Source organism: Bacteroides sp. HF-4919 (genome assembly GCF_018860125.1).
In genome coordinates this window covers 1-57,671 of record NZ_JAHKNF010000005.1, presented here as the reverse complement: position 1 = coordinate 57,671, position 57,671 = coordinate 1, and the positions used below count along the sequence as shown (strand labels likewise).

Below are 57,671 nucleotides of genomic sequence, written 5' to 3'. Positions count from 1 at the left end.
ATTCTGCTCGCCCGGTTTATAGCTTCGCTGATTTTATTGTCGGGGTTGATCAATTTTCTGAAGTTCATTATCCAAATGTTCTATAACCGGCAACGAGAACTGGTGCTTCGCAAATGTATCGGTTCGGACATCAAAGGATTGTTTGCCTTGCTTTTCGCCGAAATCTTCTGGATACTATCTGTCGCTTTCTTTCTGTCATTGGCCGTGACGGAAATCACCCTCTCTCTGGCATATACATACATCCGTCCGGAAGACATGATCTCATTCTCTTTGGTAGATCTATATGGTTCACAATTAGGATTGTATCTCGTTTTGCTGTTGATCTGCATGCTCGCCATTCTTTATCCTATCTATCGGTTACGCCGGTTGAGTGTCCTCCATTCGGTCGTGCAGAGACAGAAGCGGCACGTGTTCCGCAATTTCATGATTGCTTTACAATTGGCGATTTCCATCCTTTTCACAGGCGGTGTATTTGGCATAACGCTTTTGTTCGATGAGATGTTTGAAGGAATGTACCATCCTTTGAGCACGGAAGAAGAGAACCGGGTGATTTCAATATCGGTCAATACCATACGCATGCAGAAAAACATGGATGCCATTCTTTCGGATATCCAGTCCTTGTCCGAGATAACCGATCGGACATCCGCTTTCAATACTTTCGATGCCGATGTTTATACCTACATGACCTACATGAAAAACGGAAAGCCGAGAGGAAGTGTGCTGATGAACGAAGCAGAACCCCATTATTTTGAGTTCTTCAAGATCCCGTTCTCCGGAAAATTGGTGGATAAGGATGCTCAAGGCTTTGTTTATATAAGCGAACAGTTTAAAGAACAATTGCAAAAGGATAGTATAGAAGGTAGTGTCACGTTGGATGGCAAAGAATACCAGATTGCCGGAACTTACCGCGCACTGAACAAGGAAAATGCTCAGAACAGGGCAGTCGGTTCTGTCTTTTTAGTTAATCCGCAAGCTTATACCTATTACTTCAAAACCCTCCATTCGGATATTACTCCGGTCGCCCTAGAAAAAATAACGGAGATCTGCCGGCGTTATGTACCTGAGACATTGCCTCTTGATATTCGTAATATGGGTGATTCCAAACAGTCCGTTATGGGAACTGTAGCACTCTTGCAGACAGCATCCCTGTTGTTGGCAATAGTCAGTATCCTCTTGTTGATATTAAGTATTTATTCCGGAATCTCCATGGATGTGGTAAACCGTCAAAAGGAAGTAGCCATCCGAAAAATAAACGGAGCTACCCCGAAAGTGATTGCCCTGTTATTCGGCAAAATCTATCTGATCATTTACCTCTCTGTCTTCGTAATTATCTATCCGTTAGTACGATTGGTGTTGATAGGGATCGCACAAAAAAGTAGTTTGAAAAGCATATATAGTTGGAATTGGGGAATCTTGTTGTTCTTCACGATGGCCCTTTTGATCTTCTTGGTTACGGCATACAAGATTTATAAAGTAATGCACTTGAATCCGGCAAGTGTTTTGAAAAAGGAATAAAAACGACCTCTGTCGCGTCTGCCTGTTATGAGGGTGTGTCCAACTGAAGTACCCCCCAAAAGCTTTGTGTCTGACTTTTGGGGGTAACATTAAACTCTATGATAAACTTCATCAAACGGTACTCTGCCCCGCTCGCCCCAGATTCCTTTATTTCCATCTCGTATTCCGCAGCCGATCACCATGTTCACTTCGGCACCATGAGGCAATTTCAGCAGTTTCTTCATTTGTTTACTGTCAAAGCCTTCCAAGGGGCAGGTGTCGTATCCTTCGTTTGCCATTGCGATCATAAATGTCTGAGCGGCAAGCGCACAAGATTTATGGACGACGACACGCATATCACCCTCGGAAACTTCACGCACAATGGGGCGGAAAAGGCCGATGGCTTTGGCCAGCAGGACTCTTAAAAAGCCCAGCAGACCAAGGAACCGGGCATAAAGAAACGGCATTAACTTTCCATAATAGAGTTCTCTGTCCTTGATACGTTTTTCCTGACGCTCCCGGGGACTGTTTCGTCTGACGTTCCCTCTTTCAAAATCGAGTACAAACCTGGCCCTGCTCCGATATAAATCCTGACGTGTAACAAAAACGACAATCTCTGAAGCTGTTGAAGTCGCAGTCTGGTCAAGACAGGCTTTGGATATCTTTGCCAGCAACTCCGGTTGCGTGACCTGATAAAACTCCCACAATTGCATATTTGAACTGTTGGGTGCCAACGTTGCCAGTTCCAGACAATGTTTCACCTTTTCCGGATCCAACTGTTTCTCTCTATCAAACACCCGTACAGAACGACGATAATTTAAGACTTCCTCTAAATTCATTTTTATCTGATCAAATTATTTTTCCCATTTAATTGTTGCATTACCACCTCCGCCATTTCTTTTGAACTGAACGGGTTTTGCCCCGTTATCAGATTATGGTCCACCACTACTTTTGAGGTCATCGGAATTAATGCTTTTTCGTAATCGGCTCCTCTTTTTTTCAACTCTGCTTCAAGATCAAAAGGTACCTCCTTCTTTCTCCCGGCAACACTTTCCTCAAACCAGGAAAATCCTGTGAGCCTTTTATCTTTTATAAGATACTCTCCGTTGGACAATTTGACATTCAAAAGCCCACTTACACCATGGCAGATCGCGGCTACTATTTTAGTATGCTCATAATGCTCCTTAATAATCGTCTGCAAAGTGGTATTATTAGGAAAATCATACATCGTACCATGTCCGCCCGCCAGATAGATACAATCAAACAGCTCTCCGGCAACCTCGTCCAAACTCTTCGCATGTCGCAACTCATTCCTAAATTCAGGATCATCCCAATACTCTTTCGAAAGTTTGTCTAAAACCATCGGCTTTAAACTTTCCGGATCAACAGGGACGTTGCCACCTTTGGGGCTTGCTATGATTATTTCATATCCCTTTTCTTCCGCACAATGATAGATGTGAGTCAACTCACTGAGCCACAATCCTGTTTCCAGATTTCCATCAGCATACATATCCGTTCCCGTTACAACAGCCAGCATTTTCAAAGTATCCATATATATTCTTTTTATAGTGACGTTATATAGGAACATGGCTGTAACCTACTTGTTACTTTACCAATCAGACTTTTAACTTTATTTTCAACCACTTGTGACCCGGCTTCTTAAAACATCCACATTCTTTGCCGGGATATCAGCCAACTTCAAACTTCTGCTTCGCACATTCGTATCCTTCTTCATACAGATCGGTCAGTTTATGGATGTCACGTTCAATGCGATCGACAACAACCGGTTTCCGGGGCCGGATAACAGTTATATTTCCCTCTTCTTCCATACGCTCAACCATCTCCAATTGTTCGTTGTATACAGCACAACGCCTGCTCAACGCTTCACGTATCTTCGGATATTTACGATAAACAAAAGAGGGAACGCGGATGTCTTTATTCTCTTTCCGATAACCGCGGTTCCGGGTAAGAACAACCACATTGTTCCGATATCCATCGTCTATGGCACGTTGCAAAGGAATAGAGTCGACAATACCTCCGTCCAGCATGGGAATACCGTCTACATAAGCTATGGGGCAAACGAAAGGAAGGCTGCTGGAAGCACGGACAATGTCGATCACACGGTTTTTATCCTCTTTCTCCTCAAAATAATTGGCTTCTCCGGTCAGGCAATTGGTAGTCACCATCACATAACGCCCGGGAGAATTGAAGTATGCCTGATAATCGTATGGAAGTATATGCTCGGGAAACTCCGTAAAGAGGAGATCGAAGTCCAGAATATTCCGTTTCTTAAGCAGATGTTTCAGCCCGATATAATGATATTTTTCTAACAGGTCTATATTACTGTACTTGGCACGCCCACGCTGTCGGGACATATACGAAAGGCCGTTACAAGCCCCTGCAGACACCCCGATCGTATAAGGAAAACGAATATCATGGTCCATCAGATAGTCCAGTACCCCACAGGTAAACACTCCGCGCATACCTCCGCCTTCAAGCACCAGACCGGTTTGATTATCAATTGTCATCTTTCAGAATAATTAATCGTTAGAAATTAGTAGTACCTTAGTTTTTCTTAGGCCGCCGGATGACTAACAAGGAAGGAAAATCACGGAACACTTCTTCCTCTTCGGACAACTTCGTATAGGACAGGTGGCTCATCACAAGCAAGCCGTCCTTTGCTACCGAAGCCAGATCAACGGCGCTATTAAAGGATTGCGTTCGTATCCGGGAGGAATATTTGGCCAGTATCGGCTCTGTAGACTGCCGGAAAGCCTCATCATCCGTATCGAAGAGGAAAAGATGTACCTGTGCGCCCCCCTCCAGCATACTCTCAAGATAAGTAAGCAGAAAAGCATCGATCACCCCACCCAACACAAAAGAGACGGGGACGTTTCCGCTATAACCACGGTTGACAAAAACGGCTACCGGACATTTCACCTGTTCCATCACATCATCTATCTTATCACGAAACAGAGAGAGCCATAACACTCCACTGCCTCCGGCAGCATCCGGTCTGTACTTACTTCCTGCTCCCAGCAGAAACATGTCAGGACGCTCTTTTCGTGCCAACCGGATCATATCCTGCACCAATTTATCGGTCACCCGGTAACGGTTTTCAACACTAAGTCCCAACTCTGAAGCTTTTTCGTCCACCAGCGAGAAACTATCACGGGCATATTGCTCTGCATTCAATGGGTTTAAGTCCGTCCCCACCGTAAAATGGGCAGCGACCACATGGGCAGCTTTCATCTTTTTTCCAAATAATAAGAAAAAAACGGAAAGCAGGCTGCGTCCCGACTCCGGTCGTCCAAAACAAAAGACCAACTTCAACTTAGCCGATAAACGTTCTTCGCGACGGGCAAAAATCTGTTCAACAAAATGCAGCAACGGGGTGGTCATGAAGGTAGTCACCAGAGCCATAATGACCAGGATTACAAAAATAGAAGGTGGAAGCACTCCCATTTCGTATCCGATGTTTAGTGCAACCAACTCCATCAATCCCCGTGTATTCATCAGCGTACCGATAGTAAAACTGTCTTTCCACGACTCTCCCACCAAACGGGCGGCAACGGCGCAACCACCCAGTTTTCCTGCCACAGCAACCGTAATCAACAACAGGCAGACTCCCCAAAGCGCCGGACTGTTAATCAACCCGATCTCCGTACGCAACCCGGTAAAGGCAAAGAAAAGCGGAAGGAAAAAGACAAGAGCAATGTCTTCCACTTTTTCCATCATCACCTTACGAAATCCCAGGCTGGGAGGCATCACGACTCCTGCCATGAAGGCTCCGAACAGGGCATGAATACCGATAATCTCGGTAAGCGTAGAGGAAATAATCAAAATCAGCAGAATCAGGGCCACAAATGTTTTATTAATCACCTCCTGATTGGCATACACCTCTCCTACTTTCTTGAGAAACGGCCGCACCACCATAAACATGATTATGATATAAAGGGCAGTCAGCCCGATGGCATAAAGAGCGCTGGCAAATGTTCCGGCCTTGGCAATGGCTATGACTACAGCCAGCAAACACCAGGCAGTGACATCATCATTGGCAGCCGAAGCTATGGCCAAAGTTCCCAAAGGAGTTTTCGTCATATTCCGTTCCTGAATGATGCGCGCCAATACCGGGAAAGCGGTAATACTCATAGAGATACCGATGAAAAGGGCAAACGGCAGGAAACTTGTCTGGGCAGCGGCATATTCTTCATAAATCCAGTAAGATGCGACGATGCCGAGGAAGAACGGAACCAATATACCTGCATGGCTGATGACCAATGTTTCGTTGATCTTGTTTTTAAGTACACTGAAATCGAGTTCCATTCCGATCACAAACATGAAAAGTACCAGACCGACCTGGCTCAATAATTCAAGATTCGTAAGGGACTCCGGAGGGAACAGGGCCTGAAATACATCCGGAAAGAAATAGCCCAACACGGAAGGTCCCAACACAATTCCCGCCACAATCTCACCAATCACCCCCGGCTGCCCGATATGTTTAAACAGAAAACCAAAAAGCCTCACCATCAACAAGACAGCGATTATCTGTATCAACAATATACTTAACGGATGATGCAGGTTGTCGGTGACAAACTGACAAAACATAGCGAAAGGAGTCCCCTCCGCAACAGCTGATGATGCTACCACATGGTGTGAAAAACGGTCACCTTCCTCGATAGCCATGTAAATAAGTGCCCCGAAAAGGAGCAACATGATTACATAAATAAGATAATTTTTTTTGGCTCTCTGCATACAAGCATATTTTTGTGTGAAGTGTGTCTATGCAAAGATAAAACAAACCAAAAGAAAAAATAGTTTTAGAGCAGGTTTAAATATTGATTCATATAAAAAGGCACTGAAAAGAATATATGGACACTCTGTTTACTTTCCTTATTTCCGCTTCAAAGTTCCTGTTTGTCATCAGGAAAACAAGATTATAACAACACACAAAATTGATTTAAAACCAAAGGATTGCTGATTTAAGAGGTAAACCCCGTTAGTTTAAGCCCCAGAGAACTTTGGCTTTAAACTAACGGGAACATAGTTTCGAATGTATCCTAAAACACCTGTTCACTAATCGCCGGTAATTCCCTGCCCCTTCAGGTCGGCAACCGATATTGTAAAATCATTTCCCTGCCTGATCCGTTCCAATACCAGGTTGCCTACTTTCCGGGCATCTTCTTCCAAAGCAAACCCTTTCCACCCCGGAAGGGAAGGTATGTATGGTTGGCAGATCACTACCCGGTCGCCACAAAGAATCTGATAACCATATCCGTTCCCATTTTCTGTTTCAATTACTTTGAGACGATACGGACAAGCTTCATGCCGGTCATAGAAAAAGAGGACTGAAACAGCGCAGGCAACGCATATCATACAAAGTAGCTTCTTATTCCTCTTCATATTCATAAGGTTTCAGTTCCCAGGTATCGTCAAAGTAAGAACTCGAACCACTGCCACCCGTCGCAACAATACCCCGGGTCCCGGTAGAGAAGCAAACAGCATGAATACGGGTACTTCCTTCAAACGCCGTCAGGTCGTCACCTTCCCAAAGATCGGTTGCCGGATCATAAATCCAATAATTCGAATAATAGCTTCCTCCGGCAGTGGAACCCAGAGTCAGATAAGCTTTTCCATCGATCACAAAACTGACTCCATAGGAACGGACAATAGATGTATAGTCATCATCGTAATCATCATCACTCGTATTGGCGATGTCTCTCAGTTGTGTCCAAGGTGTAGCAGCGGAAGGGTCGAAGCACCAGAAGTCCGATACATCGGAATTATTGTTCTGCCCTCCGCAGACATAAGCTTTCCCGTCGATGACAAATGCCGTACCTCCCTGACGCTTTTGTCCTCCGAAACCATTCACGATAGTCCATTGTGAACCGGCTGCGGCAGTAGGGTCGAAACGATAAAAGTCCTTCAGGTAATTATCGTTGTAACCGGTTCCCACATAACCATAATTATCAATCCCGAAGCCAAGGGCATAATAGCGGGCTCCTCCCTTGAAGTCGTCCATCTGCCTCCAACTATTCGTTTCCGGATTATACTCCCACGTATCGGACAGGTATTTCTGATCGGGATTGTATCCGGTAGTGACATACCCTTTGCTACCTACCGAGAAGCCGGTGGCAGCATTGCGGACCGTACCGGGCATATCGGCACGCTGAGTCCACCAGTCATTGTCGATATCATATTCCCAGGTATCGGCGAGCCGGGTCGTTTTTCCGTTATAGCCTCCGCAGATGTACCCTTTATTACCAATGGTGAAACCGGCAGCATCGGTCCGTGCTACCCCGTCAAAGTCCGAACGCCGGTACCATACTCCGGCCGTATAGGAAGCATCTTCCGTACAGGCACACAAACAAAAGAGTATGGCACAAAGCACCAATACTCCGGACGCGGACTTACTCGCTACAGTTTTTTCTATTCCAGTCATTCTTTTATTCTGTTTTTTAATCGTTAATTACTGACCGCAAATGTAGACGACATCAGTAAGGGTGAAAAAAAGGATCGACTAACAGGCACATTCTCTCTACCAACCAAAATGCAGTCGATAAATCATTCCGGTTAGTCGATAGTTTTTTAACAGGGAAGAGAAATCGACTTCTTTTGCGGCAAAATTATCCGATTAATGAAACAGAAAACCTTATCATTTTTATTCATCACTCTTTTAATATCCCTCCTTGCCTCTTGCCGGGACGAACTGTCGACAGTAGGAGGCAAATGGGTGGAAAGTTCCCTGCGGACGGTGCAGACCGATACTTGCACGGTCCGCATCAACACTATCCTTAGTGATTCTCTTGCCACATCGGGCGACACAGTCTGCCAGATAGGAACCATTGACGATCCTGTCTGGGGCAAAATAAAAACCGCTTTCTATGCAGAATATGACGTACCGGGAGTTTCATTCAGCGAAGACGCAGATTATGGTTTCGATTCCATTACCATCCGGTTCTACTCTTCGGGCAACTATCTGGGAGATACTCTGAATCCGCAACGCATCTCACTGCACAGCCTCTCAGAAAATCTGTCGCTGGACGAAGGATACTTGTATAGTAAATCGACAGTGGCTTACCACGCCACTCCCTTAGCTTCGTTCACCTTCACTCCCACTCCGGGCGAAACCACCCGGGAACACGAAATCCGCCTCCCCGACGAATGGGGACTCGAGTGGTTCGAACGTTTCCAAAACGGATCACGCGAGATGGAGTCACAAGAATACTTCCGCGACTATTTCAAAGGCATTGCATTCATTCCCGAAGAGGGAGGAAGTTGTATCAACGGTTTTATGGTGAATGATTCAAGCCTGTGCATCACACTTTATTATCACCAAACGAAAACAGACGCAACGGAACTGTCCGCCAGTTTCCCGGCCAACAGCGACTTGAGATTCAACCAAGTCAGTTGTGACCGTAGCCAGACAGCCCTCTCCTCCTTACAAAGCGGAATCAATAACGGGCTTCCTTCAGAAAAGTCCGACCACCAGGCCTACCTGCAAGGACTGACGGGAATGTATCTCAACATTGACTTCCCATTCCTCAATGACTTGCGAGCCGAAGGCAAACTGGTAACTATCGAAAGTGCGCTCCTCCGCCTTTACCCGGTAAAAGGGACGTATGGCGAACGGTATCCTCTCCCCGAATCGCTGACACTATATACAGCCGACGAAAACAATATAACGGAAGATGTCGTGACGGATATTTCAGGCAGTTCGGTACAAACCGGAAGTCTGGTAACGGACGAAATGATGGGAGAAGAGACCTATTACTCTTTCGATATTACCTCTTTCCTGCAAAGCAATCTGGGGACGGTGGGATACAACCGGAAAATCCTTCAGCTGATGCTTCCGGACAATTTGTTTTTCACCACCCTGAGTGGAGTCGTATTCGGAGATGCCGGCCATCCGGACAGTAGCCCCGTGAAACTAACCATACTTTATAAAACATATAACCCATGAAAAGACAGCTGATTCTACTGCTTACGCTTTGTCACTCTACCTTATTAATATATAGTCAGAACACAACCAACTCCCCTACATCCATGTTCGGCCTGGGCGAACTTTCGACCGGAGAAGGCGGACAGTACGCCGGACTGGGCGGAGCGGGAATCGCCCTGCAAAGCTATAACTTCCTGAATACTGCCAATCCTGCCTCACTTACCGCCATCGAAGGACAACGTTTCCTGATAGACACCGGACTGATGGGAGCATACAAAATCTACACCCAAACCGGAACAAACAATCATTCGGTAGTGGGAAACCTGAATAACCTCAGCATCGGTTGCCGTCTCACTCCCCATTGGTACGGGGCTGTATTTATGGCACCGGTCAGCAGTATGGGATACGCTATCACACTGGATCAGGACATCACGGGAAGCGGAAATTCCACCGTATCATCACTTTTTGAAGGAGAAGGGGGGCTATCTAAAATGGGTATCAGTACCGCCTACCGCCTTTTCAAAGGTTTCTCTGTCGGTGCCAATCTTTCGTACGTGACCGGAACCACCAAACAAACAGAGACTCAGGGAAGTCTCAGTGTGGAAGAGAGTTCTTACAAGCATGCTTTTTATGTCGATTTCGGCGTGCAATACAAGTTTTCCCTAAATAGGGACAAGTCCATTATAGCAGGGCTTGTATACGGGTACTCACAAGATCTGGCACAAGACAACAACCTGTCGGTGAGCAGTTCGTCGAGCAGCGAGTCGATTGATGAAAGCCAACGTTATGTGCGCCAATGCCTCCCGCAGTTTATCGGGGCGGGATTATCATACAATAGCCTCCGCTGGATGCTGACAACCGAATACAAATATACGGATTGGAGCCGCATGAAGTCTTCAAAAAGCAACGTCCGCTTCGAAAACCAACACCGGTTATCGGCAGGTATGGCCTACACAGCAGGCAATATCTACCGCAATCCGGTGAAACTGTTACTCGGAGCGGGCGTCAACAATTCATATATGGTCATCCAGAAGAAGAAAGCAACCAACTACTACATCAGTGCAGGAAGCAACTTCACTCTCTATAACGGAAATGTCCTCTCGTTAGGAGTGAAATACAGTGATCAACTCCATCTACCCAACAGTATGCAACGGGAACAAGGGCTGCTACTCTTCTTCAACTTTACCTTCTCGGAACGGACATACCGGGCGAAAATACAATAGACTAATCACGGAACACTTCTTCCTGCTTCAGAACGTAAGCATCAGCCAAAGCACCGGTAGCAGGTTGTTTCTCATTGTTCAGCATCACCAGGCTGCCCTCCTGCACCTTAAAGTAAGAGACTTCGCCTCCTTTTTCAGTAAGTGTCAGCAGATTGTCTTTTACCGTGAATGTGCCGGTTTCATCAAACTCGGCATCTTTGCGGTCAATGTAAAGCCAGTGATATGTATAAGTGCGGTCCTTTTTCAGGGTCAGAGTCAGTTCTATACCCGGACAATCGGCAGCCGGAATCGTACCTTTGTAAACTCCATAGTAATCGAGAGAGGTTTCGGCAGTGTGCATATCTACCACTTGTGTGGTATCGCTGCCTGCCGCAGACACATCGGCTTTCTTCACATTTGTACAACCTACAGCAGTTAAAGTGATGAATGCTGCTGCCATCCAATAAAGATTCTTTTTCATCGGTTTAAGTTTTTATAAATGAAACATTAAAATATGATAGCAAAGATAGGCGTTCATTTCCATATTTAAGGATATTCAGCTATCTTTGTCGCATAAATATTAATAAAAACGACATAATAATGAAAAAGACAATCCTCCTGGCCGCTTTAGGCTTGATCAGTCTGAGCGCATTGGGCAAAGACAAACCAAAAGAAGAAGGCTTCGTTTTCACGACAGTGAAAGAAAACCCGATTACATCCATCAAAAACCAGAATCGTTCAAGCACTTGCTGGAGCTTCTCGAGCCTCGGCTTCCTCGAATCGGAACTGCTCCGTACGGGAAAAGGCGAATACGATCTTTCTGAAATGTTCGTTGTACACCACACAATGGTTGACCGCGCCGTTAACTATGTCCGCTATCATGGCGACAGCTCCTTCTCTCCGGGCGGAAGCTTCTATGACATCATGTTCTGTATGAAGAACTACGGACTTGTTCCGCAAGAAGCTATGCCGGGAATCATGTATGGTGACTCACTGCCCGTTCACAACGAACTGGATGCAACAGCAGGAGCCTATGTTAACGCTATTGCCAAAGGTAATCTGAAGAAACTGACTCCCGTATGGAAAAAAGGTCTTTGCGCCATCTATGACACTTACCTCGGACAATGTCCGGAGAACTTCACTTACAAAGGTAAAGAATATACTCCGATGACTTTTGCACAATCTCTGGGTTTGAATCCGGACGACTATGTATCTCTGACTTCATACACACATCACCCCTTCTATTCACAGTTTGCCATCGAAATTCAGGACAACTGGCGCAACGGATTGTCATACAATCTGCCGCTTGACGAATTCATGGCTGTAATGGACAATGCTGTAAAGAACGGATACACGTTCGCATGGGGTAGTGACGTCAGCGAAGAAGGATTTACCCGTGACGGTATCGCCGTAATGCCGGACGCAGCCAAGGGTGCTGAACTGACAGGTTCGGATATGGCCCGCTGGACCGGAATGACCGCCGCCGACAAACGCAAAGAACTGACTTCAAAGCCACTGCCGGAAATTAAAGTTACTCAGGAAATGCGCCAGACGGCTTTCGATAACTGGGAAACAACCGATGACCACGGAATGATTATCTACGGTATCGCCAAAGATCAGAACGGAAAAGAATACTTTATGGTGAAAAACTCTTGGGGCACTAATAACAAGTACAAAGGTACCTGGTATGCTTCTAAAGCTTTCGTTGCTTACAAGACTATGAATATTCTGGTTCACAAAGATGCGCTTCCTAAAGATATCGCAAAGAAACTGGGAATCAAGTAAGAAACTACAAGTTACAGAGCCACGGGCTGTAGTCTGCAAGGTGCAATCCACTTGTAGATTACAGCCCGTTCTTATGGTCTGTAACCCGACCTTAACTGCTGATACAAATCTTGTTGATATATTCTGTAAACCTCTCCTTATAATTATCGCCGACAGGTATGTATATATTCTTATTAAAAATGATGCGCAACCGTGAGACCTCCGTTATTTTCCGGAGATTGACGATATAGGAGCGATGTACCCTCATAAACATTTCTTGCGGCAGACGCTCTTCCAGTCTTCTCATACTCAGCAGAGTGACTACCGGCTTATCCGCCATATTCGTGTAAATGCGCACATACTCACTCATGCCTTCGATATAACAAATATCCGCCACATTGATACGGATAATCCTGGATTCGGACTTCACAAACAACGAACCGTCCCGTTCCAGCAAATCCGATTCCGCCCCTCCCCCGTAATCCTGCAAATGATACTCAAACTGCCTGCGTGCCTTGTCCGCCGCCTTCAGGAGATCCTGAAACTCGAACGGCTTCAACAGATAGTCCACCGCATCCACTTTAAAACCTTCAACAGCATATTCCGGATAGGCGGTAGTAAACACAATCAGAGGTTTCACCACCAATGAACGCACCAGATCGAGTCCGTTCAGGTCCGGCATATGAATATCGACAAACATCAAGTCGACTTCTTCTTCAGAAAGCACCTGCATGGCACCGAAAGCATCCTGACAGGAAGCAATTAGTTGCAGGAAGGGGACACGTGAAATATAACCTACCAATTGTTCAAGCGCCAGCGGCTCGTCATCAATAGCAATGCATTTTATCATAACAAAGGAATGATTAATAAAACGTTAAAACTACCCTCGCGCTCGTTAATAGACAGGGTATAGTCCTGCCCGAACAAAAGCCTCAACCGCTTACGGACATTTTCCAATCCGATGCCATGATTCTGTTCACCGGATTTTCCCCAATTGCTGTTGGAACAACGAAACGCAAGTTTCCCATCTTCTATAGTCATGGCAACCCGTATGAACGACTCTTTCTGATAACTCACTCCATGCTTAAACGCATTCTCTACAAAAGAGATAAAGAGTAAAGGCGGTATCTGCACTTTTGGTATTTCGCCGGGCATGTCGCACATGATGCAAACCTTATTGGTATAACGAAGCTTCATCAAGGTAATATAGTTATCAAGAAACTGTATCTCACGCGAAAGCAAAATCGTTTTATTACTTGCTTCGTAAAGCACATAACGCATCAGTTTAGAGAGTTCGACAATGGTCTTCTTGGCTTTCCCGGCATCCATATCGACCAGTGCATGAATGTTGTTGAGCGTATTCATAAAAAAATGCGGATTGATCTGATACTTCAGATATTGCAATTCCGATTGCAGATGCTGGTGTTCCAACTCTTTCAGTGCCTCTTCATCCCGCATGGACTTGAATAGAAGCTTGATAGCCACATTGAACCCCACTACCAGTAAAGCCAGTGAGAAACGTCCAAAAAGATAACCCGGCAAAGGATAAGGCCCCTGCCGGAGCGGATCCATCACTCGCTTGGGCATGGGTGGTTGAGACGAATGTTCTTCATAAATATAACCGGGAGGAACAGGCATCGGGTTGTTGAACTGCCTGTGCCTCGGCCGGCTGAAGGAGGGATATAAGAAAAAAAGCAGAACAATGACTCCTATCAACGAAAATGCATACTGCCAATATCGCTTCCGAAGCAACAATCGGGGGGCGAGTAAATAGTTGTTCACTACAAAAAGCAGAAAAAAGGGTAACGTCAACAGCCATGCCACCCGTATGGTCTGCCAACTGAAGGTATGTATCGAACTGATGGATGAAAACAGATAGTCGCCCACCAACGGTACGAAGATAACAGTCAGCCAGATGACGAGATAAACCACCTGCTCCAGTAATTGCTGCTTATTAATCTGTTTCATTATGATAAAGTCTTTCTGAAGATTAGTCCACAAAAATACCCCCTTTTGTCCATACCCGACAAAAGAACTCGACAAAGAGGGACGTTTTGACGATAAAGCATGGTAAATCATGAACTTCCCTTTTCTCCGCCGGTGCATTTATTCGTTACCCTGAAAAGATCGATGCCCCTCAGCCACGAATTTTGCCAGTAATTACCTATCTTTGCAGCCCGAAAAAATAATCCGCCATTTTAATGAAGAAATTAGCCATACTTGCAGCTTTCATCTTTTGCCCTTTTGCCATACAGGCACAAGAAGTATTTATCAATGCCGACCTGGTAAGCAGTTACATCTGGCGTGGAATGAAGAATGGAAATGCTTCCGTACAGCCTACTCTCGGTGTAGAGTGGAAAGGATGGACCCTATCGGCATGGGGATCGACAGAATTCAGAAACGAGAATAATGAAATAGACCTTACGCTGGAGTATGAATATAAAAACCTCCAACTGTGCCTTAATAACTACTTTTACCAAAGTGAAGACGAACCATTCAACTATTTCCACTATACTCCCCGCACCACAGGTCACACCTTTGAAGCAGGAGCTGTCTATACCATTAGTGAAAGTTTCCCGTTATCGTTGGCCTGGTATACCACCTTTGCCGGAAACGATTACCGGGAAAATGAAAGACGTGCCTGGTCCAGTTATTGCGAACTCAGCTATCCATTCACTGTAAAGGGAGTAGACTTGGCTGTCGAAGCCGGGTTCACCCCATGGGAAGGAGAATACGCTGACAAATTTAATGTAGTTAATGTCGGGCTTTCGGCTACCAAAACATTGAATATTTCATCCGGATTCACTCCATCTGTTTTTGGTAAACTGATAGCTAATCCATACGAAAACCAACTCTATTTTGTTTTCGGAATAAGTTTGTAGAGCAGTATCTTCTACACAGCACTAAATATAAAGCCCGGATCAAACAGACTTGCACCCCAATCTGTTTACGCAAATCTGAGATACTCCGGATAATATACCTGTGAAGTTTTATACCTATTTCAAAATTCCATTTTCATTTTAGTTTAATACTTTAACATGCATCCTTAAATCTAAATCCAATACTGGACTTAACCCGTAAGTACGAACCACTGCATCTTTATTCCCACAGGTAAAGAGCAGCACTTCTCTTTCAGATATCTCCCGATATTCCACGAAAAATAAAATAATCCATCTTTTATTCACGAAAGTACATTGATTTATTAAGCTATATGCTCTTTCTTTACCCAATAATATCATAAAAAACAATGTATGAAAAACAAGCTGACAATTCTCTTACTTTCTCTCTGTTTTACCGGTTTTGCCGATGCCCAGCAGGCAGAGATAAATCTTGGCATAACAACCGGACAGCTCTGTCTGGAAGTTACTTTTAAAGGCGAACAGGTCATCAGTGCGTCACCTCTGGGCATGAACATTGATCATATAGACTTAGGTAAATCAGTATGTATAAAATCTGTACAACAAAGAAGCGCGGAATACAAAACATATACAATAGAAAAAAAGGACGGAAGTGTCTACTACCTTGATACCCGTGAGTTTAACGATGGGATAGCCTTGAGATATCGCATCCCTTCCACCGGCAGTTGTTGTGTATATGGCGAGGAAACGTCTTTCACTTTTCCGGCCGGAACCCGGGTATGGTACGCCAGTGGCCCTTTTCAATACGGATGGATACAAGCTTACCAAGATCGCACCACCGACAAAATAGAAAACGAGCTGTTGGCTCCTCCCGCCACTTTCCATCTTCCCAACGGGATGTATGCCGCCATTACCGAAGCTAACCTGTTTAATTTTCACGGTGCAGTATTGTTCGGATGTAAAGACAACAGGGTACAATTCGGCTATGTAGATAACAAAGGGCATTTGGAAACAGGTGTATCAACAGGTCTCCCCGCCGGTAAATACTGGCATGCAGAAGTACGCAATTCACCCTGGATCGTTTCCCCGCGCAACGGCTACAAAGAGATAACCACTCCCTGGCGCATCCTGATGTTATCGGAGGATCTGGATGGATTGGTGAATAATCGTATCATAGCCCAAGTATCAGAACAGCCGGATCGCACACTTTTTCCCGAAGGAAAAAATACCCAATGGATTAAACCGGGACGTTCGATTTTCACCTGGTTAGTGGAAGGAGAGAACAGACTGAGCGTAGAGAACCACAAAAGATATGTTGACGGAGCAGCCGAGTTAGGTCTGGAATCTGTTGTGGTGGATGATGGCTGGGAACTTTGGCCGAAAACAGAGAAAAATGCCAATGGACGTACCAAATGGGAATTACTCAAAGAGTTAGTCGATTATGCCCGCAGCAAAAACGTAGATATCTGGGTATGGCGGCCTTCTTCTCCAAGATATGGTAATAAATCCGATGTCGGTTTGCTGGATGCGGACGAACGCAACAATTTTATGAAAAGATGTGCGGAAATCGGTGTAAAAGGATTAAAAATAGATTTCTTCCACACAGAAAATCTATTTACAGTCAATTTTATGGAGAATATATTGAAGGATGCTGCCAAAGCACATCTGATGGTTATTTTCCATGGGGTGAATAAACCTACAGGCGATAGCTATACGTATCCCAACCTGTTGGCCAAAGAGGCTGTACGCGGTTTAGAGTCCGTAGGTGGAGAAAATAACTGGGCTCCAGGGCCACCGTGGCCTTATCACAATACGGTGTTACCCTTTACCCGCTGGCTGGCAGGTCCTGCCGACTATACCCCATTGAACTTCCGCCAATTCTGCCCTCCATCTGTCACTTTCACGCATCAATTGGCGAGTATCTACACGTTCACATCGCCCATGCTGATCTTTGCAGCCGACATGGAAGATATGCTGACATGTCCGGGACGTATGTTTATTGAAGAAGTACCAGTCGTCTGGGATCAGACAAAAATTCTAAAAGAAAGCCGGATAGGCGAATTGGCCGCATTATCCAGGAGAAAAGGGGATATATGGTATCTTTCCATCTTAAATGGAGAAAAGGCTGTTACCCAAGAAATCGAATTGGACTTTTTGCCCAAAGGCAACTACCGCATGACTTATGCATCCGATGACGGAGAAAACAGAAAAAAGATTGTGATAAACAATCGAAAAATAAAATCGGGTAAAACGCTAAAAATAAAGTTATTATCGGGAGGAGGTTATTTAGCCAAATTTGAAAAAACCGACAAATAGCATGAAACTAATCCCCTGCAACATATTGTCAAAGAGATAATGTGATCTATCAACCTGAGTGTGTGTCGGAACTCACCACAGAGGACACAGAGTAACACGGAGGCGATTTAAAGTTGTTGATTATTAACAAAATACTCTGTGATACTCTGTAGCACTCCGTGGTAAAAAGAGTTATGACACACCTTCAAGATTAAAAACACTTCGCCCACTGTAAACAGAACACCTTTAGCAATTCAAACAGGATCGCCAGAGGAAAAAAGAACACACAAACAGAACCAACATAACAAATGTCGGACATTCAATCACAAAAATTTCGAATATTTCATCGAGATTCACACCTTCTTTCTTGTAACCGGCAGATTGTTACAACATACGGAACCACAATTCGATTCATCCCCCAACCTGACGCATATACACCTATTATACAACAGGTTAACTAAAGACAAAATAATAAAATACAGATTATTCCTAACAGAACTATAACCAAATTAATCGGTTTTAAAGAAACACATTTTATAATGTATTAAAAAAGAACAGAATATTTTTTGTTTTTTAGATTAACAATGATGCAAATATAGCGATTATTTTAAAAATAGATAATAATCACAAAAGTTTTTTTCATTCTAACCCAATATTCCTCACCCTCTACGCTCCTTCCGGAAACAAATCAAGAGAAACAAACTTCGATATATGTCAGGGTAGACAGAGAGGATTGCAAAAAGTCTTCAGTTTGTCATAAAACACTAAATACCAAACAAGATAATCGGTCATTTAGTAGAACAACAGGCCATTTCAATCTTTTATTTCCCGTCTACAAAGCTATTCACAATAAAAGCAGAGCTGTACATAAATGCGCATACCCTGTGATAATAAACGCCTTACAGTACACCAAGTTCTGTTAGAACTAATCCTATTTTAAAGAAAAAGGAAAGGCAGATGAATGGAGAAAGTGAAATGTAAAAGAACCGAACAAAACCTTTATTATTAATCTAAAACAAAATTGTTATGTTAAAAATCACTAGACAAGTTACTCTGCTCTTGCTCGCCGGTGCACTAAGCTTCCCAGCTTATTCGTATGCAACGCAAGCCACAGAAGCATTGGTTCCTGAAGTTACTCAAGAGAAAGTAACAGGAACGGTTGAAGATGCAATGGGCCCGGTTATTGGTGCCAGTGTCATGGTAAAAGGCACGACTAACGGTGTCATCACAAATTTAGAAGGTAAATTCTCGTTGGATGGCGTGAAAATAGGAGATATTATTGTAATATCTTACATCGGATATGTCACACAGGAAATTCCTTATACCGGAAAGCCCATTCAAGTGAAGCTTGCTGAAGACAGCAAGGCATTGGAAGAGGTGGTAGTCGTTGGTTATGCCACCGTGAAAAAAGCCAACCTGACCGGAGCCGTATCGGCTGTGGACAGTAAGGTGCTTGAAGATCGCCCGATTGTCAATCTTGGACAGGGGTTGCAAGGCGCCATCCCTAACTTAAACATAACCACCAGTGGTCGTCCGGGCGAAGGTTCAAGTTTCAATATCCGTGGAACCACCGCCATGAGTGGAAGTTCACCTCTGGTATTGGTCGACGGTGTGGAAATGGATCCGAACCTCATTAACCCGCAAGACGTGCAAAGTGTTTCCGTATTAAAGGATGCTGCATCCGCATCTATCTATGGTGCACGTGCAGCCTATGGTGTTGTGCTGATTACCACCAAAGGAGGCCGCAAAGACCAGCCGACACAAGTATCATTCGATGCTTCGGTTTCTTTCAACGGACCTACTACGCGCCCCACCTATATGAACTCCATGCAATATGCTACTTGGATGAACACCGCACAGCAAAACACAGTGGGACGAGACTATTTCGATGCAGAATGGATGCAGCACATTGAAGCTTACTATAAAGATCCGGCAAACAACTCTCCGGTATTTATCCACTCAGATCCGAGTATCAGTAAAAACGGCACCAAATACACGTATGCCGGCAATACCAACTGGATGAAAGAATTGTATAAGAAGAATTATCCTGTCCAGAAATACAATGTCAATATCAGTGGCGGCGGTAAGAAGGCTACCTATTATACTTCTTTAGGATATACCGACCAAGGATCTCTGATTCGTTTCGGTAACGAACAGTTCAAGAAGTTCAACGTGATGAACAACATCAACTATGACATAAACGAATGGTTGCACCTCTCCATGAAAACAAGCTTCAACCGCACCAAGCTGAGAGGATTGAATCAGGACAACGTGCATGGCGATAATTTTATGGGAGGTGATACGCGTCCTATCATGCCGGTGAAACACCCGGATGGGAACTGGGCCGGACAAGGCGACTTTACCAACTTTCCTGCCATCCTTGAAGACGGTGGTAGCCGGCAAACCAACAAGAATGACCTTTGGAACACGATCACGATGAAGCTGACTCCTATTAAAGGTATGAGCATCAACATGGACTATACGTTCAATTACTATAGTGAGAATAATAAAGTACACATGAAGTCATTCGACGAATATGGAGCCAACGGACAATTCCTGCAAACTTTTGCATGGACCAATCCGAACTCTGTATCCCAGTCACAAGCCAACGATACCTACAATGCTTTCAACTTTTTCGGCGATTATGAAAAGACATTGGGCAAACATTACCTGAAGGGAATGATCGGTTACAATCAGGAAAGCAAGCACACCACCGGATTCAATGCCGGACGCGAACAACTGATCTCAAATGACCTGGGCTCATTGAGCTATGCCACAGGCGACCGTTGGGTAGGCAGCTATGACAACTCCTGGGCTACCCGAAGCGGCTTCTTCCGCATCAACTACGGATATGACGATCGTTATTTACTTGAAGTAAACGGTCGTTACGACCTCTCTTCCAAATTCCCCAAACACGACCGTGCCGTGTTCAATCCTTCTTTCTCGGCAGCCTGGAGGCTATCCAATGAAAGCTGGTTCAAGAACTGGACAAACAGTTTCTTTGATGAATTGAAAATCAGAGGTTCTTATGGTAGTTTAGGCAATCAGGCACTCGACAATGGATGGTATGCTTATCTCTCTAATTACAGTACCGGACAGACCAGTTGGATCATGGGCAGCAACCAGCCGCAATATGTGGTTCCCGGCGGGCTCGTCAGCTCGTCCATCACGTGGGAAACCGTTACACAATGGGATTTGGGACTTGATTTTAACCTCCTGAACAGCCGGTTGAAAGGAGCTTTCGACTATTATCAAAGACGTACATCGGATATTCTTGCCGCAGGTAAAATCCTGCCGGGTATCCTGGGTGCCAACGAACCTCAGGAAAATGCAGCCGAATCATTGACGAAAGGTTGGGAATTTGAGATCAGCTGGAACGACCAGTTGGCAAGCGGGTTCCACTACACAGTCGGATTCAATCTGTCCGACTATCAATCGGAGGTTACCAAGTTCGATAATAAGTCAAAAGAACTGGGCAACTGGTATGTGGGACAGAAACAAGGAGAAATCTGGGGTTATGAAACCTATGGCTTATTCCAGTCCGAACAAGAGATAGCCGGAGCTGCCAATCAGGATAAAGTATCGGGAGGTATCAAACTGATGCCGGGTGACATCCGTTTTGTAGACCGCAACAACGATGGCGTTATTGACTGGGGTGACAACACTGTTGATAATCCGGGCGATATGAAAATTATCGGTAACAGCACTCCGCGTTATCATTACGGTATCAATCTGGGAGCCGATTGGAAAGGCTTCGACTTGGGTATCTTCTTCCAGGGTGTGGGCAAACGTGACCTCTATCTGCCGGGCACTTCATTCCGCAGCCATTACGGAAGCGAATGGCAGGTACCTTCAGCCTACAACAACGATTACTGGACTGAAGAGAACACCGGAGCCTACTTCCCACGCGCTCGCTTCAATGGTGGTTCGGCCATCAATCAGGCTCAGACACGCTATCTGGTTGACGCTTCTTACTGTCGTCTGAAATCGCTCAGCATTGGTTATACATTACCTAAAGTATTGACCAAGAAAGCTTCGATCGAAAAGATACGTATCTACTTTACCGGTGAAAACCTTTTCACTATTTCAGACACTCCCGACGGACTCGATCCGGAATTGGATAACCCATACAAATATCCGATGCAAAGATCATTATCTGTTGGTTTAAATCTCACATTCTAATACAAAGCATCTTATGAAAATCAAATATTTATTCTATATCGGAGTGGCAACACTCGCCCTATCGAGTTGTAACGACGGTTTCCTGGAAAGAGCCCCGGAAGCAATCAATGACAAAACCTTCTGGAATACCACAGGAGATTTGGAAACATATGCCAATCAATTCTATAGTTACCTCCCCGGAGGTGTAACCTCAATAGCAGACGGTGAGAGCGATAATCAAGTACCTAACAGCATCCCCCAGTTCTTCTGGAATCAGTTGAGCACCCCCGCAGAGGCAGCAAGCTGGTGTAACTGGAGCAAAGGCGGATGGCAGCCGATCCGGCTGGTAAACTACTTCCTGACCCACTATCAGACGGTAAGCGGCAAGGAGTCGGAAATCAACCAATATGTAGCAGAAGTCCGCTTCTTCAAAGCGATGCAATATGCCGGATTGATGAGAACGTTCGGCGATATCCCCTGGCTGGATAAAGACCTGGGCACGGGTGATACGGATATTCTTTACGGACCGAAACTGAAACGGTATGAAGTGATGGATAAAATCATTGAAGAATTTGATTTTGCCATCCAATGGTTACCCGAGAAACCGGCTACCGGACGCATCGGAAAAGATGTAGCACGCCAGTTGAAAGCCAGGACTTGTCTGCACGAAGGTACATATTATAAATATCACACCGAATTGGGATGGGCAGACAAAGCAGACCGTCTGCTGAAAATGGCAGCCGACGAAACAGATGCAATCATGGCAACCGGCAAATACGAGATCTATAACACCGGACATCCGGAAAAAGACTATTACGACGTATTTGTAATGGAAGACAAAACAAACCTGAAAGAGGCTATCTTACCGGTGATCTATCTGGATGGCAAAAGAAAACACGGTATGAGCCGTACGTTGTCCGAAGCCAATACCGGCTTTTCAAAAGACTTTGTAGAAAGTTATCTGTGTCTCAACGGTAAACCCATTACAGGAAACGACCAATATAAAGGGGATGACAATATGAAAAATGAAACTACCGACCGCGACCCACGCCTGAAGCAGACCATCCTGACCTGGGACTTCCCTACACGGGTGACTGTGGCCACCAACGACAGTACGTATGTTGAAAAGGAAGAAGATTTCATTTCGCAATACTGCCTGACCGGATATAAGTCCATCAAATACCTTATTCCGACAGATAAAGCCTTTGAGGCAAACAACAATACTTATGACGGCATCGCCTATCGTTATGCAGAAACCTTGTTGATCAACGCAGAGGCTAAAGCCGAACTGGGTACGATTACACAAGCGGACTTGAACAAGACCATCAATGTATTGCGCGACCGTGCAGGTATGCCTCACCTGACTATGGAAGTAGGTTTCACCGATCCGAACTGGCCCGCCTGGGGATACAGCCTTAGCCCGCTATTACAGGAAATCCGCCGCGAACGCCGCATTGAGTTGGCTGGTGAAGGATTCCGCTGGGACGACCTGGCCCGTTGGAAAGCCGGAAAAATATGTGATAATGTGAAGACATACGTCGGAAAACGTGAACCTTATAAGGAAGGCAAGTACGCAGTCGTATATCCTGCCTATACCAATGCCGACTACTCTTATGAAGCAGGCAAAAGCCGCACCTGGAATGACAGGCTTTACCTGAGGCCGATACCGACCGGGGAACTTCAGAGAAACGAGAACCTTCTCCCGCAAAATCCGGGATGGTAATAATTGCTTTTTAGTTAATCCCCGGAACGAGTTTCCGGGGATTTTTTTATCTTTGCATCATTAACCCTTTTAACATATCATGAAAATAAACAAACTACTGTATGCCGGAGCTGCCCTGACCCTACTTGGCGCTTGTGCTCCTGCTGTGAAAGCTCCCGAAGCTATCTTACCTGTTCCCGAAGAAAAACAAGTGGAATGGCAGAAAATGGAAACATATGCTTTCGTTCACTTCGGTCTGAACACTTTCAACGACCGTGAATGGGGATACGGAGATTCGGACCCGAAAACGTTCAACCCATCCAAGCTGGACTGCGAACAATGGGTGAAAACCTTTGTAGAATCGGGTATGAAAGGAGTAATCCTTACCGCCAAACACCATGATGGCTTTTGCTTGTGGCCTACCGAACTGACAGAATATTGTATCCGTAACACTCCTTACAAGGACGGTAAAGGAGATATTGTAGGTGAACTGGCAGCCGCCTGTAAGAAATACGGCATTAAATTCGCTGTTTATCTCTCTCCCTGGGACAGACACCAGGCTAACTACGGTACACCGGAATATGTAGATTATTTCCATAAACAACTGACTGAGCTGATGACCAATTATGGCGAAGTATTCGAGGTTTGGTTTGACGGTGCCAACGGCGGTGACGGATGGTATGGCGGAGCCAAAGACAGCCGTACCATCGACCGCAAGACTTACTACAACTATCCACGTATCTATGAAATACTGGATAAACTCCAACCACAGGCCATTGTTTTCTCCGACGGAGGTCCCGGTTGCCGTTGGGTAGGTAACGAGAACGGATTTGCCGGAGCTACCAACTGGTCGTTCCTGCGTGCGGGCGAAGTGTATCCGGGCTATCCGAAATATCGCGAACTGCAATACGGACACGCTGACGGTAACCAATGGGTACCGGCAGAATGTGATGTCTCTATCCGTCCGGGGTGGTTCTATCATCCGGAAGAAGACAACCGAGTAAAAACCGTAGACCAATTAACAGACCTTTATTACCGGAGTGTGGGACACAACGCGACCCTCTTGCTTAACTTCCCGGTTGACCGCGACGGGCTGATCCATCCGATCGACTCGGCCAACGCAGTAAACTTCCACAAGAATGTACAGAAACAATTGGCACACAACCTGCTCGCAGGTATCCAACCGAAAGTATCGGATGAACGTGGAGGAAAATTCTCAGCCAAAGCCGCAACAGATGAAAGTTGGGATACTTACTGGGCTACCAACGACGAGGTGACTGCCGCAGAGATTGAGTTCGACTTCCCCAAAACGGAGAAGGTCAACCGTATGATGATCCAGGAATATATTCCGTTGGGACAACGTGTCAAATCATTCGTAGTGGAATATGACAAAGATGGAAAATGGCTGCCGGTGAAACTGAATGAAGAGACTACGACCGTGGGCTACAAACGCTTGTTGCGCTTTGAAACCATTTCGACCGACAAACTCCGCATACGCTTCACGGATGCACGCGCCTGCCTCTGCATCAACAACATAGAGGCTTATTATGCAGGTGAGACACCCGACACATTCACCGTAGAGGCCAAAGAATTAAAAAGTTATCCGTTTACACTCGTAGGAGTATCCGAAGAGGAGACTAAGAAATGTATGGATAAAGACAAGAGCACCACTGCTTTTGTTGAAGGGGACGCATTGGTGATCGATCTGGGAGAAGAACGCACAATTACCTCTTTCCATTATCTGCCGGATCAAAGCGAATATAACAAAGGATTAATCTCCTCTTATGAACTATCTGTAGGTACTGAAGCAAATGCGGTAAACCAGATAGTAGCTAAAGGGGAATTTTCAAACATCAAAAACAATCCGATTCTACAGTCTGTCTACTTCACTCCGGTGAAAGCACGATACCTTTCTCTGAAACCTACCAAAATGGTAACAGAAGGAGAAACTATGGGATTTGCAGAAATAGGAATCCAATAACAACAGTACTCCGGAGGTATGCCAAAAGTAATTATAAATCTGAGGCATACCTCCAATATTCAACCCTTTCTCTCTTTTTTATATATTCCTTATAAGAAGGATAATGCTAAAGGATAACATAGTTTAACTATCAGGTTTTATCTAAGTTACGAATATTACGTAGTTTTATGCCATTTACTAAAAAGCATAGACTATGAGAACGAACACAACCCTTTTCAGCTTACTCCTTTCCTCCGGTTTACTCTTCTTGGGATGTACCAATAAACCCTCTTCGTCACAAGAACCAATTTCCGAAACAACATTTCCCGTCACTCTCCCTTTTGAAACCGGAATCGGGACGGAACAAACAGTTACCTTGAGCCAGATAGCCCGGGAAGTGAAAATCATCCCTTTGGAAACCACCGACCAATGTTTACTGCCGGCCATCATAAAAAACAGCATTACACTCTGCGGACATAACTTATACATCCCTACGCAAAAACAGGTCTTTCAGTTCACGGACGAAGGTAAATTTGTCCGGACAGTTGCCCGGATGGGACAAGGCCCCGGAGAATATACCGGTATTCGTTTTATATCAACAGACGATGTTTCCAAACAAGTATTCCTGATGGACCATGGAAAACTACTGGCATATTCCGGCAACGGAGAGTTCATGAATGAATGTAAGTTTCCATTTGCCTGGCAATTTTCGGCACTGAACGACAGCACTTTCGCTTCCTACATTTACAACAATACGGGAAACAAGCTTTTCAGATTATTAATAATCAACTCTAAAGGCGATACACTGACTTCATTTCCCCAATATGACCGTTTCACCATTCCCAGCGGGCTAAACTTCTATTTATGGGGAAAATGCGACAAATATTTATACCGGTTCCAGAATCAGGTTTGCATGAAAGAATACTATAATGACACAGTATTTACCGTCCGTCCGGATACACTCCTGCCCCGCTATATCCTACAACTTGGAAAATATAAATTGCCCAAAGAGAAACGCTTCGAAGTTCTCGACGGCAACTGGAACGTTTATGAAACAACGGCTTCCAACTATCTCCGTCCGGATATATTGGAAACGCCCGGATACCTGTTCATCCCTTATACTTCATGGAACGTAACGGACAAGTCGGAATCTCCCCGCCTGGCTATATACGACAAACAGAAAGGACAGCTATTCGGTGTAAAAAACGGAATGATACAGAACGATATGTATGGCAAAGTCCCTTTCTACCCGGCAATGCGTGTGGCAGATGATGTTTTATTGTATTATTGGGAAGCAAGTGACATACTGGAGTTGGCAGAAGAAGATCCGGAGCTGAAAAACATCCCCGAATTAAAAGATCTGAAAGCCGACGATAACCCGGTAATCATGATAGTAAGAACCAAACAAGTTGCTCAGAATCTTTAAACTTGTGCATTTTTCAGACGGATTTCTTGTCAGAACCAAGCGTTTGCTTAAATTTGCAGGCTGATAGTTAACCGGATAGTGAATAGCAAGAACCTTACTACTGACTACTGGCTGCTAACTTGTAGAAATACTAATACTAAAATTAATAACATGAGTTTGAAAATTGTTGTATTGGCAAAACAAGTTCCCGACACACGCAACGTTGGGAAAGATGCCATGAAAGCCGACGGAACCATTAACCGTGCGGCACTCCCTGCCATCTTCAACCCCGAAGACCTGAACGCTCTTGAACAGGCTCTCCGACTGAAAGATGCCCACCCAGGCTCTACCGTTACCATCCTGACCATGGGACCGGGACGTGCAGCCGACATTATTCGTGAAGGACTTTTCCGTGGTGCCGACAATGGTTATCTGCTGACAGACCGTGCTTTTGCCGGTGCTGATACACTGGCTACTTCGTACGCTCTGGCAACAGCCATCAAAAAGATCGGTGGATATGACATCATCATCGGCGGTCGTCAGGCCATCGACGGAGATACAGCACAGGTAGGACCGCAGGTTGCAGAAAAGTTAGGACTGACTCAGATTACGTATGCGGAAGAAATCCTGAAAGTAGGTGACGGAAGCATTACCGTGAAGCGTCACATTGACGGTGGTGTGGAAACCGTAGAAGGCCCGCTGCCCATCGTTATCACTGTCAACGGAAGTGCAGCTCCCTGCCGCCCGCGCAATGCAAAGCTGGTTCAGAAGTACAAACATGCCAAAACCGTTACCGAGAAGCAACAGGGCAACCTGGACTATACCGACCTTTACGACACCCGCGACTACCTGAACCTGGTGGAATGGAGTGTAGCAGACGTAAACGGTGATCTGAAACAATGCGGCCTCAGCGGTTCGCCGACAAAGGTAAAAGCTATCCAGAACATCGTGTTCCAGGCGAAAGAGAGTAAAACCATCAGCGGCAGCGACCGTGAAGTGGAAGAACTGATTGTTGAACTGTTGGAGAACCACACTATAGGGTAAGAGGAGAGAAAAGATATGAATAACTTATTTGTATATTGCGAAATAGAAGACGGCATCGTCGCAGACGTAAGCCTCGAACTTCTGACAAAAGGACGCTCGTTGGCCAATCAGTTAAACTGCCAGCTTGAAGCAGTCGTTGCCGGAACCGGTCTCAAAGATATTGAAAAACAGATTCTCCCGTACGGAGTAGACAAACTCCATGTATTCGATGGTGAAGGACTCTATCCTTATACTTCACTTCCCCACACTTCAATCCTCGTGAATCTGTTCAAAGAAGAACAGCCGCAAATCTGCCTGATGGGTGCAACCGTGATCGGTCGTGACCTCGGCCCGCGTGTATCGTCAGCTCTGACCAGCGGATTGACAGCGGACTGTACCTCACTGGAAATCGGTGACCACGAAGATAAGAAAGAAGGTAAGGTTTACAAAAACCTGCTTTACCAGATTCGTCCGGCATTCGGAGGTAACATCGTTGCTACCATCGTCAATCCCGAACACCGCCCCCAAATGGCAACCGTTCGCGAAGGTGTGATGAAAAAAGCCATTCTGTCAGCCGACTACAAAGGTGAAATCATTAAGCATGATGTGAAGAAATACGTAGCCGACACCGATTACGTAGTAAAAGTCATCGAACGCCATGTAGAAAAAGCCAAGAACAACCTGAAAGGTTCTCCGATCATCATTGCCGGCGGTTACGGTGTAGGTTCGAAAGACAACTTCAACTTGCTGTTCGATCTCGCAAAGGTGTTAAACGCAGAAGTAGGCGCCAGCCGTGCCGCTGTAGATGCAGGCTTCGTTGACCACGACCGTCAGATCGGCCAGACCGGTGTTACAGTACGTCCGAAACTCTATATTGCCTGCGGTATCTCCGGACAAATTCAGCACATTGCCGGTATGCAGGAAAGCGGTATCATCATCTCCATCAACAACGATCCGTCAGCTCCGATCAATACGATTGCAGACTATGTGATCAACGGAACAATCGAAGAAGTTGTACCGAAGATGATTAAGTATTATAAACAAAACAGTAAGTAAGAAATGGCTAACTTTTATTTAGATACTCCGGAACTCAAGCATCACTTGAACCATCCGTTGATGAAGAGAATTGTTGAGCTGAAAGAGCGCAACTATGCTGATAAAGATAAATTCGACTATGCTCCGGTAGACTTCGAAGATGCAATGGACAGCTACGATAAAGTACTGGAAATTGTAGGGGAAATCTGTGGTGACATCATCGCTCCCAATGCAGAAGGCGTCGATCACGAAGGTCCGGTTTGTGCCGACAACCGCGTAACTTATGCCAGCGGAACTGCCCAGAACCTGGATGCCTGCCGTAAAGCCGGGCTGATGGGTATGGCTATGCCCCGCCGCTTTGGAGGTCTGAACTTCCCAATCACTCCATACATCATGGCTGCCGATATCGTGAGCCGCAGTGATGCAGGTTTCGAGAACCTCTGGGGACTACAGGACTGTGCCGAAACCATCTACGAGTTTGCCAACGAAGAACAGAAGCAGCGCTACATCACCCGTGTATGCCAGGGCGAAACCATGTCAATGGACCTGACCGAACCGGATGCAGGTTCCGACCTACAATCTGTCATGCTGAAAGCCACTTACAGTGAAAAAGACCAATGCTGGTATCTGAACGGCGTGAAACGCTTTATCACAAACGGTGATGCCGATATTCATCTCGTATTGGCACGTTCGGAAGAAGGAACACACGACGGACGCGGTCTGTCTATGTTCATCTACGACAAGCGCAATGGCGGAGTTAACGTACGCCGCATCGAGAACAAAATGGGTATCAAAGGCTCCCCTACTTGCGAGCTGGTATATAAAAATGCCAAAGCCGAACTTTGCGGTGACCGTAAACTGGGTCTTATCAAATACGTAATGGCGTTGATGAACGGTGCCCGCCTGGGTATTGCCGCACAATCGGTAGGTTTGTCACAGGCAGCTTACAATGAAGCTCTGGCTTATGCCAAAGACCGTAAACAGTTTGGCAAAGCAATCATCGAATTCCCTGCCGTAGCCGAGATACTTTCTTTGATGAAAGCTAAACTGGATGCTTCCCGTTCACTGCTGTACGAGACAGCTCGTTTTGTAGACATTTACAAAGCACTGGACGACATTGCCAAGGAGCGCAAACTGACTCCGGAAGAACGTGCCGAACAGAAAACATTCGCCAAACTGGCTGACGCCTTTACTCCGCTGGGCAAGGGTATGGGCAGTGAATTTGCCAACCAGAACGCTTATGATTGTATTCAGATTCACGGTGGTTCGGGCTTTATGAAAGATTACGCCTGCGAACGCATCTATCGTGACTCACGCATCACTTCCATCTACGAAGGTACCACCCAGTTGCAGGTTGTGGCTGCTATCCGTTACGTAACGACCGGTGCTTATCTGGCACGTATCCAAGAATACGAGAACATGCCGGTAGCTCCAGAACTGGAAGGCTTGCAGAACCGCCTGAAAAGTATGGCAAGCAAATATGCAGCCTGCGTGACTCAAATCACAGAAGCAAAAGACCAGGAACTGCTCGACTTCTGCGCACGCCGTCTGGTAGAAATGGCTGCCCACATCATCATGGGTCACCTGATGGTTCAAGATGCTTCGAAGAGCGATCTGTTCTCCGAATCGGCTCAGGTATACGTACGTTATGCTGAGGCTGAAGTAGAAAAACATATCAACTTTATTCGCAAATTCGATAAAGACGATCTGGCTTACTACAGAAAGTAAAGAGTTTACTTCAAGACTAAAAAAAGGGATTCGGACAACCGGATCCCTTTTCTTTTTCTACTGCCGGAGAGAGGCGAGTTATTTTTATCTCCCGAAAATACCCAATTAATGTCAAATGATTTGGCTATGTGACTGGTTTTTACGAATATTGCAACAAAATTAGAGAGATACCGGATTACGGATCAATATAACACGAAAAAACTTCAGTAAATAATCTATTAAAAGAAAAACAATTATGCGGAAAATCACATTAGGTCTGATACTATGCAGCATGGTTACGCTTTGCTCTGCCGGTCAAAGACCTTTAGAGGGATTTAAGTATGCCTCGGAAAAAGCCCCGGTGGGCAATGAATGGGAATCACCGGAAAACTTAGCACTCAACAAAGAACAACCGCGCGCCTGGTTCTTTTCCTTCCAGGATGTGGAAAGCGCACGAAAGGTGTTGCCTGAGAACAGTAAATACTGGTTGTCACTGAATGGTGACTGGAAATTCAATTGGGCACCCGATCCGGACTCCCGCCCTAAAGATTTTTATCAAACAACCTTCGATGTTTCAGGATGGGACAATATCCCGGTTCCTTCAAGCTGGAATATTTATGGCATCCAGAAGGACGGAAGCCTGAAATACGGAGTACCCATCTACGTGAACCAACCTGTAATTTTCATGCACAAAGTGAAAGTAGACGACTGGCGCGGAGGTGTGATGCGTACTCCCCCGACCAACTGGACTACTTATAAAGACCGTAACGAAGTGGGTTCGTTCCGTCGCGACTTCGACATCCCGCAGGACTGGGACGGTCGTGAAGTATTTATCAGCTTCGACGGCGTGGACTCTTTCTTCTACCTCTGGATCAATGGACAGTATGTAGGTTTCTCCAAGAACTCACGCAACACAGCCAACTTCAACATCACTCCTTACCTGCAAAAAGGAAAGAACACCGTTGCTGCCGAAGTATACCGCAGTTCGGACGGCTCATTCCTTGAAGCACAGGATATGTTCCGCCTGCCGGGTATCTTCCGTACCGTAGCCCTCTATTCTACTCCGAAAGTACAGGTACGCGACCTTGTTGTAATCCCCGACCTAGACGAGACATACACCAATGGTTCATTGGCTATCAGCGCTGACATCCGTAACTATGGCAAGAAAGCTGCCAAAGGATACCAGATGGCTTATACACTTTATGCAAACAAACTGTATTCGGACGAAAATACCCCCGTTGCCAATGCGGTTGCCAATGCTACTGTGGACCTGGTGAACCCGAACGAAACCGCAGAGGCTGAAAAAGCGATATTGAACGTGCAGTCACCCAACAAGTGGTCGGCTGAGTTCCCTTACCTCTATACACTCGTTGCTGAATTGAAAGATAAGAAAGGCAAAACAATAGAAACCGTTTCAACTACTGTAGGTTTCCGTAAAGTGGAAATCAAAGACACACCTGCTTCTGCAGACGAATTCGGACTGGCAGGCCGTTACTATTATGTAAATGGCAAGACCGTGAAACTGAAAGGTGTCAACCGCCACGAATCAAATCCTGCCGTAGGTCATGCCATCACTCGCGAAATGATGGAGAAAGAGGTAATGCTGATGAAACGTGCCAACATCAATCACGTACGTAACTCTCACTATCCGGACGATCCGTACTGGTACCATCTGTGCAACAAATACGGACTCTATCTGGAAGATGAAGCCAACATCGAGTCTCACGAGTACTATTATGGAGCCGCTTCACTGTCTCATCCGGTGGAATGGAAAAACGCCCACGTAGCCCGTGTGATGGAAATGGTTCATGCCAACGTAAACAATCCTTCGATTGTCATCTGGTCATTGGGTAACGAAGCCGGACCGGGAAAGAACTTCGTAGCAGCCTATGATGCACTGAAAGCATTCGACTTGTCACGCCCTGTTCAGTACGAACGTAACAACGACATCGTCGACATGGGTTCCAACCAGTATCCTTCCATCGGCTGGATGCGTGGTGCCGTGAAAGGTAATTATGATATCAAATATCCGTTCCATGTTTCGGAATATGCTCACTCTATGGGTAACGCCTGCGGTAACCTGGTGGACTATTGGGAAGCTATCGAGTCGACTAACTTCTTCTGTGGTGGAGCTATCTGGGACTGGGTAGACCAATCGATGTACAATTACGATAAGAAAACCGGAGAGCGCTATCTGGCTTACGGTGGTGACTTCGGTGATACTCCGAATGACGGACAGTTTGTTATGAACGGTATCGTATTCGGTGACCTGGAACCGAAACCACAATATTATGAAGTGAAGAAAGTGTACCAACACATCGGCGTACAACCAATCGATGTAGAAAAAGGACAGTTCGAAGTATTCAACAAGTATTACTTCAAAAACCTTTCGGACTATGAAGTTAAATGGTCACTTTACGAAAACGGTAAGGAAGCACAATCGGGCATATTGTCTATGGGTGAAGTGGCTCCGCGTACCCGTACGCAGATCACGGTTCCTTATCAGTTCAGTAAACTGAAAGCCGATTCGGAATATTTCGTGAAGATTCAGTTCCTGCTGAAAGACAACATGCCTTGGGCTGACAAGAACTTTGCGCAGGCAGAAGAACAGATACTCGTTAAAGAAGCTACTGCACGTCCTGCCATCAACACTGTAGCATCCGGAAGCGACAAACCGGAAATAATTATGATTAAAGCGAGCGATATCATTACCATTAAAGGCAATGGCTACACAGCTCAATTCGATATCAAAACAGGTACTATCTACAGCCTGACATACGGAAACGAAAAAGTAATTACTGACGGTAACGGTCCGAAACTGGATGCGCTCCGCGCGTTCACGAACAATGATAACTGGTTCTACTCTCAGTGGTTCGACAACGGACTGCACAACCTGAAGCACTCAGCTACCGGCTTCGATATGACTACCAAAGAAGACGGCACAGTCGTATTGTCATTCACTGTAAAATCCCAAGCTCCAAACGCAGCTAAGATTTTGGGTGGAACGAGCTCTGGCAAGAACAAAATTGAAGAACTGACGGACAAGAAGTTCGGCAGCAATGACTTCAAGTTCACCACCAATCAGGTATGGACTGTCTATAAAGACGGCTCCATCGAACTGGAAGCAAGTATCACATCCAATCAGCCGAGCCTCGTATTGCCTCGTCTGGGATATATGATACGCGTGCCTCAGCAATATGATAACTTCACTTACTACGGACGCGGACCTATTGACAACTATGCCGACCGCAAGGTAGGACAGTTCATCGAGCAACATAAGAACACGGTTGCCGGAGAATTCGTCAACTTCCCCAAACCACAGGATATGGGTAACCACGAAGATGTGCGCTGGTGTGCATTGACCAACAACGCAGGCAACGGTGCTGTGTTTGTAGCTACCGACCGCTTGTCGGCTTCGGCTCTGCCCTACTCCGCACTCGACCTGATCCTGGCTTCACATCCGTATCAGTTGCCGAAAGCCGGTGATACTTATCTTCATCTGGATGCAGCCGTAACCGGCCTGGGTGGCAACAGTTGCGGCCAAGGTGGTCCGCTAGAACAAGACCGTGTCTTCGCCAGCCATCACAACACAGGTTTCATCATCCGCCCTGCGGGTAAAGACCTGACTGCAACAGCCAATGTAGCCCCTGCCGGAGAGGTGCCGTTGTCCATTACCCGCAACCGTGCCGGTGCAGTATCTGTATCATCACAGAAAAAGGATGCGGTTATCCTCTACACAGTAGATAAGAGTAAACCCAAAACTTACACCGAACCGATCGCATTACGCAATGGCGGTACAGTGACTGCCTGGTTCAAAGATGCACCTTTCATCAAAGCAACCATGACATTCGACAAGATCGAAAGCATCCAGACGGAAGTGATCTATGCAAGTAGCGAAGAATCGGATGGAGGCGAAGCCAAGAACCTGACCGACGGTGACCCGAATACCATCTGGCACACCATGTTCTCTGTAACCGTGGCTAAACACCCGCACTGGGTAGACCTGGATGCCGGTGAAGTGAAAACAATTAAAGGTTTCACTTACCTTCCACGTCAGGACAGCAGCAACGGTAATGTGAAAGATTACACCATACACGTAAGCCAGGATGGCAAAGAATGGGGTGAACCAATCCTGAAAGGTACTTTCGCAAGAGACCTGAAAGAGAAGAAAGTAATGTTCGAGAAACCTGTAAAAGCCCGTTACATCCGCTTCACCGCTCTGAGTGAACAACGCGGACAAGACTACGCTTCGGGTGCCGAACTGACGATTCTGGCTGAATAAGAGTACGGCCAAGCATAAAAAAACAGAGCCTTTATCGGGGCGGAACAGACACTCTGTCCACCCTTGATAAAGGCTCTGTTTATATCATATAGAGGCTCTGATAGAAACCGGAAAAGCCTCTTTATCCAACACATGAAATAAACCTTTTACCAGTCCTCCATTACACCTTCCCTCTTAAAGACGATAAGCTGATTCCGGAGAGTACTGATTTCACGTCTCATCAGTTCCATCCTTTCCAGCAAATGATGAATGGCATCGATACCCTCCATATTGATGGACAGGTCGTAATACATACGGCTGTATCGTTCCACATCGGGAAGTTGCGACGCAAGCAGATAGTGCTCGCCGCCCTCGGTGCGTACCTCAATCAAGCCACCCTCTTCTAACAGGTCGATAAATGAAGGCTCAATATGACATTTGTGACAGTATTCACTGACTATTATTAATTCGGTCTGCATAGCGCTCTTTCATTATTAGTTCATACTCTGTTGTAACTCTCTGAACAGTTCTTTCTGCCTATCTGTCAGACTCGTAGGTATCTTGACTGAATAAGTGACAATCAAATCGCCAAACTGTCCTTCTTTCTTATATATGGGGAAACCTTTACCCTTCAGGCGTACTTTCGTACCATTCTGGGTTTCGGGCTTTATCTTCAGTTTCACTTTACCTTCCAGCGTATCAACCACCTTTTCACCACCCAGTACGGCAGTATAGAGATCGACTTCCACATCCACGTACAGATCGTCTCCGAGACGCTTGAATACAGGATCTTCGGCTATCCGGAAAGTAATATACAGATCGCCTGCCGGACCACCGTTAACACCTTCACCACCGTATCCTTTCAGTTTAATCACCTGTCCGTCGGCTACACCGGCCGGTATTGTGATACGAACCTGCTTTCCATTCACATTCAACACCTGCTTATGGGTCTGTGCCGCATCGCGAAGAGACAGGTGTAGTTCCGCATTAAAATCTTGTCCGCGGAAACCTGAGCCGCCTCGTCCGCCTCCGCCCCTATGCCCGAACATAGACTCGAAGAAATCCGAGAATCCTCCGGCATCACCACCCGAGAATCCTTCTCCATCGGACGAGTACCAATAGGAACCACCGTCTCCGCCAAAGCCGGAGAAGCCGCCTCCACCCGCACCGGCATGCTGGCGGGCCTTCTTCTGCGCTTCGAATTCGTCCGCATGTTTCCAATGTTCGCCGTATTCATCGTACTTTTTCCTTTTCTCCGGATCGCTCAATACTTCGTTGGCTTCATTAATCTCCTGAAACTTATCCTTGGCGCTTGGGTCATTCGGATTCAGGTCGGGATGATATTTACGGGCTAATTTGCGGAAAGCCTTCTTGACATCATCCTGAGAAGCATTCTTGTCAACTCCGAGAATCTTGTAATAATCTATATAAGCCATGTTTTTTATATATTTAAACCTCTATATTAAGTGTATACAAACAACACGCCAACCGGAGTTTTAGGTTCAATTTTTAGCACAAATTAATAGGAATATCGAGCGGTATGTCCTCTTGAACAGGAAGACGGAACCAAAAGCAGGCACCCTCTTCTACTGCCGTATCGACCCCGATCGTTCCTCCCAGGCGCTCTATGATCACCCGGCAGATGGCGAGTCCCAGCCCCGTGCCCTTAACGAAGGAGTTCAGTTTGACAAAACGTTCAAAGACTTTTTCAGCTTTATCGGCGGGAATGCCGATGCCTGTATCTTTCACGAAGAAATAAAGTTCATTCTTCTGTCCGTTCAGCCGGTATCCCAACGTAATGGAACCTTCGGCGGTAAACTTCATTGCGTTATTCATCAGATTGATGATGACCTGCGACAAACGCAAACGATCCGTATTGATCACACAGCAGGGTTCCTTTTCAGTAAACAGAATCTGTACCCCTGGGCGTTGGTTCTTCTGCTGCATTTGCAGGCAGATGTCCTCCATCAGTTCGTTGATATCCGTCAGGGCATAGGAAAAATCCATCGTTCCGGCTTCTATCTTCGACAGGTCGAGAATGTCGTCGATAAGCTGCAACAAAAGTTCGTTATTCGAAGTGACAATCCGGATGTACTCCTCTTTCTCTTCGGCATCATCTGTCTGGCAGATCAGGTCGGAGAAACCGATGATGGCATTGAGCGGTGTACGTATTTCATGGCTCATATTGGCAAGGAAGGCCGACTTCAGCCGATTGGACTCCTCTGCTTTCTCCTTGGCCTCTTGAAGCATACGGTCTACTTTCAGTTTCTCGGTGATATCTTCAAAGCGCAGCAATCCACCGATAATTTCACCTCCCGTATCACTATAAACGGGGGTAGCGGTAATTTCAAAGTCTACATGATCCACATGGGTAATATGCCTCACCATTTTGCCGGTACTGATGGCCTCCTGAAAAGCACATCTTTTACACGGTTTGTCTCCTCGCCCCGTTGTCCGGTAGCAAGTAGTGCCGGGAATATAATGACGTCCGACAACCAGATTCTTTATATTACTGGTCTCTTCCCATTGCACCTTATAATTTCGGTCAATATAAATCAGGCCGAAATCAATACTTCTTAAAGCCAGTTTCTGTTTACGAACGGCTCCCTCCAGTTGCTCTTTGGCAGCCAAAAGCTCCCTTTCGTACATCTTAAGCTGAGTGATCTCCCAACGGGCCACCAGTAACCATTTGCCCAGTTTGCCCGAAGATATGATTGATTTCACCACAAGGGTATCATGCACTTTTCCATCGGCAGTCACATACCTCTCTTCCGCTTTATAGGGTTTTCCGGCTTTAACGAGATCTTCATCTATTTTACGGTACTGTTTACCCCGTTCTTCACCAAAAATATCGGCATCTGAAAAGCCGACGGCATCTTTGCGGCTGATGCCCGACTGCAACTCGGCCTCCTTATTCCAGTACGTGTACTTGAATTGTTCCTGAATATCCTTCACCATAATAGGAAACGGAAGATTATCTAATATCTCAAACAGGAAGCGACGATAGTCATCGTCTGCCGAAGCCGATTTACGAAGCCGGAAGTTCTGAAAGAGCAGGAAGCAAACGGTCAGAAACAAAAATACGGATAACACATAAAGCCATAGATTATCGGTTACCCCCATTACCAATAGTAGTTTGGTTGCCATAATTGCATATTGTGATGAATTGACGGTAAATATAGAAATTATTCTCCGACTTTCACCACAATATGAAACAAAAGCACCTGTAGGGAACAAAGTTTCGAGATACTACACTTATATCCCCAAGTCTATAGTTTAAATGCGTTTTCAGCGAATATTCATCTTCCTGAACATCTCAAAGTCCTCCTTACGCAATCCGATATCGTCGTAAGCCCGCGGCTCATTGTGGTCATTCAGGTAAAAGCGGGGGAACTCCGTATAGGACGGGCTTGCCACGGACAGCGAGTCGTTCACATAGGCAGTAGTCACTCCGGCCAGATCGAGTACCGAATGGAACACTACCCGATTCGAAGCGACAGACTTTTGACGGTTTTGCTGTAAAGCAGCGATATGCTCCGGATATTTCTCCCGGTATGTATCCGAAGTCCAGACAATAAACGGCACGTGCAACTGATAATACGAAGGCACAGGCGACGCATGCAGGAAGAGGTGACGGTCGTCGTCAAAAATATCTTCTCCATGGTCCGAAGTATAGAGTATGGCCGAACCGGCATCCTGTTGCTGCAACAAGCCGATCAGCCTTGCCAGGAAATCGTCGGTATAGCGGATGGAGTTGTCATAGGCATTAATCAGATTGTCCCGATACTTAAATTCGGCATCCGCCGGACTGTCGGGCCGGAAAAACGCAGCCCCGGCAGGATAGCGCTCACGGTAGTTAAAGTGCGAACCATAGGTATGCAACACAATGAATTGTTTGCGGTTCCCTTTGGCAAGTTCCTCTTTCACCAATGCCAGCAGGTTGTCATCCGAAAGGTTCTGACCGGCGGTCAGCGAATCTTCTTTGATGAAATCGCAATGATCGGCCTCTTTTCCGAAGAAGTCTATAAAAGAATTATTGTAACGCTGATTGGAGAAAAAAGCCGTTTTGAAACCTGCCTCCCTGAAAGCCGTAATAATACCTTTCTGATGGTAGATAGAGTCGAAATTCTCTGCCGAAACAGCGGACATCAGCATCGGAACGCTCTTATGGGTTGTGTTCGACTGGGTCAGCACATTCGTGAAAGCCGTAAGATTGGGTATTTCCGACAATTTGGGGTTCGTCTCGCGGTCATAGCCATACAACGACCAGTTGAGAGCACGGGATGTCTCCCCCACAACCAGCACGTATATCTCGCGGTCCTCCGCCGGATGGGTAGCAGTAGCATGGAAAGTAAAATCCTTCGAAGTCTCTGCATAGTCGAGGGTCTGCGCGTTGCGCTCTACGGCAAGCACCACGTTGTAGCACACATTGACCGGATATAAATCGGTGGTCATCTCATATTTCTTATCCAGCAAGTAGGCAGCTCCCAACGAAAGAAAGCCAACGGCAAGTACTCCCCACGCACGTTTCCGTTGCCTACGGATAAAGTCGACAGAGAGCCTGCGTTTACGAACTATGGAAATCATACCCAGTATCAGGGCGGGTATATACAGTATCACGATCGTAACGAGGGCCGGCAGCAGATTATCGAGCAACTCCATGGCTTCGGAAGAATTGGTCGTAGCCAGATTGAGGAACATATCCACCGCTATGATGGACTGCCCGAACAGATAGAGCAACACGATCTGAAAGGCCCCGAAGAATACAAAAAGAAACAATATCCAGAGCATCTTTCCGCAATTCCTGGACAGGGTCATAATCAGATAATAACAACCCAAAGGTAACAGAACGTTGGCAACCTTGGCCACAAGCGGTAAAGGTTCCGTGAAACACAGTGCTATGTTGGGCACAATCAGCACAAACAAAAACAGGTAGAACAAGTTCTCCTGATTATCGAACCATTTCTTTATCTTATTAAAAAGCTTCATTGATATTAAATATAAATCCGGTCTGGCCTTTTCCAAACCCTAAATCCAATCGTACATTCACTCTCTTCTTGAACTCCCACCGGTAGCCGAATCCATAATTGGGAAGTATATGTTGCACCTCGAACGAAGAAAAGTCGGGAAAAACATTTCCGGCTCCCACCCAGACAGCTACTCCGTTACGTTTCCATACATGCTGCCGGAGTTCAACCTGCATATCCACCACATTCTTGTCACGGAATCTGCCATCGTAATATCCGCGCATGGAATACGAACTTCCCAATGTTGCCATCAATCCCCAGGGCGGATTGCCGTAAGTCAGCAGCGTATGAAATTGTCCGGCAAGTATTCCACCTTTCCACACCTTACGATAGTAGCTTGTGGTCAGCTCCGTACTGCTGAATGCGTAGTCATTCCCCAGAAACGCAGGACTGAAACGCTGGTCTATGCGCAGATAATACCCCTTATAGGCATTCGTGAGGAAGTCCCGAGAATCATACACAAGGGAAAGCCCTGCACTGACGTTGGTCGTACGGGCGTCCATCCCCTGCCAAAGTTCGGGCTTCTCAAAGTTGCGTCCGTCGATATAATCGAAACTTGCCATAGGTCCCAGATAGAAGTTTTTTGCCAAACGGAACATAAAGTCGACTTTCACCTGTGCCTGGAAGCGCTTGTAACTGCTTTCATTTTCGTCATTCACCGCATTCCGGTATCCTATTCCCCAATACAAACTGGGAAAAGAATAAAAATAAAGGTTATAATTCAGCCTGTATTTATCTTTCGGAAAGATATGATTGCCCCGAACGCCCAGCAGATAGAATCCGACAGTGGACACATCGCCATACAATGATACGGTGGAAAGCGGCAGAAGTGTATCGGCACGGTCGGTACGGTATAATCCGGCAGCCACCAGTCCCAGCCCAAGCTTGGTATCACTGGAATAATGCGGACCGCCAATTACACTGAAATCAAACTTCTTGTTCTTCTTCTCCTTATTGGCATCATTGAAGTAATCAAGGAATTTCTTTAAAAAACTACGCTTCACCGCAGTAGAGTCGGCAACGACAACAGTAGAGGCGGAATCCTCCGCAACAGGAATATACGTAATCGGTGAGAGACTATCGTTGCAGTTCTCCCCCTGTGCCAAAGATACAGTCCACAGTGCGGAAAAGCATCCAAGTAATAGCCAGTTTTTGTGTTTAGGTTTCATATATTGTTCCCTCTTAAGAAAACTCAATCTACAAAAGTAGTTTTATCATTCCTTGTTACAATCATATTACATTCTCTTTTATCATTTATTGCCTCCATTTAACACTTAATAAACGAAAAAAGTTCAGAATATACCATATAAAGCAATATCAAATTCTAAAAACTTGTAAACGACACATAATATCAGCTAATAAAACTACCCTATTATTCTTTAAGTAAATTAAATCCGCTTTATTTGCATTGTACAACTTAACACATTCCCCAACCTTAAACAATGCTTCCATTATGAAACGGAATTACTGGCTTTTGGCCATTGTTTTCTTGCTTTCCACCCTGCACGCTCAGGCAGGTGAATGGATACGGATCAACCAACTGGGCTACCTCCCCCAATCTAAAAAGGTAGCCGTATTTATGAGTGAAGTACCGGTTGAAGTGAACAACTATTCACTGGTCGATGTATTCACCGGAAAAACGGTACGTACTTTCACATCTCCCCGGAAGACAGGCCCGATCGGACAAATGAAATCAACCTACCGGCTGGACTTCAGTACCTTTGATACACCCGGAACCTACTATCTAAAAGCCGGAAAAGCAGTATCGCCCCACTTCCCCATCAACCACCGCGTATACAACGGAACGGCCGACTTCCTGCTGAATTACATGCGCCAGCAGCGATGCGGTTACAACCCCTTCCTGAAAGACAGTTGCCATGTACATGACGGCTTTATCGTGTATCATCCCACAAAGACCGGACAGCACACCGATGTCCGGGGAGGATGGCATGACGCGACCGACTATCTGCAATATACCACAACCTCGGCCAATGCCATTTACCAGATGATGTTTGCCTATCTGCAAAACCCGGAAGCTTTCGGCGATGCTTACGATGCTGCCGGACACCCTGGAGCTAACGGCATCCCGGACATTGTGGACGAAATAAAATGGGGGCTCGACTGGTTGAACCGGATGAACCCTGCCCAAGGAGAACTTTACAACCAGATTGCCGATGACCGGGACCATGCAGGGATGCGCCTGCCCGGCAAAGATTCGGTGGACTACGGCTACGGACGAGGACAAGGGCGCCCGGTTTACTTTTGCAGTGGTGAGCCTCAGGTTCGCGGCAAATTCAGGAATGCAACCACCGGAGTGGCCAGTACCGCAGGCAAATTCGCCTCTTGCTTTGCACTGGGGGCAAAGGTACTGAAAGATTTCTATCCGGACTTCGCCCAAGAAATAGCCTCTAAAGCAGATAACGCCTATCAGGAGGGTATAAAGAAACCCGGGCCCTGCCAAACGGCCTCGGTAAAGTCACCCTATATTTATGAAGAAGACAATTGGGTGGACGATATGGAACTCGGAGCCATGGAACTGTTCAAAGCTACCGGCGACCCCAAATATCTGGAGCAGGCAGTAGAATACGGAAGGCGTGAACCGGTGACACCGTGGATGGGTGCCGACAGTGCCCGCCACTACCAATGGTATCCGTTTATGAACATGGGACACTACTGGGTAGCCAAAGCTTCGGGCAACGAGCGCCTGCGCGACGAATTTATCCGGAACCTGCGAACCGGAATACAGCGAACGTATGAAAAAGCCGTCGGTAGTCCTTTCCTGCACGGCATACCTTATATTTGGTGTTCGAATAACCTGACCACCGCCATGCTTACGCAATGCCGGCTTTACCGTGAGCTGACAGGCGACACGACTTATGAAGAGATGGAAGCCTCTCTGCGCGACTGGCTCCTGGGGTGCAACCCGTGGGGAACCAGCATGATTGTAGAGCTACCTTTATCCGGAGATTATCCGATACAGCCTCACTCTTCATTGCTGAACGCAGGAATAGGCAACACTACCGGCGGACTGGTGGACGGCCCGGTATACCGTACCATCTTCGAAAGTCTCCGGGGAGTAAATATGGAGGGCATTCCGGGAATGCCCGGACAGGATTACGAACGTTTCCAACCGGACTTAATGGTCTATCACGACGCCCTTCACGATTATTCGACCAACGAACCGACCATGGACGGAACCGCTTGCCTGACCTACTACTTATCTTCTTTGCAGAAAGACGGAATGAAGCAGGCAAACGCAGCAGCAGATAAGAACATCTACAGCAATGGCGGCATTGTACGTACCGACCCCTCCAAAAAACAAATCACGCTCGTATTCACCGCCGCCGATAGAGCGGACGGAGCGGACACCATCATCAGTACCCTGAAAAAGCAAGGTATCAAAGGGGCATTCTTCTTTACCGGAGAATTTTACGAACTCTATCCGGACGTAGTGCAACGCCTGCTGAAAGAGGGACACTACGTCGGCAGTCACAGTTACGGACATTTGCTGTACAGCCCGTGGGAAAACCGCGATTCGCTGCTGGTGACGCGCGAAGAGTTTGAAAAAGATCTGTTGAAAAGCTACGAAGTGATGCGAAAGGCCGGTATTGAATTTAAAGACGCACCGCTCTACATCCCACCTTACGAATATTACAACCGGCAGATTGCAGCGTGGGCGAAGAGTATGGGTATTCAAGTGGTTAACTTCACACCTGGGACAGGCAGCAATGCCGACTATACCACACCGGACATGAAAAACTACCGAAGCAGCCGGAACATTTATGATAGAATCCTCTCGGTAGAAGCCAGCGAAGGACTGAACGGACACTTGATGCTGATCCATTTCGGAACAGACGATCGCCGGATTGATAAGTTCTACCACGGCTACCTTGAACGGTTGATTAAAGTCCTGAAGAAAAAAGGATATAAATTTGTCCCGTTGCGGGAGGCTGTCGGGATATAGAGACAGCTTTTACTTAATGTAGAATAAGATAAAGGTTAGTTAAGAAGGTTATCATAATAGGTATTTAAGGTAGACAATCGACCGGATTGTTTTCAGTAAACAAACCCCTCCACCCCCAAGGAGCGTGGTTTGAATAAGCGAAGGTCCGCGCCTGCGAAGGTCCGGACCTTTATTATGCCCTCACGGCTCTTTCATACTCAGCCTTCTTCTCATACAAAAAACACGTTTCGATCTTCCATCTTCCACCTTTTAGAGTGCATGCCGTTGATTGTGAGATGTATAGATTGGTGGAAGATGCGGTTTTTATGCCATTTATCTTCCACCCCCATCTTCCATCTTCCACCTGCTGTTTTAGGGGATATTTCAGTAGTAACGGCTTGGAAAACAAATGGATATGTCCAATTTCTTATCCGTTTATCTCTCTAAAAGCATTTCATTTCCCTTACTCTCTTTAGTGCAAATGGTCGGATCCTTATCTCGGCCCGGGCATGCGGGCTCATCGGCCCGGGTATACGGGCTCATCAGCCCGGGCATGTGGGCTCATCAGCCCGGGTATGCGGGCTGGGATAAAGAGTTATATGATAATGGTTAATCTGCTGGATTTCTTCGGTAATAGTCGGCCGGATTCTTTCTTAAAAAAGAAACAACGAAGCGCTGCTTCCGCATGGCTGTGTGCGAATGGAAGGTTTTGTGGGGGGCAAGGGAGGAAGACGGTTGTTAAATGAAAGAGCCGTGATTATGCCTTCCCTCCAAGACCGGCTCCGTTTCTCCGAGACATCTGTTTGCCAAGTTGCACAACTGGTATGCCATATCTCCTAAAAGAGAAGGAATTTGCCTCCCGGACAAAAATAAAACGCTATACAGTAAGGTTTCTCCCATGAAATATTTATCTTTACCGTCACAACTTTAATCATACGGATATGAAAAACAAGATACTCCCGCTACTGCTACTTCTGGGAAGTACGTATGCCGCAGCACAAACCGTAATTGAAAACCCTTCTTTCGAAACACGCCAGGGAAGTGCACACACCATCTCGAAGATAGAACTATCTCCGACAGAAACCCGGCTCACGATACGGACGGTATTCCGCCCCCAATGGTGGACCAGCATCGACAGCCTGACTTATATTTATGCCCCCGAAAGCAGAAAGCAATTTTATCCTCTCCGCATAGAAGGGCGCAAATTTGGCGAACGCGTAACGACTCCCGCCTCAGGAATAATAGAAAACGACTGTGTCATCACCTATCCTCCCCTGCCCGAAGGCACAACCCGGATAGATTGGATGGAGGACGATCTTAAATCGGAAACCAACACCTATGGCATTCTGCTGGTGAAACCGCAGGAGACCAAAGAGCAGGCCTTCCTTCGCGAAATCCGTGGAAACTGGCAGCAGACAGATGCAGGAAACGGATGGGACATCGGAATTTACGATTCACTTGCCATCATGGATAACCGGTTCTGGAAATATGAACTTTGCCGGAAACAGGGGAAAAAGCTCAAACTGAATTTAAGGAATGAAACTGACGGACAGTGCCAACTTGAAATAACACAAGAAAAAGACGGCAACATACGCATCGGCAAAAACGGTGAAAAAGAGAAAAAGTATATCCGCGCCGGACTGCCCCATCGAAATTACGCATCGGTAACAACTGCTTCCACTACTCCCCGGACTGATTTTTTCCGGAAAGATACGGCTCACATACGTGGTTTTCTGGATGGATACAACCCGCAGTTAGGATTTACCACCGCCCTGATCTATACAGACAATCATATCACCCGCGAGAGTAGTCCCGCCCTGGTGACCATCCATCCGGACGGACGTTTCGAGTCGGACTTCATTGTCAATTATCCTGGGGTACATCACCTTAGTCTGGGCAGCTGTTGGATAGGGTTTTATGTCAAACCGGGCGAAACACTGATCCTTTACCTCAGTTGGGAAGACCTGCTGGACTACAACCGGCAAAGAAGGTTGAAACCCATGCTGACAGAAACTCAATATATGGGGGCTTCAAGCACTTTCAACCAAGAATTGATGCCTTGTGAACCGCTCTTCTCAAGAGACTTCAACATCCTGTTGAAAGCATGCGGCACGCTGACTCCCGATGAATTTAAAGCACAGCAAAAGCCGATGTACGACCTGTGGATGCATCGGCTCGACTCGTTGGAACAATCAAAAACGCTGCAACCCGAAGGAATGCAAATGCTGAAGAATAATGTGAAAATGATGTACGGCAGCTGGCTTCTCGATTTTATCCTGCAAAGAGACATGAATGCCCACAAAGATACCACCAACGCGATATTAAAAATAAAAGAGGCTCCGGACTATTATGATTTCCTGAAAGAAATGCCGCTCGATGACGTCCGTGCCATCGGTTGCAGTTCTTTTTCAACCTTCATCAACCGACTTGAGTATATGAACCCTTTAAACCGGGCAAGTTGGCAAATCAAGATCGGCACAGACGACCATGTGAAAAAATATGCGGAAAGCTGGCAAAAGAAAAAGGAGATATTGGAGGACACGACAGGAATCCCATTCCCAATGGCCGGAGAACTCATTCTCACCCGTTCTTACCCCTTCCTGGCCGGAACTCTCAAGGATGGGAAAAAAGCTTTCACACTACTCAATATCCTGAAAAGCTATTTACACGAGCCATTCCTTATGGCAGAGTCCGAACGTATGTACCGTCAGATTTATCCGCCACAAGGGAACCAGCCACAAGAACTTCCGGCAGGGAAAGGAACGGATATCATCCGCAAAATCGTAGCACCTTATCATGGAAAATTGGTGGTCATTGACTTTTGGGCAACTACTTGCGGGCCTTGCCGTGCCAGCATCGAGCATCATGCAGATTTGCGAAAAGAGTACCGGAACAGTCCGGATATCAAGTTCATCTTCATCACCAGTGACAGTGAATCACCTGAAAAAGCTTACAACGATTATGTAGAGAAGAATCTGAAAGAAGAAGTCATATTCCGCCTTCCGCAAAGCGACTATAACTATTTGAGGGAGCTATTCCACTTTAACGGTATCCCCCGTTACGTATTACTGGACCGGGACGGAAAACTGCTGAACGGGGATTTTCCGATGTACAACATCGAACAATTCCTGAAAGAATCTAAAATAAGAAAAGAATAAGAAGACTTCACCACGGAGTAACACAGAATCCCAAAGAATTTAATTTCTATCATTCTCCCTCTGTGAGACTCTGTGCTACTCCGTGGTGAGCATCTGGCGCTATTGGATGCAATCCTATTTTTTCAATATCCGGATAAACGTATCGATGTCCTCCTCCGTTGTGTCAAACGAAGTAACCAAACGAATTTCATCCGCCTCTTCATTCCAAAAATAAAAAAAGTAAGATTGCAGCATACGATCTATTTCGGCGCGAGGCATGGTCAGGAATAATTGGTTACTTTCCACCTTTTGGGTGAAACGCACACCGGGAATCTGCTTCAAAGCTTCATAGAGACGTTTGGCCATCGCATTGGCATGCATTGCGTTCTTCAACCACAGTTCCTCTGTCAGATAAGCCGTGAACTGGCAGGAAAGATAACGCATCTTCGATGCCAGTTGAGCCGATTGCTTGCGTACGAATCGAGCTTCCGCTTTCAACGAATCATCAAATACGATCACACACTCTCCCATCATCAATCCGTTTTTGGTTCCGCCAAAACTGAGCACATCGATACCGCAATCTACGGTCAATGCTTTCAGTGAAAGGCCGAGGGCAGCACAGGCATTGGCTATACGTGCACCATCCATATGTACCCGCATCCCGTGTTGGTGGGCCAGTAAGGTAATTGCTCTCAACTCTTCCGGCGTATAAATAGTACCCAACTCCGTACACTCCGAAAGATAAACAGCGCCCGGCTGCGAATGGTGCTGGTCACCAAAGCCATGCAGATAGGGAGCGATCAGTTCAGGTGTCAATTTTCCGTCGGGAGTGGCTACGGGACGGATCTGGCAACCGGTCATCTTCACCGGAGAACCACATTCGTCTACATAAATATGTGCAGTTTCGGCACAAATAATAGAATTATAAGGACGAGTCAACAGTTGCAAAGCAATGACATTACTGCCTGTTCCATTGAAAACAAACAACGGCTCACAGTCGGCAACAAATATTTCTTTAATTTTCCGGACAGCTTCTTTTGTCCACGAATCGTCACCATAGCCCAGCGCATGATCTTGATTAGCCCGTGTCAGAGCTTCCATGATGGCAGGGTGTACACCCGAATTATTATCAGAGGCAAAACTTCTCATAGTCTATAAAGATAAATTTTTCTGCAAAGGAAGAAAATTATTCGCAGAAAAAGAAAAGATTTCCCCACAGACTACACGGAGGGCACAGAGGTTTTCTGATATTATATCCTCAGCTGATGAATGGACAATCCAAAATAGGAATGAATCGGTTCCACCACAGATTACACGAATTTTCACCGAATCTTTAGTCCTAAATATCAACGAATAATTTTAAATATCAACGGAATAAATTATTAATCTGTGGAAATCTGTGTAATCTGTAGTGAAATCAAACTCACTCAGGAATGAAACTTCTTCTTACGCAGCCAATAATCCAATCCGAGCAGGAGCAGAACCAAAGTTGCAATATAGCTATAGAAAACCATCATCGGAGAAGCGGTATCGGACCAATCGACTCCGGACAAACACTCCTTTAAGTTGAATTCTAATTTGAAAACGAGTGTATAGACCGCCATCCCTATCAATAGCAATATACCCAGAATCATGCCGCAAAGCATAGTCCGTTCTTTCCGTTTCCGCTGTTTTTCGGCCTCCAGTCGAACCAGTTCCATCATCCGGTAATTAAAATTGGACGGCAGATTACCAGGTTGCCTTTTCCGAAGGGCCTGCTTCAATGCATTTTCCGTACATTTCTTATTTGCTTCCATAATTACTCATCTCCGTTCATTAATAAATAAATCTTTTTGCGGGTACGGTGCAACTTCACCTTGACATTTCCCGATGAAAGTTTCAGCACCTCTCCTATCTCCTCTATCGACTTCTCTTCAAAATAGAAAAGTGTAATCAAGGCTTTTTCCTCAACATTCAGCAAGTCGATGGCTTGAATCAGTTTCGCAGTCCGTTCTTCGTCATCGGTAGGACAAAGTATTTCGTCGGCCTTTTCATCGGGTACATTATTTATGGTACCTTCCTCAATATAAAGAAATTCCTGTTTCTTTTTGCGGGTAGCGGATACAGCCGCATTATAAGCAATCCGATAAAGCCAGGTAGAGAAGCGGCACTCTCCCTTATAACTGTCAAGACAGCGGAAGGCTTTCAGAAAAACATCCTGTACCAACTCTTCCGCATCTTCGGGACAACCGACAATCTGCACAATCAGCACATAAAGCGGACGGCTGTAACGGTCGAGAAATACAGAAAAAGCTTCTGTGTCCCCGTTCAGTATCCGTGCTATGTATTGTGTTTCTTCGTTCTGTACCATGATATTCGGTTAGACGCAAGCGAATCAGAAAGGTTACAGGCAAAAAAATATTTTTTTCTTTGTAACCTTTCCGTAGTCTATTGCGTCAAACAGTGCAAAGAACGGAATTATTCACTTAAAAACATACGATCATGATGGATTTCATTACAATCCCCTTAGTTGTGGGAATCATTACCTTAGGTATTTACAAATTGTTTGAACTTTTTGCGTGCAGACGCGAACGCATCACTCTTATTGAAAAGTTAGGAGAGAAAATGTCAGAAGGCAATCTCGAACTGAATGGGAAGATTTGTTTGCCTGACTATAACCGTTCTCAATTGTCATTCGGAACCTTGAAAGGTGGCTGCCTGCTGTTGGGAGTAGGACTGGGACTATTAACCGGTTTCATTATCAGTTACGTAAGCTTCTCTCCGTATGACTTTGATAGGTTCGACAGGGGATATACCCGCGAAATGGTAGGAGTTATCTACGGATCATGCACACTTCTCTTCGGAGGAGCTGGATTAGTGACTTCTTTTTTGATAGAACGGAATTCCTGCAATAAAAAGAAAGAGGAATAAAAAATAATCCCCGGAATACAATACCAATGGACTGTTCCGGGGATTTTTTTCATAATAAGCAGCATCATCTACCCAATATAAACATTTACACAGAGGTAAACATAAAGTTCCTCCTCTTCTTGTTCAAACTCAATCTTATCTTCTCTGGCTAACCAGCCCAGAGCTGCCCCCAATTCCTTATCCTTCAACCCGGATTTCCTTTTCAGGTTACCATAACTCCATTTGTCATTGTTGCTCAACAATTGCCAAACTTTTCCAGCATTCAAGCCGATTTCATTCTTATCCATTTGATACAAAAGTTTAAAGGTTAAAACACATAAAGTTACTATTTACGCGGTGTAAGTTAACAAAATTATGTAAGCATTGTTACTACAAAAACACTAAAAACATACTACATACGATATTTTTAACATAAAATCTATCTTATATACCAATATACCAAGGTTATTAGCATACGTTAAATATACAACTTTTTGATATAATCACCTGTTATTGCATCATTGAATAACCTAAACTGAATGATAGATATGGGAAAGAAGGTAGCAGAACAGCTTGTCGACACTCTGATTGAGGCAGGCGTCAGAAGAATTTATGCAGTAACAGGCGACAGCCTGAACGAAGTGAATGAAGCCGTCAGGCAAAACGAAGCAATGAAGTGGATACATGTACGTCATGAAGAGACCGGTGCGTATGCCGCAGGTGCGGAAGCACAACTGACCGGACTGCCGGGATGTTGTGCAGGAAGCAGCGGACCGGGACATGTCCATTTAATCAATGGGCTTTACGATGCTCACCGTTCGGGAGCTCCTGTGATAGCCATTGCCTCAACTATTCCAACCGGAGAATTCGGAACTGAATATTTTCAGGAAACCAATACGATCAAGCTATTCAATGCCTGTAGTTTCTATAACGAAGTAGCTACTACTCCCCAACAGTTTCCCCGCATGCTGCAATCGGCCTTGCAAACAGCCACTACCCGAAAAGGAGTAGCCGTAATCGGGCTTCCTGGTGACTTGGCAAAGAAACCGGCAGCCCAAGTAGAGTCCTCTGAACAGATTTATCCGTTAGCTTCGTCCGTATGTCCGGCCGAAGAAGACCTGATCCGGATGGCCGGCATGCTGAATCACTACGGACGCATCACCTTGTTTTGTGGTATAGGCTGTAAAGGAGCACATGAGGAAATCATCCGGATGTCCGAGATTCTAAATGCTCCTGTCGCGTATACTTTTAAAGGAAAAATGGAAGTACAATATGACAATCCCTATGAAGTAGGTATGACCGGACTGCTGGGTATGCCTTCCGGCTATTACAGCATGCACGAAGCAGAAGTGCTTGTCATGCTCGGAACCGATTTCCCCTATTCCGCCTTTTTACCCGATGATATAAAAATCGTCCAGGTGGATATTAAACCCGAAAGACTGGGACGACGTGCCAAAGTGGATCTGGGGCTTTGTGGAGATATACGCTCTACTCTCCGTGCCTTATTGCCCATGCTACAACAGAAAAAGGATGACTCTTTTTTACGCAAACAGCTGAAACGCTACGAAGGAGTAAAGAAAGATCTGGCTGCCTATACGGAAGATAAAGGCAAAATGGATCAGATTCATCCGGAATATGTGATGTCCGAAATCAATAAGATTTCATCCGATGACGCCATCTATACGGTAGATACAGGTATGACGTGTGTATGGGGAGCCCGCTATCTGCAAGCGACCGGAAAGCGGCACATGCTGGGCTCTTTCAATCATGGTTCGATGGCAAATGCCCTGCCCCAAGCTATAGGAGCAGCGTTGGCTTGCCCGGACAGACAGGTAATCGCCCTTTGTGGTGACGGAGGATTATCCATGACATTGGGAGATCTGGAGACTGTGGTACAATATAAACTCCCTATAAAAGTGATTGTGTTCAACAACCGGTCCTTGGGAATGGTAAAACTGGAAATGGAAGTAGACGGACTGCCGGATTGGCAGACGAATATGCTGAATCCTAACTTTGCACAAGTAGCCGAAGCAATGGGTATGACAGGCTTCAATGTTTCCGATCCGGAAGAGGTATTAAATACATTATGTAATGCATTCGAACTGGAAGGTCCCGTATTGGTAAATATCATGACCGACCCGAATGCTTTGGCCATGCCTCCGAAAATAGAATTAGGCCAAATGGTAGGCTTCGCCCAATCCATGTATAAACTACTGATCAACGGACGCTCACAGGAAGTTATCGATACGATCAATTCGAACTTTAAACATATCAGAGAGGTATTTTAATGATGAACAGGGTTGGGTGAATGATGAATGGTAAACGATGAACGGTAAATAATGGATAATTATGATCCACACCTTGCGTTCATCGTACACCATTCAGCATTCATCATTTATCATGTACAGCCTTTAGCAACCACGCCAATTGTACTCCCAGGTCTTTCATATTTCTCAACCCTTCTGCATCATCATAAACTTCTCCCGGCATTTCACCAATACCGAAGTTCCAGTAAGTAGATCCGGGAACAATCATTCCGCTTCCGAGCATAAAACGGTTAAGTTCATCATAAACCGTTACGGCACCACCTCTGCGGACACTAATCACGGCAGCTCCAACTTTACGTGTCAGTGTACGCCCTTGTCCGATAGTGGTCAACCCCAATCGGTCCATAAAAGCTTTCATCTCCGCGCTCACACTACCATAGTAAGTAGGTGATGCCAGAATTATTCCGTCTGCCTCCTGGGCTTTTCGGATAAACTCATTCATTGGGTCGGTCTTGATGACACATTGTCCGTCCTTTGTCTTGAAACAAGTATAACATGAAGCACAGCCACGCAGCAACTTCCCACCCAACTGTACCAATTCGGTTTCTATACCGGCTTCCTGTATAGGTTTAAACACTTCATTAATTAGCATCTCTGTATTGCCACCTTTACGGGGACTTCCGTTAAACGCCACAATTTTCATTTTGTCTGTTCTTTTATAGGTTTAAAATGCAAATATAAATTAGTAAAATATGTTAGAGTAAAAGTGCCCTTGGTTCCGGCCCTCCTATTTTGTTTTATTATTGATACACAAGCACAATTTAACACAATTTACCGCAGTTAACGTACGATGACTCCTTAGGGATTAATCTGACTTACATCAACAGCAATCACGCCTCTAAGAGGGGTTACATATATCCCTTGACGGTTACATCCACCCACTATGTAAAGCGTATTTTTCCAGTAGAAAAGCCCTGCATTTTCCACGTCCAAAGCAGCCAGTTCGTAAATACGCACTGTATCTGTTTCAATATTGTAAACCTGTAAGTTGCGATTCTCAAAAATATAAATATAGCTGCCATCAGAAGCCAGTCCGGGATAGGAAACTCCATCTTTCAGGTCACACAATCGTTGCCATTTCCCCGTCCGCAAATCGTAACTCGCAGCTGTCCACATAGGTGCTGTATGGTAACCACCCCAAAAATAAACCTTATCTCTCACCAGAATGCCATTCATTCTGCCACACCGCCCGGCAGGAATGGTATCTTCCAGTTCATACCAGACACCTCGTTTCAAATCGAGCGTGTGTATTTTATTAGAAAAAACTTTCTCTTTTATAGCCCCTCCCATCGCATACAAACAGTCACCGTAAATGAAAGAAGTGAAATCAACTGCCTGATGGGGATTGACGGGATCGACATACAACGTATCCTTATCCAAATCATAAATTTCCATTGTAGCATCTGTATACTCCAACTGCCGGTTAGTGGAAAATCTTTTCCCTCCTAAAACAAAAACTTTGCTATTATAGAAATGGGCAACATGGCCGGCACGCGGTATAAAGCCTTTAGCACATTTCTTCCACATATCGATTGCAATATCATACACATACATATTGGAAGAACGATACTCCCAGGCTTCAGTACCTTGCCTGTATTTATTGGATGCCATTCGGACCAGTGTTTCATCACCGCCAACCACATAAATCTTCCCTGCATGCAGAAATCCGCCGTAAGAGTATAAAGGCTTGGGTAAAGGAGCTAGTGACGTCCACTCCAGGAAGAATGGCGGACGCTCTCCGCTAACCACTACCTCATGCAGCAATTGGGGATGCTCATATAGAGTCACTTTATATTCAAGACGCTGTAATTGGGGTAATGTACACTTCAACGGCAAATAGCCGACATGCGAAAAGACGATGGTATCACTTTTCGTCATCATATCACAGCTAAAGAAAAATTCTCCTTTTCGGTCTGTCGATCCGATTCCAACGGAATCTTTCTGCAAGTAAATATTCACACCGGACAAAAGCCGTCCCTTTACACCATCCACAACAACTCCTTTAGTTTGAGCATCAACAACTGGTCCCCCCAAAAAAAGAGCACATAGAAATAAAGCCGCACGCGAATACTTTGTCAACATATTGATCCCCCAAAATATGAGCTACAACTCCATCACCATCAATATCGGATTATCATCCTCCCTTATCTTTACTCCCGGTATTTCACCCATAGCTTCATCCGCCGGAATAAAAAAAGCAAGTTTATTTCCACTTATATAAGCAGGTAATAATTTGATGATTGTACCCGAAGGTAAACGAAATTGGATTCCACGGAACACTGTAAACTGATTGGGACGGGTCAAGATACTTCTCGACACGATTTGATTCGTTTTCCGGCTCCATATTTCGCCCAGAACTTGCTCTTTGTATGCATACTGCAAATAATAATATCCCGGGAAAGTACTAATAGATAATCCTTTAATAAATGGATCATATTGATTCCACTTCATGAATTGCTTTACATCTTCCGAAGACGGCGCATATTTGCCTTTACGAAGGATAAAGTCAAGTTTCAATCCGTCCGGAGTCAAAAGAAAAACACTATCGCTATTAATGTGATTAAACAAACAAAGATCAGGACTGCACGCTTTTATACTGCTATTCAACATAGTAGCTCCCCGTGTAATATAATCGGCCGTCGAATCAAAAGGTAAAATGGAAGACTTCACCCGCAATGCCGTATCCGTCACAATAACTTCTGATTTACCTTTACTGAAACTACCACGAAAAAAATAAGAATCGCCCTGCATGTGCAATAAATAATTAAATTCGGAATCGGCCAAATTAATCTCCCGGAAGAACTTCCCCTGCTTATTATAGATGATATGTTTATAACTGCCATTATCAAAAACACGAATAGTGGAATCTTTTAGATGGTATACGACTGAAGATAAATAAACATATTCTCCGGGCCCATTGCCTACATGCCTGAAGCTATTTAAGAAATTACCTTTATAATCGACACAATTTATCCATTGACTTTTCCCTTCCGAAATAATGCACATATCATCATCGAGATACTCTATTACAGGATGACCGTCCATCAGATGAGAAGAGGACAATGGTATATAAGTAATCTTTTTGGCCACACTATTCCACATAAACGTATCAGGAACTTGTTTATGGATTGCCGAAGCAAAATCTAATACAGGTATAGTATCTCCTTTTATTTTGTGGCCACCGGTATTAATCCCCGGCTGAGAAGTACAAGCTATCACCCCCAAAGCAACGAACCATAGAAATATAAGATGTGCCTTCATATATAAGTTTGTTTTGGTTTGAATATACGAATGTACACAAATATATAATCTCGGCAAAGCGTTCCACGCAATATCCGCAAAGGTCAACAAAAAAAGCTGCTTCCGTTTCCGAAAGCAGCTTTCTTTTTTCAATCCTGGGAATAAATTACATCATTCCACCCATTCCTCCCATTCCGGGAGCGCCCATCGGCATTTCGGGTTTATCTTCTTTCTTTTCTACAATCACACATTCGGTAGTCAGGAACATACCTGCGATAGAAGCGGCATTCTCCAAAGCAACACGTGTTACTTTAGCAGGATCTACCACACCGGCTGCATGAAGGTTTTCGTAAACATCCAAACGGGCATTATAGCCATAGTCACCTTTACCTTCACGAACTTTCTGAACTACTACAGCACCTTCTTTACCGGCATTGGCTACAATCTGACGCAACGGTTCTTCGATAGCACGTTTAATGATTTCGATACCGGTTGTTTCGTCGGCATTGTCGCCTTTCATACCTTCCAAAGCATCGATTGCACGGATGTAAGTTACGCCACCACCCGGTACGATACCTTCTTCAATAGCAGCACGAGTAGCGCGAAGTGCATCATCCACACGATCCTTCTTTTCTTTCATTTCTACCTCAGAAGCAGCACCTACGTAAAGAACAGCTACACCACCTGACAGCTTAGCCAAACGTTCCTGCAATTTCTCACGGTCATAATCTGATTTAGTAGCAGCAATCTGAGCCTTGATCTGGTCGCAACGTTCTTTGATGTTTTCTTTAGCACCGGCACCGTTTACAATTGTAGTGTTGTCTTTAGAAACAGTCACTTTGTCAGCAGTACCTAACATTTCGATAGTAGCCTGCTCCAGTTTCAGACCCTTTTCTTCGCTGATCACCACACCACCGGTCAATACGGCAATGTCTTCCAGCATTTCTTTTCTGCGGTCACCGAAGCCCGGAGCTTTTACTGCACAAATCTTCAACTGAGAACGCAGACGGTTCACTACCAATGTAGTCAATGCCTCACTATCTACATCTTCCGCGATAACCAACAAAGGACGGCCTGACTGTACAGCCGGTTCGAGGATAGGCAAGAAATCTTTCAGGTTAGAAATCTTCTTGTCGTAAATCAGGATGTAAGGTTTCTCCATCTCACATTCCATCTTCTCCGTATTAGTCACGAAGTAAGCCGACAGATAACCGCGGTCGAACTGCATACCTTCTACCACACCGATAGTAGTATCAGTACCTTTAGCCTCTTCAATAGTAATTACGCCATCTTTAGAAACTTTACGCATGGCATCAGCAATCAGTTTACCGATAACCGGATCATTATTAGCGGAAACAGTAGCAACCTGCTCGATCTTGTCATAGTTATCACCAACTTTCTCTGCCTGATTTTTAATAGAATCAACCACTTTGACAACAGCCTTGTCAATACCACGTTTGATATCCATAGGGCTTGCACCGGCAGTTACATTCTTCAAACCTTCTGCTACGATAGCCTGAGCCAAAACAGTTGCAGTAGTTGTACCGTCACCGGCATCGTCACCTGTTTTAGAAGCAACTTCCTTTACCAACTGTGCACCGGTATTCTGGTAAGCATCTGTCAGTTCAATTTCTTTTGCCACTGTCACACCATCTTTAGTGATGTGAGGAGCACCGAATTTTTTCTCAATAATTACATTACGTCCTTTCGGGCCCAGTGTTACTTTTACCGCATTTGCCAAAGCATCAACACCTTTTTTCAATTGATCGCGAGCTTCGATATTGAATAATATTTCTTTTGCCATAATGATTTTACTATTTAATTAATTGATTAAACACTACGTTTATTAACCCAAAACAGCGAGAACATCGCTCTGACGCATGATAAGGTATTTTGTACCTTCTACTTCAAGTTCTGTTCCGGCATACTTTCCATAAAGAACCGTATCGCCTGTTTTTAATACCATTTCTTCGTCTTTCGTACCGTGACCAACTGCCACAACTTCACCCTTCAAAGGTTTCTCTTTTGCTGTATCAGGAATAATGATACCACCAATTGTTTTTTCTTCTGCAGGTGCAGGGAGTATCAGCACTCTGTCTGCTAATGGTTTAATGTTCATAGTTACTTTTTATTTTTTATATGTTATACTTATTATAGTAATATTTTGTCCTTTTAGCAGGACGAATAACCTATTGCGAAAAGTGTGCCAAAAGGGAAGAATGATTGTTTGTCAGAGAAGGACTGCCAAAATGACTGATGACATTGGAAAAACAGGCGCTTACTTAATAGGTAAGAGAAT

The 57,671-nt window shown here is 45.4% G+C and carries 41 protein-coding genes (1 of these 41 running past the window's edge); 18 read left to right on the top strand and 23 right to left on the bottom strand.

From position 1 onward, the window contains the following. Positions 1-1,515: the 3' portion of an ABC transporter permease gene (locus KO473_RS10165; RefSeq protein ID WP_122130189.1), read on the top strand. It extends 795 nt beyond the left edge of the window; only the last 1,515 of its 2,310 coding nucleotides appear in the window; its start codon lies beyond the left edge, outside the window; the stop codon is at positions 1,513-1,515. An 89-nt stretch (positions 1,516-1,604) separates the two neighbouring features. Here the strand turns inward: KO473_RS10165 and KO473_RS10160 are convergent, their stop codons facing one another. The 6 genes from KO473_RS10160 to KO473_RS10135 all read right to left on the bottom strand — a co-directional run bounded on the left by KO473_RS10160 (position 1,605) and on the right by KO473_RS10135 (position 7,936). Further along, positions 1,605-2,333, bottom strand: a complete 729-nt coding sequence (locus KO473_RS10160; protein ID WP_005821288.1) for a nitroreductase family protein — start codon at positions 2,331-2,333, stop codon at positions 1,605-1,607. A 2-nt stretch (positions 2,334-2,335) separates the two neighbouring features. After that, positions 2,336-3,046 carry a type 1 glutamine amidotransferase domain-containing protein gene (locus KO473_RS10155; protein WP_005821290.1) on the bottom strand — a complete coding sequence of 237 codons (711 nt, stop codon included), beginning with the start codon at positions 3,044-3,046 and terminating at the stop codon, positions 2,336-2,338. Positions 3,047-3,182: 136 nt separating this feature from the next. Further along, positions 3,183-4,022 (bottom strand): patatin family protein, encoded by an 840-nt coding sequence (locus tag KO473_RS10150; protein WP_005780737.1) that lies wholly within the window; start codon positions 4,020-4,022, stop codon positions 3,183-3,185. A gap of 37 nt (positions 4,023-4,059) precedes the next feature. Then, positions 4,060-6,249: a cation:proton antiporter gene (locus KO473_RS10145; RefSeq protein ID WP_005821292.1), complete on the bottom strand. Its 2,190-nt coding sequence runs from the start codon at positions 6,247-6,249 to the stop codon at positions 4,060-4,062. A gap of 321 nt (positions 6,250-6,570) precedes the next feature. Next, positions 6,571-6,897 (bottom strand): DUF4907 domain-containing protein, encoded by a 327-nt coding sequence (locus KO473_RS10140; protein WP_232303457.1) that lies wholly within the window; start codon positions 6,895-6,897, stop codon positions 6,571-6,573. Continuing rightward, the gene (locus tag KO473_RS10135) at positions 6,884-7,936 is read right to left on the bottom strand and encodes a kelch repeat-containing protein (RefSeq protein WP_005821296.1); all 1,053 of its coding nucleotides are present in this window, start codon (positions 7,934-7,936) and stop codon (positions 6,884-6,886) included. Before KO473_RS10135 ends, KO473_RS10140 begins: the two co-directional genes overlap by 14 nt. Before the next feature lie 195 nt (positions 7,937-8,131). Here KO473_RS10135 and KO473_RS10130 point away from each other — a divergent pair, with 195 nt between their 5' ends. Both KO473_RS10130 and KO473_RS10125 read left to right on the top strand, forming a co-directional pair. Next, positions 8,132-9,457: a DUF4270 family protein gene (locus KO473_RS10130; protein ID WP_005821298.1), complete on the top strand. Its 1,326-nt coding sequence runs from the start codon at positions 8,132-8,134 to the stop codon at positions 9,455-9,457. Next, the gene (locus KO473_RS10125) at positions 9,454-10,659 is read left to right on the top strand and encodes a hypothetical protein (RefSeq protein ID WP_005821300.1); all 1,206 of its coding nucleotides are present in this window, start codon (positions 9,454-9,456) and stop codon (positions 10,657-10,659) included. The genes KO473_RS10130 and KO473_RS10125 overlap by 4 nt, the downstream gene beginning before the upstream one ends. Position 10,660: 1 nt before the next feature. Here the strand turns inward: KO473_RS10125 and KO473_RS10120 are convergent, their stop codons facing one another. Further along, positions 10,661-11,119 carry a copper resistance protein NlpE gene (locus tag KO473_RS10120; RefSeq protein ID WP_005821302.1) on the bottom strand — a complete coding sequence of 153 codons (459 nt, stop codon included), beginning with the start codon at positions 11,117-11,119 and terminating at the stop codon, positions 10,661-10,663. 119 nt (positions 11,120-11,238) lie between these two features. Here KO473_RS10120 and KO473_RS10115 point away from each other — a divergent pair, with 119 nt between their 5' ends. Beyond that, a complete protein-coding gene (locus tag KO473_RS10115; RefSeq protein WP_005780746.1) occupies positions 11,239-12,423 on the top strand; it encodes an aminopeptidase C in 1,185 nt (394 codons plus the stop codon). A gap of 91 nt (positions 12,424-12,514) precedes the next feature. On the opposite strand, the gene KO473_RS10110 is transcribed toward KO473_RS10115, so the two are convergent. Both KO473_RS10110 and KO473_RS10105 read right to left on the bottom strand, forming a co-directional pair. Then, entirely contained in the window at positions 12,515-13,252 is a 738-nt protein-coding gene (locus KO473_RS10110) for a LytTR family DNA-binding domain-containing protein (protein ID WP_005780748.1), read from the bottom strand. Continuing rightward, positions 13,249-14,370: a sensor histidine kinase gene (locus KO473_RS10105; RefSeq protein ID WP_032537671.1), complete on the bottom strand. Its 1,122-nt coding sequence runs from the start codon at positions 14,368-14,370 to the stop codon at positions 13,249-13,251. Before KO473_RS10105 ends, KO473_RS10110 begins: the two co-directional genes overlap by 4 nt. Before the next feature lie 233 nt (positions 14,371-14,603). Between KO473_RS10105 and KO473_RS10100 the strand changes: the two genes are divergently transcribed. The 10 genes from KO473_RS10100 (at position 14,604) to KO473_RS10055 (ending at position 34,830) form a co-directional block, all read left to right on the top strand. Further along, on the top strand, positions 14,604-15,284 hold the full coding sequence (locus KO473_RS10100) for a transporter (RefSeq protein WP_005780751.1): 681 nt from the start codon (positions 14,604-14,606) through the stop codon (positions 15,282-15,284). A 369-nt stretch (positions 15,285-15,653) separates the two neighbouring features. After that, a complete protein-coding gene (locus KO473_RS10095) occupies positions 15,654-17,576 on the top strand; it encodes a glycoside hydrolase family 97 protein (protein WP_005821306.1) in 1,923 nt (640 codons plus the stop codon). A gap of 1,005 nt (positions 17,577-18,581) precedes the next feature. Next, positions 18,582-21,737 carry a TonB-dependent receptor gene (locus KO473_RS10090; RefSeq protein ID WP_005821308.1) on the top strand — a complete coding sequence of 1,052 codons (3,156 nt, stop codon included), beginning with the start codon at positions 18,582-18,584 and terminating at the stop codon, positions 21,735-21,737. 13 nt (positions 21,738-21,750) lie between these two features. Next, positions 21,751-23,439, top strand: coding sequence for a RagB/SusD family nutrient uptake outer membrane protein (locus KO473_RS10085; RefSeq protein WP_005821310.1), 1,689 nt, complete (start codon positions 21,751-21,753; stop codon positions 23,437-23,439). A gap of 79 nt (positions 23,440-23,518) precedes the next feature. After that, positions 23,519-25,399, top strand: coding sequence for an alpha-L-fucosidase (locus KO473_RS10080; protein ID WP_005821311.1), 1,881 nt, complete (start codon positions 23,519-23,521; stop codon positions 25,397-25,399). A gap of 193 nt (positions 25,400-25,592) precedes the next feature. Further along, on the top strand, positions 25,593-26,804 hold the full coding sequence (locus KO473_RS10075; protein WP_005780762.1) for a 6-bladed beta-propeller: 1,212 nt from the start codon (positions 25,593-25,595) through the stop codon (positions 26,802-26,804). A gap of 150 nt (positions 26,805-26,954) precedes the next feature. Further along, positions 26,955-27,827 carry an electron transfer flavoprotein subunit beta/FixA family protein gene (locus KO473_RS10070; RefSeq protein WP_005780764.1) on the top strand — a complete coding sequence of 291 codons (873 nt, stop codon included), beginning with the start codon at positions 26,955-26,957 and terminating at the stop codon, positions 27,825-27,827. Positions 27,828-27,842: 15 nt separating this feature from the next. Beyond that, the gene (locus KO473_RS10065) at positions 27,843-28,862 is read left to right on the top strand and encodes an electron transfer flavoprotein subunit alpha/FixB family protein (protein ID WP_005821312.1); all 1,020 of its coding nucleotides are present in this window, start codon (positions 27,843-27,845) and stop codon (positions 28,860-28,862) included. Between the two features lie 3 nt (positions 28,863-28,865). Then, on the top strand, positions 28,866-30,569 hold the full coding sequence (locus tag KO473_RS10060) for an acyl-CoA dehydrogenase family protein (protein WP_005780768.1): 1,704 nt from the start codon (positions 28,866-28,868) through the stop codon (positions 30,567-30,569). A 235-nt stretch (positions 30,570-30,804) separates the two neighbouring features. Then, positions 30,805-34,830, top strand: a complete 4,026-nt coding sequence (locus KO473_RS10055) for a glycoside hydrolase family 2 TIM barrel-domain containing protein (RefSeq protein ID WP_216035109.1) — start codon at positions 30,805-30,807, stop codon at positions 34,828-34,830. Between the two features lie 146 nt (positions 34,831-34,976). Here KO473_RS10055 and KO473_RS10050 read toward each other — a convergent pair whose 3' ends face one another. The 5 genes from KO473_RS10050 to KO473_RS10030 form a co-directional block, all read right to left on the bottom strand. After that, positions 34,977-35,288 (bottom strand): chaperone modulator CbpM, encoded by a 312-nt coding sequence (locus KO473_RS10050; protein WP_005780772.1) that lies wholly within the window; start codon positions 35,286-35,288, stop codon positions 34,977-34,979. A gap of 15 nt (positions 35,289-35,303) precedes the next feature. Further along, positions 35,304-36,245 carry a DnaJ C-terminal domain-containing protein gene (locus KO473_RS10045; RefSeq protein ID WP_005821314.1) on the bottom strand — a complete coding sequence of 314 codons (942 nt, stop codon included), beginning with the start codon at positions 36,243-36,245 and terminating at the stop codon, positions 35,304-35,306. 73 nt (positions 36,246-36,318) lie between these two features. Continuing rightward, positions 36,319-37,956, bottom strand: coding sequence for an ATP-binding protein (locus KO473_RS10040; protein WP_032535629.1), 1,638 nt, complete (start codon positions 37,954-37,956; stop codon positions 36,319-36,321). 141 nt (positions 37,957-38,097) lie between these two features. Beyond that, complete coding sequence (locus tag KO473_RS10035; protein WP_005821318.1) at positions 38,098-39,798, bottom strand: phosphoethanolamine transferase; 1,701 nt, start codon at positions 39,796-39,798, stop codon at positions 38,098-38,100. Then, the gene (locus tag KO473_RS10030) at positions 39,785-41,005 is read right to left on the bottom strand and encodes a BamA/TamA family outer membrane protein (protein WP_122130190.1); all 1,221 of its coding nucleotides are present in this window, start codon (positions 41,003-41,005) and stop codon (positions 39,785-39,787) included. Before KO473_RS10030 ends, KO473_RS10035 begins: the two co-directional genes overlap by 14 nt. 284 nt (positions 41,006-41,289) lie before the next feature. Between KO473_RS10030 and KO473_RS10025 the strand changes: the two genes are divergently transcribed. Beyond that, complete coding sequence (locus tag KO473_RS10025; protein ID WP_005821322.1) at positions 41,290-43,800, top strand: glycoside hydrolase family 9 protein; 2,511 nt, start codon at positions 41,290-41,292, stop codon at positions 43,798-43,800. Positions 43,801-44,720: 920 nt separating this feature from the next. Then, a complete protein-coding gene (locus tag KO473_RS10020) occupies positions 44,721-46,937 on the top strand; it encodes a TlpA disulfide reductase family protein (protein WP_005821325.1) in 2,217 nt (738 codons plus the stop codon). A 114-nt stretch (positions 46,938-47,051) separates the two neighbouring features. Here KO473_RS10020 and KO473_RS10015 read toward each other — a convergent pair whose 3' ends face one another. The 3 genes from KO473_RS10015 to KO473_RS10005 all read right to left on the bottom strand — a co-directional run bounded on the left by KO473_RS10015 (position 47,052) and on the right by KO473_RS10005 (position 49,266). Further along, entirely contained in the window at positions 47,052-48,065 is a 1,014-nt protein-coding gene (locus KO473_RS10015) for a low specificity L-threonine aldolase (protein WP_005821326.1), read from the bottom strand. A 278-nt stretch (positions 48,066-48,343) separates the two neighbouring features. Continuing rightward, on the bottom strand, positions 48,344-48,715 hold the full coding sequence (locus KO473_RS10010) for a hypothetical protein (protein ID WP_181996020.1): 372 nt from the start codon (positions 48,713-48,715) through the stop codon (positions 48,344-48,346). After that, entirely contained in the window at positions 48,715-49,266 is a 552-nt protein-coding gene (locus KO473_RS10005) for an RNA polymerase sigma factor (protein ID WP_122130192.1), read from the bottom strand. The genes KO473_RS10010 and KO473_RS10005 overlap by 1 nt, the downstream gene beginning before the upstream one ends. A gap of 134 nt (positions 49,267-49,400) precedes the next feature. Here KO473_RS10005 and KO473_RS10000 point away from each other — a divergent pair, with 134 nt between their 5' ends. Beyond that, positions 49,401-49,826 carry a DUF6249 domain-containing protein gene (locus KO473_RS10000; RefSeq protein WP_005821327.1) on the top strand — a complete coding sequence of 142 codons (426 nt, stop codon included), beginning with the start codon at positions 49,401-49,403 and terminating at the stop codon, positions 49,824-49,826. A 68-nt stretch (positions 49,827-49,894) separates the two neighbouring features. Here KO473_RS10000 and KO473_RS09995 read toward each other — a convergent pair whose 3' ends face one another. Beyond that, positions 49,895-50,113: a winged helix-turn-helix domain-containing protein gene (locus tag KO473_RS09995; protein ID WP_005780792.1), complete on the bottom strand. Its 219-nt coding sequence runs from the start codon at positions 50,111-50,113 to the stop codon at positions 49,895-49,897. 240 nt (positions 50,114-50,353) lie between these two features. On the opposite strand from KO473_RS09995, the gene KO473_RS09990 reads away from it, so the two are divergent. Then, the gene (locus tag KO473_RS09990) at positions 50,354-52,093 is read left to right on the top strand and encodes a thiamine pyrophosphate-dependent enzyme (protein ID WP_122130218.1); all 1,740 of its coding nucleotides are present in this window, start codon (positions 50,354-50,356) and stop codon (positions 52,091-52,093) included. 103 nt (positions 52,094-52,196) lie between these two features. On the opposite strand, the gene KO473_RS09985 is transcribed toward KO473_RS09990, so the two are convergent. The 5 genes from KO473_RS09985 to KO473_RS09965 all read right to left on the bottom strand — a co-directional run bounded on the left by KO473_RS09985 (position 52,197) and on the right by KO473_RS09965 (position 57,491). Continuing rightward, the gene (locus tag KO473_RS09985; protein WP_005807817.1) at positions 52,197-52,775 is read right to left on the bottom strand and encodes a flavodoxin family protein; all 579 of its coding nucleotides are present in this window, start codon (positions 52,773-52,775) and stop codon (positions 52,197-52,199) included. A gap of 155 nt (positions 52,776-52,930) precedes the next feature. Then, on the bottom strand, positions 52,931-54,214 hold the full coding sequence (locus KO473_RS09980; protein ID WP_122130193.1) for a carboxypeptidase-like regulatory domain-containing protein: 1,284 nt from the start codon (positions 54,212-54,214) through the stop codon (positions 52,931-52,933). Between the two features lie 21 nt (positions 54,215-54,235). Continuing rightward, positions 54,236-55,393, bottom strand: coding sequence for a 6-bladed beta-propeller (locus KO473_RS09975; protein WP_005807819.1), 1,158 nt, complete (start codon positions 55,391-55,393; stop codon positions 54,236-54,238). 145 nt (positions 55,394-55,538) lie between these two features. Continuing rightward, positions 55,539-57,176 (bottom strand): chaperonin GroEL, encoded by a 1,638-nt coding sequence (gene groL, locus KO473_RS09970; protein ID WP_005780800.1) that lies wholly within the window; start codon positions 57,174-57,176, stop codon positions 55,539-55,541. A 42-nt stretch (positions 57,177-57,218) separates the two neighbouring features. Further along, the gene (locus KO473_RS09965) at positions 57,219-57,491 is read right to left on the bottom strand and encodes a co-chaperone GroES (RefSeq protein WP_005780804.1); all 273 of its coding nucleotides are present in this window, start codon (positions 57,489-57,491) and stop codon (positions 57,219-57,221) included. Positions 57,492-57,671: the final 180 nt, after the last annotated feature.

Coding starts and splice junctions, on each gene's coding strand:
- KO473_RS10160 (WP_005821288.1), bottom strand. CDS start 2,333: ATGAATTTAGAGGAAGTCTTAAATTATCGTCGTTCTGTACGGGTGTTT.
- KO473_RS10155 (WP_005821290.1), bottom strand. CDS start 3,046: ATGGATACTTTGAAAATGCTGGCTGTTGTAACGGGAACGGATATGTAT.
- KO473_RS10150 (WP_005780737.1), bottom strand. CDS start 4,022: ATGACAATTGATAATCAAACCGGTCTGGTGCTTGAAGGCGGAGGTATG.
- KO473_RS10145 (WP_005821292.1), bottom strand. CDS start 6,249: ATGCAGAGAGCCAAAAAAAATTATCTTATTTATGTAATCATGTTGCTC.
- KO473_RS10140 (WP_232303457.1), bottom strand. CDS start 6,897: ATGAAGAGGAATAAGAAGCTACTTTGTATGATATGCGTTGCCTGCGCT.
- KO473_RS10135 (WP_005821296.1), bottom strand. CDS start 7,936: ATGACTGGAATAGAAAAAACTGTAGCGAGTAAGTCCGCGTCCGGAGTA.
- KO473_RS10130 (WP_005821298.1), top strand. CDS start 8,132: ATGAAACAGAAAACCTTATCATTTTTATTCATCACTCTTTTAATATCC.
- KO473_RS10125 (WP_005821300.1), top strand. CDS start 9,454: ATGAAAAGACAGCTGATTCTACTGCTTACGCTTTGTCACTCTACCTTA.
- KO473_RS10120 (WP_005821302.1), bottom strand. CDS start 11,119: ATGAAAAAGAATCTTTATTGGATGGCAGCAGCATTCATCACTTTAACT.
- KO473_RS10115 (WP_005780746.1), top strand. CDS start 11,239: ATGAAAAAGACAATCCTCCTGGCCGCTTTAGGCTTGATCAGTCTGAGC.
- KO473_RS10110 (WP_005780748.1), bottom strand. CDS start 13,252: ATGATAAAATGCATTGCTATTGATGACGAGCCGCTGGCGCTTGAACAA.
- KO473_RS10105 (WP_032537671.1), bottom strand. CDS start 14,370: ATGAAACAGATTAATAAGCAGCAATTACTGGAGCAGGTGGTTTATCTC.
- KO473_RS10100 (WP_005780751.1), top strand. CDS start 14,604: ATGAAGAAATTAGCCATACTTGCAGCTTTCATCTTTTGCCCTTTTGCC.
- KO473_RS10095 (WP_005821306.1), top strand. CDS start 15,654: ATGAAAAACAAGCTGACAATTCTCTTACTTTCTCTCTGTTTTACCGGT.
- KO473_RS10090 (WP_005821308.1), top strand. CDS start 18,582: ATGTTAAAAATCACTAGACAAGTTACTCTGCTCTTGCTCGCCGGTGCA.
- KO473_RS10085 (WP_005821310.1), top strand. CDS start 21,751: ATGAAAATCAAATATTTATTCTATATCGGAGTGGCAACACTCGCCCTA.
- KO473_RS10080 (WP_005821311.1), top strand. CDS start 23,519: ATGAAAATAAACAAACTACTGTATGCCGGAGCTGCCCTGACCCTACTT.
- KO473_RS10075 (WP_005780762.1), top strand. CDS start 25,593: ATGAGAACGAACACAACCCTTTTCAGCTTACTCCTTTCCTCCGGTTTA.
- KO473_RS10070 (WP_005780764.1), top strand. CDS start 26,955: ATGAGTTTGAAAATTGTTGTATTGGCAAAACAAGTTCCCGACACACGC.
- KO473_RS10065 (WP_005821312.1), top strand. CDS start 27,843: ATGAATAACTTATTTGTATATTGCGAAATAGAAGACGGCATCGTCGCA.
- KO473_RS10060 (WP_005780768.1), top strand. CDS start 28,866: ATGGCTAACTTTTATTTAGATACTCCGGAACTCAAGCATCACTTGAAC.
- KO473_RS10055 (WP_216035109.1), top strand. CDS start 30,805: ATGCGGAAAATCACATTAGGTCTGATACTATGCAGCATGGTTACGCTT.
- KO473_RS10050 (WP_005780772.1), bottom strand. CDS start 35,288: ATGCAGACCGAATTAATAATAGTCAGTGAATACTGTCACAAATGTCAT.
- KO473_RS10045 (WP_005821314.1), bottom strand. CDS start 36,245: ATGGCTTATATAGATTATTACAAGATTCTCGGAGTTGACAAGAATGCT.
- KO473_RS10040 (WP_032535629.1), bottom strand. CDS start 37,956: ATGGCAACCAAACTACTATTGGTAATGGGGGTAACCGATAATCTATGG.
- KO473_RS10035 (WP_005821318.1), bottom strand. CDS start 39,798: ATGAAGCTTTTTAATAAGATAAAGAAATGGTTCGATAATCAGGAGAAC.
- KO473_RS10030 (WP_122130190.1), bottom strand. CDS start 41,005: ATGAAACCTAAACACAAAAACTGGCTATTACTTGGATGCTTTTCCGCA.
- KO473_RS10025 (WP_005821322.1), top strand. CDS start 41,290: ATGAAACGGAATTACTGGCTTTTGGCCATTGTTTTCTTGCTTTCCACC.
- KO473_RS10020 (WP_005821325.1), top strand. CDS start 44,721: ATGAAAAACAAGATACTCCCGCTACTGCTACTTCTGGGAAGTACGTAT.
- KO473_RS10015 (WP_005821326.1), bottom strand. CDS start 48,065: ATGAGAAGTTTTGCCTCTGATAATAATTCGGGTGTACACCCTGCCATC.
- KO473_RS10005 (WP_122130192.1), bottom strand. CDS start 49,266: ATGGTACAGAACGAAGAAACACAATACATAGCACGGATACTGAACGGG.
- KO473_RS10000 (WP_005821327.1), top strand. CDS start 49,401: ATGGATTTCATTACAATCCCCTTAGTTGTGGGAATCATTACCTTAGGT.
- KO473_RS09995 (WP_005780792.1), bottom strand. CDS start 50,113: ATGGATAAGAATGAAATCGGCTTGAATGCTGGAAAAGTTTGGCAATTG.
- KO473_RS09990 (WP_122130218.1), top strand. CDS start 50,354: ATGGGAAAGAAGGTAGCAGAACAGCTTGTCGACACTCTGATTGAGGCA.
- KO473_RS09985 (WP_005807817.1), bottom strand. CDS start 52,775: ATGAAAATTGTGGCGTTTAACGGAAGTCCCCGTAAAGGTGGCAATACA.
- KO473_RS09980 (WP_122130193.1), bottom strand. CDS start 54,214: ATGTTGACAAAGTATTCGCGTGCGGCTTTATTTCTATGTGCTCTTTTT.
- KO473_RS09975 (WP_005807819.1), bottom strand. CDS start 55,393: ATGAAGGCACATCTTATATTTCTATGGTTCGTTGCTTTGGGGGTGATA.
- groL (WP_005780800.1), bottom strand. CDS start 57,176: ATGGCAAAAGAAATATTATTCAATATCGAAGCTCGCGATCAATTGAAA.
- KO473_RS09965 (WP_005780804.1), bottom strand. CDS start 57,491: ATGAACATTAAACCATTAGCAGACAGAGTGCTGATACTCCCTGCACCT.